Source organism: Acinetobacter lanii (assembly GCF_011578285.1).
GTDB lineage: Bacteria > Pseudomonadota > Gammaproteobacteria > Pseudomonadales > Moraxellaceae > Acinetobacter > Acinetobacter lanii.
Genome location: NZ_CP049916.1, coordinates 57,672 through 115,124 on the forward strand (window position 1 = coordinate 57,672; position 57,453 = coordinate 115,124).

General features: G+C 42.2%; 61 protein-coding genes and 1 pseudogene (2 of these 62 running past the window's edge). 25 read left to right on the forward strand and 37 right to left on the reverse strand.

The features are described from left to right. Positions 1-399: the start of an isoleucine--tRNA ligase gene (gene ileS / locus G8D99_RS00235; protein ID WP_166321496.1), read on the reverse strand. The gene continues 2,448 nt to the left of window position 1, outside the view; only the first 399 of its 2,847 coding nucleotides appear in the window; its start codon is at positions 397-399; its stop codon lies off the left edge, out of view. 63 nt (positions 400-462) lie between these two features. After that, positions 463-1,464, reverse strand: coding sequence for a riboflavin biosynthesis protein RibF (gene ribF / locus G8D99_RS00240; RefSeq protein WP_166321498.1), 1,002 nt, complete (start codon positions 1,462-1,464; stop codon positions 463-465). A 208-nt stretch (positions 1,465-1,672) separates the two neighbouring features. On the opposite strand from ribF, the gene G8D99_RS00245 reads away from it, so the two are divergent. Both G8D99_RS00245 and G8D99_RS00250 read left to right on the forward strand, forming a co-directional pair. Beyond that, a complete protein-coding gene (locus G8D99_RS00245; RefSeq protein WP_166321500.1) occupies positions 1,673-2,800 on the forward strand; it encodes a TDT family transporter in 1,128 nt (375 codons plus the stop codon). Between the two features lie 114 nt (positions 2,801-2,914). After that, a complete protein-coding gene (locus G8D99_RS00250; protein ID WP_166321502.1) occupies positions 2,915-3,475 on the forward strand; it encodes a 5'-methylthioadenosine/S-adenosylhomocysteine nucleosidase family protein in 561 nt (186 codons plus the stop codon). Between the two features lie 96 nt (positions 3,476-3,571). On the opposite strand, the gene G8D99_RS00255 is transcribed toward G8D99_RS00250, so the two are convergent. From G8D99_RS00255 to G8D99_RS00300, 10 genes are all read right to left on the reverse strand, one after another. Further along, the gene (locus G8D99_RS00255; RefSeq protein WP_166327416.1) at positions 3,572-4,195 is read right to left on the reverse strand and encodes a TetR/AcrR family transcriptional regulator; all 624 of its coding nucleotides are present in this window, start codon (positions 4,193-4,195) and stop codon (positions 3,572-3,574) included. Between the two features lie 337 nt (positions 4,196-4,532). Further along, a complete protein-coding gene (locus tag G8D99_RS00260; protein ID WP_166321504.1) occupies positions 4,533-5,327 on the reverse strand; it encodes an ABC transporter ATP-binding protein in 795 nt (264 codons plus the stop codon). Positions 5,328-5,336: 9 nt separating this feature from the next. Beyond that, positions 5,337-6,146, reverse strand: coding sequence for an aliphatic sulfonate ABC transporter permease SsuC (gene ssuC, locus G8D99_RS00265; protein ID WP_166321506.1), 810 nt, complete (start codon positions 6,144-6,146; stop codon positions 5,337-5,339). After that, on the reverse strand, positions 6,143-7,318 hold the full coding sequence (ssuD, locus tag G8D99_RS00270; protein ID WP_166321508.1) for an FMNH2-dependent alkanesulfonate monooxygenase: 1,176 nt from the start codon (positions 7,316-7,318) through the stop codon (positions 6,143-6,145). The genes ssuC and ssuD overlap by 4 nt, the downstream gene beginning before the upstream one ends. Positions 7,319-7,337: 19 nt before the next feature. After that, positions 7,338-8,261, reverse strand: coding sequence for a sulfonate ABC transporter substrate-binding protein (locus G8D99_RS00275; protein ID WP_227554381.1), 924 nt, complete (start codon positions 8,259-8,261; stop codon positions 7,338-7,340). Between the two features lie 135 nt (positions 8,262-8,396). Next, positions 8,397-9,365: a sulfonate ABC transporter substrate-binding protein gene (locus G8D99_RS00280; RefSeq protein ID WP_166321534.1), complete on the reverse strand. Its 969-nt coding sequence runs from the start codon at positions 9,363-9,365 to the stop codon at positions 8,397-8,399. A gap of 391 nt (positions 9,366-9,756) precedes the next feature. Continuing rightward, entirely contained in the window at positions 9,757-11,109 is a 1,353-nt protein-coding gene (gene argA / locus G8D99_RS00285; protein WP_166321536.1) for an amino-acid N-acetyltransferase, read from the reverse strand. Between the two features lie 169 nt (positions 11,110-11,278). Next, entirely contained in the window at positions 11,279-11,626 is a 348-nt protein-coding gene (locus G8D99_RS00290) for an RcnB family protein (protein WP_166321538.1), read from the reverse strand. 327 nt (positions 11,627-11,953) lie between these two features. Next, positions 11,954-12,364, reverse strand: a complete 411-nt coding sequence (locus tag G8D99_RS00295) for an RcnB family protein (protein ID WP_166321540.1) — start codon at positions 12,362-12,364, stop codon at positions 11,954-11,956. Positions 12,365-12,744: 380 nt separating this feature from the next. Next, complete coding sequence (locus G8D99_RS00300) at positions 12,745-12,900, reverse strand: hypothetical protein (protein WP_166321542.1); 156 nt, start codon at positions 12,898-12,900, stop codon at positions 12,745-12,747. Between the two features lie 336 nt (positions 12,901-13,236). Here G8D99_RS00300 and dapB point away from each other — a divergent pair, with 336 nt between their 5' ends. Together dapB and G8D99_RS00310 are read left to right on the forward strand one after the other, a co-directional pair. Beyond that, a complete protein-coding gene (dapB, locus tag G8D99_RS00305) occupies positions 13,237-14,058 on the forward strand; it encodes a 4-hydroxy-tetrahydrodipicolinate reductase (protein WP_166321544.1) in 822 nt (273 codons plus the stop codon). A gap of 143 nt (positions 14,059-14,201) precedes the next feature. After that, positions 14,202-14,867 (forward strand): START domain-containing protein, encoded by a 666-nt coding sequence (locus G8D99_RS00310; RefSeq protein ID WP_166321546.1) that lies wholly within the window; start codon positions 14,202-14,204, stop codon positions 14,865-14,867. 153 nt (positions 14,868-15,020) lie between these two features. On the opposite strand, the gene G8D99_RS00315 is transcribed toward G8D99_RS00310, so the two are convergent. Both G8D99_RS00315 and G8D99_RS00320 read right to left on the reverse strand, forming a co-directional pair. Beyond that, positions 15,021-16,181, reverse strand: coding sequence for an MFS transporter (locus G8D99_RS00315; protein WP_166321548.1), 1,161 nt, complete (start codon positions 16,179-16,181; stop codon positions 15,021-15,023). Between the two features lie 208 nt (positions 16,182-16,389). Further along, on the reverse strand, positions 16,390-16,830 hold the full coding sequence (locus G8D99_RS00320) for a hypothetical protein (RefSeq protein ID WP_166321550.1): 441 nt from the start codon (positions 16,828-16,830) through the stop codon (positions 16,390-16,392). A gap of 107 nt (positions 16,831-16,937) precedes the next feature. Here G8D99_RS00320 and G8D99_RS00325 point away from each other — a divergent pair, with 107 nt between their 5' ends. After that, positions 16,938-18,359, forward strand: a complete 1,422-nt coding sequence (locus tag G8D99_RS00325) for an aminotransferase-like domain-containing protein (protein ID WP_166321552.1) — start codon at positions 16,938-16,940, stop codon at positions 18,357-18,359. 24 nt (positions 18,360-18,383) lie between these two features. On the opposite strand, the gene G8D99_RS00330 is transcribed toward G8D99_RS00325, so the two are convergent. The 7 genes from G8D99_RS00330 to G8D99_RS00360 form a co-directional block, all read right to left on the reverse strand. Further along, positions 18,384-18,938, reverse strand: coding sequence for a DNA-3-methyladenine glycosylase I (locus G8D99_RS00330; RefSeq protein WP_166321554.1), 555 nt, complete (start codon positions 18,936-18,938; stop codon positions 18,384-18,386). A gap of 40 nt (positions 18,939-18,978) precedes the next feature. Beyond that, the gene (locus tag G8D99_RS00335; RefSeq protein WP_166321556.1) at positions 18,979-19,224 is read right to left on the reverse strand and encodes a hypothetical protein; all 246 of its coding nucleotides are present in this window, start codon (positions 19,222-19,224) and stop codon (positions 18,979-18,981) included. Between the two features lie 24 nt (positions 19,225-19,248). Beyond that, positions 19,249-19,785 (reverse strand): M23 family metallopeptidase, encoded by a 537-nt coding sequence (locus tag G8D99_RS00340; protein WP_166321558.1) that lies wholly within the window; start codon positions 19,783-19,785, stop codon positions 19,249-19,251. Between the two features lie 52 nt (positions 19,786-19,837). After that, positions 19,838-20,875: an A/G-specific adenine glycosylase gene (gene mutY / locus G8D99_RS00345; RefSeq protein WP_166321560.1), complete on the reverse strand. Its 1,038-nt coding sequence runs from the start codon at positions 20,873-20,875 to the stop codon at positions 19,838-19,840. A 194-nt stretch (positions 20,876-21,069) separates the two neighbouring features. Then, positions 21,070-21,438, reverse strand: a complete 369-nt coding sequence (locus G8D99_RS00350) for an HIT family protein (RefSeq protein ID WP_166321562.1) — start codon at positions 21,436-21,438, stop codon at positions 21,070-21,072. A gap of 60 nt (positions 21,439-21,498) precedes the next feature. After that, positions 21,499-22,236: a dienelactone hydrolase family protein gene (locus G8D99_RS00355; protein WP_166321564.1), complete on the reverse strand. Its 738-nt coding sequence runs from the start codon at positions 22,234-22,236 to the stop codon at positions 21,499-21,501. Between the two features lie 241 nt (positions 22,237-22,477). Further along, the gene (locus G8D99_RS00360) at positions 22,478-22,636 is read right to left on the reverse strand and encodes a DUF1328 domain-containing protein (RefSeq protein ID WP_166321566.1); all 159 of its coding nucleotides are present in this window, start codon (positions 22,634-22,636) and stop codon (positions 22,478-22,480) included. 189 nt (positions 22,637-22,825) lie between these two features. Here G8D99_RS00360 and G8D99_RS00365 point away from each other — a divergent pair, with 189 nt between their 5' ends. From G8D99_RS00365 to G8D99_RS00375, 3 genes are all read left to right on the forward strand, one after another. Next, complete coding sequence (locus G8D99_RS00365) at positions 22,826-23,278, forward strand: YcgN family cysteine cluster protein (RefSeq protein WP_166321568.1); 453 nt, start codon at positions 22,826-22,828, stop codon at positions 23,276-23,278. 106 nt (positions 23,279-23,384) lie between these two features. Next, complete coding sequence (locus tag G8D99_RS00370) at positions 23,385-24,572, forward strand: PQQ-dependent sugar dehydrogenase (RefSeq protein WP_166321570.1); 1,188 nt, start codon at positions 23,385-23,387, stop codon at positions 24,570-24,572. A 122-nt stretch (positions 24,573-24,694) separates the two neighbouring features. Continuing rightward, on the forward strand, positions 24,695-25,975 hold the full coding sequence (locus G8D99_RS00375; protein ID WP_166321572.1) for a replication-associated recombination protein A: 1,281 nt from the start codon (positions 24,695-24,697) through the stop codon (positions 25,973-25,975). A gap of 603 nt (positions 25,976-26,578) precedes the next feature. Here the strand turns inward: G8D99_RS00375 and purC are convergent. From purC to dapA, 3 genes are read right to left on the reverse strand one after another with little or no spacing between them, the layout of a single operon-like run. Next, positions 26,579-27,298: a phosphoribosylaminoimidazolesuccinocarboxamide synthase gene (gene purC / locus G8D99_RS00380; protein WP_166321574.1), complete on the reverse strand. Its 720-nt coding sequence runs from the start codon at positions 27,296-27,298 to the stop codon at positions 26,579-26,581. 36 nt (positions 27,299-27,334) lie between these two features. After that, the gene (locus G8D99_RS00385; RefSeq protein WP_166321576.1) at positions 27,335-27,943 is read right to left on the reverse strand and encodes a lipoprotein-34 precursor (NlpB); all 609 of its coding nucleotides are present in this window, start codon (positions 27,941-27,943) and stop codon (positions 27,335-27,337) included. Between the two features lie 12 nt (positions 27,944-27,955). After that, a complete protein-coding gene (gene dapA / locus G8D99_RS00390) occupies positions 27,956-28,858 on the reverse strand; it encodes a 4-hydroxy-tetrahydrodipicolinate synthase (RefSeq protein ID WP_166321578.1) in 903 nt (300 codons plus the stop codon). Positions 28,859-29,457: 599 nt separating this feature from the next. On the opposite strand from dapA, the gene pncA reads away from it, so the two are divergent. Both pncA and G8D99_RS00400 read left to right on the forward strand, forming a co-directional pair. After that, positions 29,458-30,102, forward strand: coding sequence for a bifunctional nicotinamidase/pyrazinamidase (pncA, locus tag G8D99_RS00395; protein WP_166321580.1), 645 nt, complete (start codon positions 29,458-29,460; stop codon positions 30,100-30,102). Between the two features lie 79 nt (positions 30,103-30,181). Then, positions 30,182-31,138 (forward strand): bile acid:sodium symporter family protein, encoded by a 957-nt coding sequence (locus tag G8D99_RS00400; protein ID WP_166321582.1) that lies wholly within the window; start codon positions 30,182-30,184, stop codon positions 31,136-31,138. Positions 31,139-31,388: 250 nt separating this feature from the next. Here the strand turns inward: G8D99_RS00400 and G8D99_RS00405 are convergent, their stop codons facing one another. The 9 genes from G8D99_RS00405 to G8D99_RS00445 form a co-directional block, all read right to left on the reverse strand. Then, complete coding sequence (locus tag G8D99_RS00405; protein ID WP_166321584.1) at positions 31,389-31,901, reverse strand: DUF523 domain-containing protein; 513 nt, start codon at positions 31,899-31,901, stop codon at positions 31,389-31,391. Between the two features lie 75 nt (positions 31,902-31,976). Then, positions 31,977-33,815, reverse strand: coding sequence for a glutamine--fructose-6-phosphate transaminase (isomerizing) (glmS, locus tag G8D99_RS00410; RefSeq protein WP_166321586.1), 1,839 nt, complete (start codon positions 33,813-33,815; stop codon positions 31,977-31,979). Positions 33,816-33,827: 12 nt separating this feature from the next. Further along, entirely contained in the window at positions 33,828-35,192 is a 1,365-nt protein-coding gene (gene glmU / locus G8D99_RS00415; RefSeq protein WP_166321588.1) for a bifunctional UDP-N-acetylglucosamine diphosphorylase/glucosamine-1-phosphate N-acetyltransferase GlmU, read from the reverse strand. A gap of 21 nt (positions 35,193-35,213) precedes the next feature. Next, entirely contained in the window at positions 35,214-35,735 is a 522-nt protein-coding gene (locus tag G8D99_RS00420) for a phosphatidylglycerophosphatase A family protein (RefSeq protein WP_166327418.1), read from the reverse strand. Further along, positions 35,713-36,630: a thiamine-phosphate kinase gene (gene thiL / locus G8D99_RS00425; protein WP_166321590.1), complete on the reverse strand. Its 918-nt coding sequence runs from the start codon at positions 36,628-36,630 to the stop codon at positions 35,713-35,715. Before thiL ends, G8D99_RS00420 begins: the two co-directional genes overlap by 23 nt. A 12-nt stretch (positions 36,631-36,642) precedes the next feature. Next, entirely contained in the window at positions 36,643-37,092 is a 450-nt protein-coding gene (gene nusB / locus G8D99_RS00430) for a transcription antitermination factor NusB (protein WP_166321592.1), read from the reverse strand. A 3-nt stretch (positions 37,093-37,095) separates the two neighbouring features. Next, positions 37,096-37,566, reverse strand: coding sequence for a 6,7-dimethyl-8-ribityllumazine synthase (ribH, locus tag G8D99_RS00435; RefSeq protein ID WP_130074877.1), 471 nt, complete (start codon positions 37,564-37,566; stop codon positions 37,096-37,098). A 27-nt stretch (positions 37,567-37,593) separates the two neighbouring features. Continuing rightward, on the reverse strand, positions 37,594-38,712 hold the full coding sequence (ribBA, locus tag G8D99_RS00440; RefSeq protein ID WP_166321594.1) for a bifunctional 3,4-dihydroxy-2-butanone-4-phosphate synthase/GTP cyclohydrolase II: 1,119 nt from the start codon (positions 38,710-38,712) through the stop codon (positions 37,594-37,596). Between the two features lie 295 nt (positions 38,713-39,007). Beyond that, positions 39,008-40,288: a hypothetical protein gene (locus G8D99_RS00445; RefSeq protein ID WP_166327420.1), complete on the reverse strand. Its 1,281-nt coding sequence runs from the start codon at positions 40,286-40,288 to the stop codon at positions 39,008-39,010. Between the two features lie 79 nt (positions 40,289-40,367). Here G8D99_RS00445 and serB point away from each other — a divergent pair, with 79 nt between their 5' ends. The 3 genes from serB to G8D99_RS00460 all read left to right on the forward strand — a co-directional run bounded on the left by serB (position 40,368) and on the right by G8D99_RS00460 (position 43,015). Next, positions 40,368-41,588: a phosphoserine phosphatase SerB gene (gene serB, locus G8D99_RS00450; RefSeq protein ID WP_166321596.1), complete on the forward strand. Its 1,221-nt coding sequence runs from the start codon at positions 40,368-40,370 to the stop codon at positions 41,586-41,588. Between the two features lie 428 nt (positions 41,589-42,016). Continuing rightward, entirely contained in the window at positions 42,017-42,331 is a 315-nt protein-coding gene (aciT, locus tag G8D99_RS00455; RefSeq protein ID WP_166327422.1) for a ciprofloxacin tolerance protein AciT, read from the forward strand. Positions 42,332-42,535: 204 nt separating this feature from the next. Further along, positions 42,536-43,015: an SCP2 sterol-binding domain-containing protein gene (locus G8D99_RS00460; protein WP_166321598.1), complete on the forward strand. Its 480-nt coding sequence runs from the start codon at positions 42,536-42,538 to the stop codon at positions 43,013-43,015. 123 nt (positions 43,016-43,138) lie between these two features. Here the strand turns inward: G8D99_RS00460 and dtd are convergent, their stop codons facing one another. Next, on the reverse strand, positions 43,139-43,579 hold the full coding sequence (dtd, locus tag G8D99_RS00465) for a D-aminoacyl-tRNA deacylase (RefSeq protein WP_166321600.1): 441 nt from the start codon (positions 43,577-43,579) through the stop codon (positions 43,139-43,141). Positions 43,580-43,761: 182 nt separating this feature from the next. Here dtd and G8D99_RS00470 point away from each other — a divergent pair. From G8D99_RS00470 to asd, 4 genes and pseudogenes are all read left to right on the forward strand, one after another. Then, positions 43,762-44,108 (forward strand): annotated as a pseudogene (locus G8D99_RS00470) (ankyrin repeat domain-containing protein); the annotation flags it as partial. A gap of 164 nt (positions 44,109-44,272) precedes the next feature. Next, positions 44,273-45,478, forward strand: coding sequence for a nicotinate phosphoribosyltransferase (pncB, locus tag G8D99_RS00475; RefSeq protein WP_166321602.1), 1,206 nt, complete (start codon positions 44,273-44,275; stop codon positions 45,476-45,478). Between the two features lie 125 nt (positions 45,479-45,603). Then, a complete protein-coding gene (locus G8D99_RS00480; RefSeq protein WP_166321604.1) occupies positions 45,604-46,452 on the forward strand; it encodes a sulfurtransferase in 849 nt (282 codons plus the stop codon). Then, entirely contained in the window at positions 46,449-47,297 is an 849-nt protein-coding gene (asd, locus tag G8D99_RS00485; RefSeq protein ID WP_166321606.1) for an archaetidylserine decarboxylase, read from the forward strand. The genes G8D99_RS00480 and asd overlap by 4 nt, the downstream gene beginning before the upstream one ends. A 91-nt stretch (positions 47,298-47,388) precedes the next feature. Here the strand turns inward: asd and phoR are convergent, their stop codons facing one another. The 3 genes from phoR to G8D99_RS00500 form a co-directional block, all read right to left on the reverse strand. Continuing rightward, on the reverse strand, positions 47,389-48,753 hold the full coding sequence (gene phoR, locus G8D99_RS00490) for a phosphate regulon sensor histidine kinase PhoR (RefSeq protein ID WP_166321608.1): 1,365 nt from the start codon (positions 48,751-48,753) through the stop codon (positions 47,389-47,391). A gap of 34 nt (positions 48,754-48,787) precedes the next feature. Next, on the reverse strand, positions 48,788-49,498 hold the full coding sequence (phoB, locus tag G8D99_RS00495; protein WP_166321610.1) for a phosphate regulon transcriptional regulator PhoB: 711 nt from the start codon (positions 49,496-49,498) through the stop codon (positions 48,788-48,790). 261 nt (positions 49,499-49,759) lie between these two features. Continuing rightward, positions 49,760-50,446: a TetR/AcrR family transcriptional regulator gene (locus G8D99_RS00500; protein ID WP_166321612.1), complete on the reverse strand. Its 687-nt coding sequence runs from the start codon at positions 50,444-50,446 to the stop codon at positions 49,760-49,762. A 213-nt stretch (positions 50,447-50,659) separates the two neighbouring features. On the opposite strand from G8D99_RS00500, the gene G8D99_RS00505 reads away from it, so the two are divergent. The 8 genes from G8D99_RS00505 to G8D99_RS00540 all read left to right on the forward strand — a co-directional run. Then, entirely contained in the window at positions 50,660-51,505 is an 846-nt protein-coding gene (locus G8D99_RS00505; RefSeq protein ID WP_166321614.1) for an SDR family NAD(P)-dependent oxidoreductase, read from the forward strand. 226 nt (positions 51,506-51,731) lie between these two features. After that, positions 51,732-52,688 carry a TauD/TfdA dioxygenase family protein gene (locus G8D99_RS00510; RefSeq protein WP_166321616.1) on the forward strand — a complete coding sequence of 319 codons (957 nt, stop codon included), beginning with the start codon at positions 51,732-51,734 and terminating at the stop codon, positions 52,686-52,688. Between the two features lie 123 nt (positions 52,689-52,811). Further along, a complete protein-coding gene (locus G8D99_RS00515) occupies positions 52,812-53,528 on the forward strand; it encodes a Crp/Fnr family transcriptional regulator (protein ID WP_166321618.1) in 717 nt (238 codons plus the stop codon). A 111-nt stretch (positions 53,529-53,639) separates the two neighbouring features. Further along, entirely contained in the window at positions 53,640-53,855 is a 216-nt protein-coding gene (locus tag G8D99_RS00520; RefSeq protein WP_153373098.1) for a TOBE domain-containing protein, read from the forward strand. 12 nt (positions 53,856-53,867) lie between these two features. Then, positions 53,868-55,385: a porin family protein gene (locus tag G8D99_RS00525; RefSeq protein ID WP_166321620.1), complete on the forward strand. Its 1,518-nt coding sequence runs from the start codon at positions 53,868-53,870 to the stop codon at positions 55,383-55,385. Between the two features lie 29 nt (positions 55,386-55,414). Continuing rightward, a complete protein-coding gene (locus G8D99_RS00530) occupies positions 55,415-56,482 on the forward strand; it encodes an ABC transporter substrate-binding protein (protein WP_166321622.1) in 1,068 nt (355 codons plus the stop codon). A 31-nt stretch (positions 56,483-56,513) separates the two neighbouring features. Beyond that, positions 56,514-57,362: an ABC transporter permease gene (locus G8D99_RS00535; RefSeq protein ID WP_166321624.1), complete on the forward strand. Its 849-nt coding sequence runs from the start codon at positions 56,514-56,516 to the stop codon at positions 57,360-57,362. A gap of 12 nt (positions 57,363-57,374) precedes the next feature. Continuing rightward, positions 57,375-57,453: the 5' portion of an ABC transporter permease gene (locus G8D99_RS00540; protein WP_166321626.1), read on the forward strand. The gene runs 722 nt beyond the window's last position; the window shows 79 of its 801 coding nt (coding positions 1-79); its start codon is at positions 57,375-57,377; the stop codon falls past the right edge of the window.

The following is a 57,453-nucleotide window of genomic DNA, read 5'->3' on the forward strand; positions in this document are numbered from 1 at the left end:
TTTACGGAAAGTTGAAGCATCAACTTTGACGCCCACTTTACCAACTTTTTCTTCAACTTTGAGTTCGATCGGAAGACCGTGGCAGTCCCAACCTGGAACATAGGGTGCATCAAAGCCATCCATGACACGGCTTTTAATGATGATGTCTTTTAAGACTTTATTGACTGCATGACCTAAATGGATTTGACCATTGGCATACGGAGGGCCGTCATGCAGCACATATTTTTTCTTGCCAATACGCGACGCACGAATCTGCTGATAAATGTCATCGGCATACCACTCTTCTAACCATTTCGCTTCACGTACTGCCAAATTTGCTTTCATTGCAAATTCAGTACCTGGGAGGTTTAGCGTGGCTTTATAATCCACTGCATTTTCAGGAGTTTGCTTATCGCTCATGCAAGTTTTCTTCCAATATTATCAGTCTAAAGCTGACGCGTTTTACATTAAAATTCGGGGGTTTTAAAAGGGAAATTTGGGGGTGTTTTGGCGAAACTCAAGCAGCTTCAACACATCATCATCAATTCCCGCTTTTAATGCTTCAAGCGAAGGGTAATTCTTTTCACCATGCACATAGTTCAAGAATGTCACCCGCATTAACAAGCCATACAGATTAGCAGAAACATCGGGAAAATGTACTTCTAATCGCCATTCAGGATGATCTTGCTGAATAGCTGGACGAGTACCCACATGTCCAGCACCAAACAATGCTGTTGGTGCATAACCTGCGATTCCAGTTTGATCTGGACTTTCAGCTTTCACCTTGTCTTTCAATGACGTACTTTCACAGCTCACGTCAACACCATAAATGCCATGTAAACATGGACGCAGTCGGTTTAAACGCACATTGATGGTCGGAAAATTAATGGTACGTCCAATTTGGTCGCCGTATTGCACACGACCGGTGATGCTATACGGACGCCCTAATAATTCAGCCGCACGAGCTAAATCTCCAGCTTGTAAGGTTTCACGAATCAAGGTTGAACTGACCCGTTCTCCATTGACTTCGACATTTTCAAGGTCCGTCACATGGAAGCCATAATTGCGTAAGAAAGCACTGTTGCCTTGGCGGTTTTTACCAAAATGATGGTCTTCGCCCAAGACTAAGCTTTTTGTATTGAGTTTATATTTGAGTATGTCGGCAAATTCTTCCGCACTGAGGTTACGAAAGGCATTGTCAAATTTAGCAATGACAATGTAATCCACACCCAATTCAGTCAAATATTCGACTTTTTCACGTAGCGAAGAAATCCGCGGTGGGGCTTCATAACCTTTAAAGTATTCAAGCGGTTGTGGTTCAAAGATCATTACCGCTGTTTTAAGTTGTTGTGCTTGGGCGATGTCTTTGAGTTGTTGCACCATCGCCTGATGCCCCAAATGCACACCATCAAAATTGCCAATCGTAACGGCAGTTTCGGGCAATTGAGAATTTGGCGCTAAAGCATTCAGACGGAGCAGCTTCATGGGCGATTTTGTGACTAAAATGAATTTGGGCTATATATTGCCATATTCTCACGCTTTCGTCTTGTTGTTGTGTTTTTACTCAAGAAAATTTCAAACTTGATGATTTATTAATCATTTTAATTGATATTAAAAATAAATATTAATCAATTTTTCTTATTATAGAATACTTTTACAATGAACTGTCGCAGCACAATATGAGTATTCGGTCATGCTAAAACCGTTCCAACACTTAAATCAGGTGCAGGATATTGTTCGCCAGTTTACCCCGAATTGGTTCACCGTGACCATGGGCACCGGTGTGGTCGCTTTAATTCTACCTGAACTGCCGTTTGCTTCATCCTTGATGTGGTCATTGGGCGCCTTAGTTTGGCAATTGAATATGGTCTTATTCAGCCTATTTAGTCTGTTATACGGTTTGCGTTGGTTATATTTTCCTGTAGAGGCAAGACAGATTTTCAAACATCCCATGATGAGTCTATTTTTAGGCGCCATTCCCATGGGCTTAGCCACTGTTTTAAACGGCTTTTTGAAATTTGGGGGAGTGCTATATGGCGAGATTGCGGTGCAGATCGCCGAGCATCTTTGGTACATCGATGTCTTACTTGCCTTAACCATTGCATGGGCGGTGCCATTTAGCATGTATAGCCAACAAAACCATGCATTAAACACGATGTCGGCGGTCTGGTTACTGCCCATTGTCGCGTGTGAAGTCGCAGCAAGTTCAGGGGGCTTACTGCTTGCACAGCTTCAGCCTTCAACCCATGCGTTGGCTATTTTGCTTGGAAGCTATGCGCTTTGGGGAGTATCAGTCTTACCAGCCTTTGCGATTTTGACCATTTTAATGTTGCGTTTGGCTTTACACCAGTTGCCTGCCAAAGAACTTGCGATCAGTAGTTGGTTGGCATTGGGGCCGATTGGAACAGGTGCTTTGGCATTGTTGGTCTTGGGCGCACAAGCACCAGAGCTCTTGGCATTGGTGGAGATGCAAGCCTTGGGTGAGTTCTTACACTATAGCGGGATTTTTGCCAGTCTGATTCTATTGGGTTTTGGGCTATGGTGGATGGGCATAGCACTACTAACCACCCTAAAACACCTAAAAGATTTGCCGTTTAATTTGGGCTGGTGGGGACTCACGTTCCCAATAGGTGTGTTTAGTTTGGCAATACTCAACTTGGCGGAGCAGCTTGCCTTACCCCGACTTGCCAATGTTAGTTTCGGCTTTGCTAGCATATTGGTGCTGCTTTGGGTCATGGTGGCACTCAAGACCACGCAAGGCTTTTATCAAGGTAGTTTGTTTTTCTCACCCTGCTTAAAAACCTATTTGGAAAACAAATAATTCTTAATTCAATCGTTATCAGCGCGCACAAAATTCTAAACAGATAGTGTGCGCTTTTTAATGTGTGTAAAGATGGGCTTTATTTTCAATTTTGATGATTTTTGAGGGAAGAAAATGACAAACATCGCGTTAATCATGGCACTGCCAAATGAATCCAAAGGACTGTTTGAAGCCGCTGGCATTGAGGTGCATTACAGTGGCATAGGCAAAATCAATGCGGCATTTAAAGCCTTTGAGGTGATTCAAAAAACCGGCTGTAAGACCTTACTGAACTTAGGCAGTGCAGGCAGTTCACATTTTGATGCGCATGCTTTGGTGGAAGTCATTCAATTTGTACAACGGGATATGGATGTATCACCCTTGGGTTTTGAAATCGGCGTGACTCCGCTGGATCATGATCATCCGGCTGAGATTCAGCTTGAGCCATATTTTCCAGATTTAGCTCAAGGCATTTGTGGCACAGGGGACAGTTTTGAAACAGGACAGCCTAAAGTGCCCTGCAATTTGGTCGATATGGAAGGTTATGCGATTGCCAAAGTGTGTAAAAAATTAGCTGTGCGGTGCATTTCGGTCAAGTACATCACTGACGGCGCAAATGACACAGCACATCTGGAGTGGGAACAAAATCTATTATTGGGCGCTCAGAAATTATTATCGTTATATAAAAGCATGTAAATATTTTTGGTGGGATTCAAATGTCGGCGACCCTAGAATTCTAGGGTCGTAGGCCAAAAATAAAGATTTGCGAACAAACCGTTATAAAAAATTGGATTATTTACGTGGCAAAATACCGTACAGCATCATGTGAACCGTGTGTTCGATGGTACGCTCATACATGCTGCGGTTACGTAAGGTTTTACCGGTGACCATTTCGATTTGAGTACTGAAATCGGCATAATTTTGGGTAATGCCCCACAAGTTAAGAATCAATACTTCAGCATCAATTTTGTCTGAAATCTTGCCTTGTTCCTGCCAATTTGCAATCACTTTCGATTTACGTTTGAACAGCTTACGTAAAGGACCTTTCAAGATCGGCAAAATGTGCGGTGCACCTTGAATGATTTCCAAAGCAAACAGTTTAGATGCTTTCGGTTGCGTGCGAGACACTTCAATTTTCTGCATCAAATATTGTGTGATGGCTTGTGCAGGCTCGAGTTCTGCTTCTAAAACTTGCAAAGGCGCCAACCATTTCTGCATCACTGTCGTTAATACTTCAACGTAGAGCGCTTCCTTATTTTCATAGTAATAGAAAATATTGGATTTATGCATTTCAGCCAGTTGCGCAATTTCATCTAGGCTTGCACCACTGAATCCATACACAGAAAAAACATCGAGAGCAGCAGCAAGCAGTTGCTGACGTTTTTGCGTACTTTTTTTCTGTTCCATCTCATCAATTAGTCGTAAAAAAAGATGGTGAAATTGTACGGCAAAATGCATGCGATGTGGACATGCAAAATAACCATTTGCAAATTTATATGAGTATTTATTGTGAAGAATAGTAATTTAATTAATAAGAAAATAAAAAAATAATGTTTTTGATAAACAAATACTAAATTTTAACCAATTTCGGTAAAAAAAATATTTTGGTAAAAAAAATGTAAAAAACGATGATTGATATAGATATATTCAATGACTTTTTGATGCCAAAAGGCAGTGTTCAGGTGAAGCATTAGATTAAAAGCAACAACTTCATTTTAAACTTTAAATGTATAAATGCAGCTGTTGCTTAAGCTTAGGTTGAAAGTACAGCATTTAAAACACGCTGTTCCAATTCAGCAAATTCCACTCCCTTTTGGCGTGGACGGGGTAATTCTACTTTAAATTGATGGGCAATATGACCTTTATCGAGCAGAATAATGCGATCGGCCAATTGTACCGCTTCACTGACATCATGGGTCACCAACATAGTGGTAAAGCCTTGCTCTAACCATAAACGCTCAATTAAGGCCTGCATGTCTAAACGAGTAAGTGCATCTAAAGCACCCAAAGGTTCATCAAGTAATAAAATACGTGGCGTATGGGATAAAGCACGTGCTAAGGCAGCGCGTTGGCGTTGACCACCAGACAATTGCGCCGGCCAGAGTTCGGCTTTTTCATTCAAACCAACTTTGCCCAGCAATTGTTCGGCTTTGTGATGTTGGTCTTTGTTCAGCCCCAATTGCACATTTTTTAAGATACTTTTCCATGGCAATAAACGTGGGTCTTGGAACATCACCCGAATGTCATCGGAAGTAATGCCTTCACGGAAATTCAGTGCCGATTTAAATTTGATTTCACCGTAGCTTGGCTGTTCAAGATCTGCAATTAAACGCAGGAGGGTACTTTTCCCACAGCCACTGCGACCAACAATCGCGACAAATTCACCTGGTTCAATATGTAAGTCGAGGTCTTCTAATACTTTAACTTTGCCGTAAAATTTGTGCAGTTGCTCAATATGAATTTCTGCACCAATTTTTTGTTTTTCTTGTTCTGTTGAAGCTTCAGGAGCAAGATCATGGGCATATTGTTGAATACTAAGATCTGTCATGATCATCTCCTATTTTTGATAACCCGGATGCCAGCGCAGCAAATACTTTTCCAGTGATATCGCAAGCACATCGGCCAATTTACCGAGTAGGGCATACAGCAGAATCCCTACCAGCACCACATCGGTCTGTAAAAATTCACGTGCATTCATGGTCATATAACCGATGCCGGCTTGAGCAGAAATGGTTTCCGCCACAATCAGTAACACCCACACCAAACCTAAGGCAAAACGTAAACCGACCAAGATTGAAGGCAATGCACCCGGCAAAATAATCTCTTTATATAACTGCCAACGGGTTAAACCATAGCTTTTGCCCATTTCAATCAATTGTGGATCGACCGAGCGAATCCCGTGATAGGTATTGATATAAATCGGGAAAAACACCCCAATCGCGACCAGAAACAGTTTTGATGTTTCATCAATGCCGAACCACAAAATCACCAATGGAATCAGCGCAAGCGCCGGAATATTACGGATCATTTGCAAGGTGGTATCGAGTAAAGTCGATGCGATCTTGGATGAACCGTTGAGTAGACCTAAAAAAAGCCCTAAACCACCGCCAATCAATAAGCCGATCAGCGCACGACCTGCACTGACTTTGACATGTTTCCACAGTTCGCCACTCATTAGTAAATCCCAAAAAGCCACCACTACAGCGGTAGGCGCAGGGAGTACACGAGTTTCTAATACCCCTGAGACAGATAACAGTTGCCAGATGGCAATCAGGAAAATCGGCACCAACCAAGGCAGCAAGCGCTGCCCCAATTGTTTAGACCCACGAGCAACTAAACTTTCCGTTTGAGCTGTTTGAGTAGTCATGCTGGCTCCTGAGATTTAACCTCTTTCTTCGCCTCATCTGCCACGTAGTTATTCGCTACGATTTCACCAAATGGACCCGTTAAATTCGGTTGTGCCAATTTTTCACGTGTTTCTAAGGGTAGAAGTGGGAACACCAATTCAGCAAAACGAATTGATTCTTCGAGGTGTGGATAGCCTGAGAAGATGAAAGTATCAATACCGAGATCCGCATATTCTTGAATGCGATCTGCCACGGTTTGTGGGTCGCCCACTAGCGCTGTACCTGCACCACCACGAACAAGACCGACACCCGCCCACAGGTTTGGCGAAACTTCGAGTTTGGTACGGTCGCCATTGTGAAGTTCGGCCATACGACGTTGACCAATCGAGTCCATAGTTTTGAATTTGGCTTGTGCAGCTGCAATGGTGGCATCATCCACATACTGAATCAGCTCTTCAGCCGCTTGCCATGCCTCTTCATTGGTTTCACGTACAATGACATGCAGACGAATACCATAGTTCAGGGTGCGACCTTTGGCAGCTGCTTTGACACGCACATTTTCAAGTTTTTCTTTGACCGCTGCAGGTGGCTCACCCCAAGTCAAATAGGTATCGACTTGATCAACTGCCAGTTCAACCGCATCATCAGATGAACCACCGAACCAAAGCGGTGGATAAGGTTTTTGAATTGGTGGATACAATAGTTTTGCATGTTCAACCTGTAGACGCTCACCATTAAAGCTGAAGCTTTCACCAGTATGCGAACGGGTTAAAATTTCACGCCAAATTTTGGTGTATTCAGTGGCTGTTTTATAACGCGTTGCGTGGTCTTCATAGACACCATCACCTTTTAACTCTTGTTCATCACCACCTGTAACCAAGTTCAGCAGTACACGACCACCCGATAAACGGTCAAAAGTCGCTGCCATACGTGCTGCCAATGCAGGCGTGGTTACCCCTGGGCGTAATGCCACAAGGAATTTTAAGTTTTTGGTGGCATCAATTAGGCTTGCTGCTGTGATCCATGGGTCTTCACAAGAACGACCTGTTGGAATCAATACACCTTCATAACCCAAATTGTCGACCGCAACGGCAATCTGTTTCATATAAGCGTGGTCGACTTGGCGCGCGCCTTTGCTGGTACCTAAATAACGACTGTCACCGTGTGTAGGAATAAACCAGAAAATTTTCATAACTTCGTCCTTCGAAATATTACTTTGATGCCCAAACGGCGTGTTTAATTTGGATTGGTTTTGGGATGATTTTTAACTCGGCAAAACGATCTGCCAGCTGTTGCTGATCAGCAATGACTTTTGCAGTGAGTGGGGCAGCACCCGAAGGTGATGGGCGACGGTTGATAAATAATTGGCTGACATTGGGTTTAACCCCAGTGGTTTGCGCAAAAATTTGTGCTGTTTCCGTTTTATGGCTTTGTACCCATTTGTCAGCCACATTAATTTGCTTGATAAAGCCTTTGACTACTTGCGGGCTTTGTTGAATGAATTTGCCTGATGCCAAATAGAAAGTGTAATTCGGGCTTAAGCCTTGACCTGTGGTTAAGACTTTGGCTTTGTCTTCAACTTGCGCAGCGCCGTAGTAGGGGTCCCAAATCGCCCAGGCATCGACCGCACCTTTTTGGAATGCAGCACGTGCATCCGCAGGGCTGAGCCAAATCGGTTGAATGTCGGTCCATTGCAAGCCGGCTTTTTTTACCGCTTGCACAAGTAAGTAATGTGAACTTGAACCACGATGCACCGCAATACGTTTACCTTTGAGTTGCTTAAGCTGGGTAATGCTTGAGTTGGCAGGGACTAAAATTGCAGATGCCAATGGCTTCGCTGTTTCATAAGCAATATAGGTCAGGGGCTTGTTGCCCGCTTGCGCATACACAGGAGGCGTATCTCCTGTAGTCCCGATATCTACTGAACCGACAGCCAATGCTTCTAAAATTTGTGGACCACCGGGAAACTCGTTCCATGAAATTTTGGCATTGGGAAATTCTTTTTCGAACAGCTTTTGTTGTTTCGCAATCACCACATTGACCGATGATTTTTGATAGCCAATCCGCAGTTCTTTAACGGTTGGATCGACTGCCCAAGCCGCTGTTGAACCCATCATCACACAGGCAATCAACATGGCATTCAGGCTATGTGCTGAAGTGTTAAACCAGGTTAGGGTTTGATTGGTGCTGTGTTGTGGGGTCATGCTTGTATCCTCTGGATGATGCTCAAAAGCAGTCTATTCTTTAATCAGTTATTGTTTGCTTGATTGTTATTTGCTCGCTGCCAAAATGGCGGCTTGGATATTGATTTTGTTGGGAATTAGTTTTTCTTGATAAAACGCATCTGCGACAAATTGTTGTTCTTTGGCCACTTGCGCTGAAATCGGGGTCACACCAAAGCCCATACGTGAAATCGAAGATTTCAGTACATCGAAGGACAAGCCCGTCGGTTTCTCTAACAGTTTGCTCGCTTCATCTTGATGCGTAGAGACCCATTGCGTGGTGTCATTCAGTTGTTTCACTACCGCGTTCAACACTTTAGGATGCTGTTCAGCAAATTTACGATCTGCCAAATAGAACTGATGGTTGCTGACCAAGTTCTCTCCTGTGGCAATGATACGTGCACCAATTTGTTGTTCCGCCGCAGCGAAGAACGGATCCCAAATCACCCAGGCATCGACTGAACCCCGTTCAAAGGCAGCACGAGCATCCGATGGCGGTAAGTACACCACTTCAATGTTACTGAGCTGAAGATTATTTTTCTCAAGCATTTTTAATAACAGATAGTGAACATTTGACCCTTTATTCAAAGCCACGCGTTTGCCTTTTAGGTCTTGAATGCTTTGAATGTCTGAATCTTTTTGAACAATCAATGCTTCAGCTTTTGGCGCAGCCGGTTGATTGGCGATGTAGACTAAATTTGAATTGGCCGCTTGCGCAAAAATAGGCGGTGCTTCACCAGCTTCACCAAACACCACACTGCCAACATTGAGACCTTCAAGGAGTTGTGGGCCTGCCGGAAATTCAACCCAACGAATATTCACGCCTTGCTGTTTTAATGCGGTTTCCAGTACACCACGCTCTTTGACAATCGGTAGAACACCGTACTTTTGAAAGCCAATGTTTAAGGTCACGGTTTCGGTTTCTTTCTTTCCGCATCCTGAAATCAGCATGAGCGTTGCAACCACTGAAGATACGGCCAATGTTTTGGTCAAAGACTTTGCGTTGATGCTCGTCATGCGATGTCATACTCCTCTAATTGAAAAGATGGATGGAAACGGATTGCAAGAAACCCACAGTAGAGCGTTACCTTAAATCCTTTTCTTATTCTTAAAAAATAAGAAATCAGGAATTCCTAATGAAGAAAAAAGATAAATAAAAAAGTGCAAAACTTATGCATTTTTCAGCATAAGAAAATTGTATTTAATTTTGAATTTAATTTTTTAAATATTTGATTTAATTAATAAATATTTAGATTTTATGTGGGGGTTTAAAGGGTGAAAATTTTTTAAAATTTCATGCAATATGCTGTTGTGATTTTCGAAGATAAGCTTATAAAAAAAATAGCTATACCGAGATAAGAAAAGCCACCGAATCAGGTGGCTTTTCAAAGGAAATGCATCAATGTATTTAGAGTGGTTTTTTACACACGATTGAATTACGTTGAAAATTATATAACGCTTGGCGTGCCTGAGGCAGATCATCGACACTGGCATTTTCAAAGCCTTGTTCTAAAAACCAATGCGCCGTGCGTGTGGTCAATATAAACAATTGCTGAATGCCCAGCTCTTTGGCTTTTTCTTCTAAATAATGCAAGATTTGACTACCACGATTAGATTTACGATAGCTTGGATGTACCGCCACACAAGCAATTTCAGCAGATTTCAGTTCATTGGATGTGACCGGAATCGGATACAGTGCGGCACAGGCCAAGATCATGCCATCACGCTCAATCACGGCAAATTGTTCGATTTCACTTTCTAGACGTTCGCGTGAACGATAAACCAAGATCCCTTCTTGCTCTAATGGACGCAATAGATTGATCAGACCACCGACATCCTGAATATTGGCGGTACGGACTTCTTCATAATGGGCATCGGTGACCATGGTGCCGTGACCATCGCGCGTGAACAATTCTTCAAGCAAGGCACCATCATGCGCATAAGACAGCAAATGCACCCGATGCACCCCTTGTAATGAGGCTTCTTTGGCTTTTTCTAAATGCAGCGCAATCTCATAGTTAGAGTCTTTATATTTGGCAATGTGCAGATCGAGTTGATGCGGCGTGATTTCACGAAGCAACTTGCCAAATTCATCAAGTAAGCCTTGCTGACTGCCCAAGAAAACTAACTTATCGGCCTTTAAATGGATTGCGGTTTTGGTCGCCACTTCTTCTGCCAACAGGTTATACACTTCACCTGTGGTGGAATAGCCCGAAGGACCGAGCAACACAATATTGTGATTGTCTAATTGTTTTAAAATCGCTTCGCTATCGACCGAACGCACTTCACCTGAGAGTTGGTAATTGATCCCATCTCGAATGCCATAGGGTTTCGCTGTAACAAAGTTACCTGAAACCACATCGATGCGAGCGCCGTACATCGGCGAGTTGGCAAGTCCCATGGAAAGCAAGGCTTCAATTTGCAAGCGAATCGCGCCGACTGCACTCATCACAGCATTGAGGGATTCACGGGTGGTGATGCGGCGACCATGATGGAAGGGACTGACAATGTTTTTTTCTTTGAGATTGTCACTGATTTGTGGACGTGCACCATGTACCAAGATCAGTCGAATACCAAGCGAATGCAATAGTGCAATGTCATGAATAATGTGCTGAAAATTATCACTCAGTAGCGCTTCACCACCAAACATCAGCACAAAGGTTTTGTTGCGATGGGCATTGATATAGGGCGCAGAGTTTCGAAACCAATGCACATACTGTTGCGCTGTGCTTTGTGTTGTTTCTACAGAATCTAGTTGCATAGCTGTACCGATTTCACCCTATATGTAGATCTGATTCTAAACAAAAAAATGCAGTTCTACACCTGTGTTATGCAATTGAGGCATAGATCGTTTCCATGTGCCAAAAAAAATCCCAAACAAGGTTTGGGATTTTAATCATCAACTCAGCATGGCTAAGTCGAGTAAGGACTTAGTTGATAATTTTAACGATCTTGTCATTGCGCTCATTCACCAACACATAGTCGCCATTGATTTTGTACCACTGTTGATTACGGTTGGCTTTTGGCAAACGTTTCAAGGTGCTGTTGCTGACCTCATAACGTGGCGAGCTGTATTGGCGTGGTAAGGTTTGACCAGTACGCCAATCACGGCTTGGGTTGACAGCGCGGTTGTAGCGGTTGTCACGACCTTTATCATTCCAATGCGTTTTATCACGTGAATCATAGCGATGGTCACGATGATCATTTGGGGCTGCGATTGCGCTTGCAGATAGGATTGCGCTCATAGAAAAGGCGATTGCGCTGAGTATTTTTTTCATTGTATTGACCTCTGTATTTTTGATCTGTGTTTCGATGATTTCAAATTACTCGATCATGTGAGATAAACCGTGAAGAGATCACATTGAATTGTGAACAGTATGAAGATTTTGTGGAGATAGATGAAATGTCACATATGTTAATGAATAAATAGAGGTGAACAACACTAAGATCAAAGATGCATAGCAGCATCATCTTCATTTAAAACGCTCAGCTTTAGAGCGTTCAACTCGATCAAATTTCAGCAATAAAAAAAGCTCAAAACTAGGTTTGAGCTTGATTGAAAATAGGGGGCTGCGGAAATGAAATAGGGTTCAGATTAAACCGACTTAGTTTTGTTGAATACGAACAATATTGTTATTGTGCGAATCGACCAAGATGTAATCATTGTTAATCTTGTACCATTGTTGATTACGTGAAGGTTTTGGCAGATTATTTTCTTTAAAGTCTGCTTTATAACTGTTACCACGATAATGCTGTGGCATCACATAACCGGTTTGCCATTTGTGCTGTTGCAAACGTTTAACCCCGCGTTCTTCACGGACTTTACGACGGTCTTGAAAATCTCGCTCATCGGCATTGCGATGGTCACGTTTATCAAAACCATTGCCACGCTCTTTTGGGCCACGTTGCTGTGCAGCATGATCATCACGATCGAAGCCATGAGGTGCCGCTGGCGCGAATGTTGAAACGAACATTGCACTCAAAGAAATTGTCAAAACTGTCAAAATCTTTTTCATCTTGCGACCTCATTCACCTGTTGTGGCTTGGATTCAAACACTGTACTTAAAAAATGCAGAGAAACTGTGAAGATTGCATATCTATTCGATTAAAAATGCAAAGATAATAAGAACATATTCTCATAAAAATAGAAACAAATTCAGCGCAATGATTGTGCTGATCAGCCTTTCAAGCGATTGTATCTGCCGTCATAAAATTTTAAAAAAGATTTGTAAATAAACATAAAATGTCGCAGAACTTGCACAAAGTGTTTTTATTTAAGAATGGCTAAAGAGATGACGGGGTAATTTTTAATGAGGCGTTGCGAAAAGTGCTACTGAAACGATTTGAAAGCTAAAATCCTAGATAAGATTTAAAAAATGAGCTCGATTGAACTCATTTAATTCCAGTGCTGATTTAAATCTAACAGCTGTTCTACAGCTTGCGCCACAGATTCGGCTTGGACTGCATCCTCCAAAGCGACAATTAAACTGTTTGGCAGTTGCAGCTTTTGAATGCTGCGAATGGTGGCGGTTTTACGTAGTTGATCGGTCATGGGAAATCCTGTGAATTCGATGATTATTTCAATACGATCATGTTAGGTTAGAATACATGATTTGAAAAACCGAATATTATAATAAAAATAATTTGATATTACGATTGTTTTTAATTTCATCAATATTTTAAGGTTTGATCTTGTTTTTTTGATCCGCATTTTTGATGAAAGAGGCGCTGATTTTGGCTAATCAGATCTCATCGCATGATTTTAAGCACTAGATAAAATCAATCAGAACCAACCGCAATATTTACGGATTTTTTTGAGTGAAACCTAGCGTATAGCTTGAGTTTTGCTATAGTAAGGACAATTTTGAAGCAACATTAGGAATATGTTATGTCAGCAGCTCCACGCATTGGTGTATTAGGTGCAGGCGGTCGTATGGGACGCATCCTCATTCAAGCTGTTCAAGAGGCGGGGTATCAACTTGCAGCCGCAGTTGAACGTCCAGAAAGCAGTTTGATTGGTGCAGATGCAGGCGAACTTGCTGGGATTGGTGCTGTTGGAATCAAGATTGTCGGTGACTTAAAAGATGTATTAAAAGACTGTGATGTAGTGATTGACTTCACTGCACCTGCTGCAACCGCGCATCATTTAAAACTCTGCCGTGAAGCAGGGGTGGCGATTGTGATTGGCACGACCGGCATGAATGACGAACAAAAAGCCTATTTAGATGATTCAGCCACTGAAACGCCAGTGGTGTATGCTGCAAATTACTCAGTAGGTGTAAACGTATCGATCAAGCTTCTAGAGCTTGCCTCTAAAGTATTTGGTGATACGGTGGATATTGAGGTCATCGAAGCGCATCATCGTCATAAGGTGGATGCACCATCAGGGACTGCTTTAATGATGGGTGAAGCGATTGCCGGTGCTTTGGGTCGTGACTTAAAACAAGATGCTGTGTATTGCCGTGAAGGGCATACCGGCCCTCGTGAGCGTAAAACGATTGGTTTCCAAACCATTCGTGGTGGTGACATTGTCGGTGAACATACCGCCATGTTTATTGCCGATGGTGAACGTGTGGAAATTACCCATAAAGCGACTAACCGGATGAATTTCGCTTCTGGTGCAGTGCGTGCTGCAGCTTGGGTAGTCGGTAAAGCACCAAAAAAATACGACATGAAAGACGTGTTGGGTTTTAACGATATTCAAGTTTAATCTAGCCGAGTAAAGCAGAATTTAAACCAAGACAATAAGTTTTTTCAGGCGCTTAAACTCTTAGGCGCTTGATGAGCATAACCACAACAACAATCATAAAAAGCGCAGGTTTGATGCGCTAGAATTAAAAAGTTGAATCAATAATGAAAAACGATCTGCACAAGCTCAGTACTTTATTTAAAGTCAGTGGTATCAGTCTGAGTTTAATCTCTACTGCACATGCGGTAGAAAGCTCTAAACTCACCCTCAATAAAAACAACATCAAAGTTTGGACCATTCAGGACGGTGACAATCCAATCTTGTCTTATAAAGCCGAAACCATATTGGACACCACGATTGAGCGTGCTGTGGGAATCGTGTTAGATGTGGAACAGGCCAAAACTTGGATTCCCAATGTGGCTTCAGCAGAAGTGTTATCGCAGGATTTAAACAGTGGTAGCTTTAAAATGTATATGGTGTTGGACTTTCCATTTCCGCTGAAGGACCGTGATTTAATTGTAGAAGGCAAAATGTCCAAAGATTCAAATGGCATCATTCGTATTCAAAACAAAGCCATACAACAGGGCAAAGCAATTCAACCCAATTATGTACGATTAAAAAAATACCAAGGGGATTGGAGCTTTCAACCCTTAGCAGACAATAAAGTGAAAGTCATCACGACCGGCTATGCTGACCCTGAAGGGGTGATTCCGCAGAGTGTGACCAATTTATTTGTACAACAACAGCCCTATCAAATGCTGCAAAAAATGAAAATCGAATTGGCCAAACCGAATAAAAAATTACCGGAGCTGCCTGCGATTTTAAAATAATGCCTATGTGGATGAGTGATGAAAATACCTGATAAAAAACCCTGCACATCGGCAGGGTTTTATTTAAAGATGATTTATTCAAAGATAACTTATTCAAAGACAACGTATTCAAAAGCACTATATGCAAAGACAGCCCATTTAAAGCCAGTTGATTTACACAGACTGAAGTTTGGGCTTTAAGCTCATCTGAAGGAACACTAACAACAGCCCCAACCCGGTTAATAGCGCGCCCATATAAGATACGGCTGCATAACTTAGACCTGCACTAAGGACCACACCGCCTGCAGCAGCACCCAAAGCATTGCCCAAGTTAAAGGCGCCAATATTGACCGAAGATGCCAGTCCCGGTGCATCATGGGCAACCGACATGACCCGCATTTGTAAGGGAGGAACTACGGCAAATGCAGCCGCACCCCATACAATCAGAGCCAAAGCAGCCCCGAGCGTAGTTTCAGCCAAAACAGGGAAGAGCAGCATCATCAGCATCAGCAATGCTAAAAAGCCGATCAAGGTTTTATTTAGAGACAAATCAGCAAATTTCCCCCCGAAGTGATTGCCCAAAGAGAATCCAATACCGATCAGTACCAACATCAGGGTAATAGTGGTAGGTGTTGCATGAGTGATGCTATGCAAGCTTGGCGCTATATAGGTATACAGCGTAAACATTGCCCCAGCACTCATCACCGTGGTCATTAGAGCCAAAACGACAGGCAAGCGCGTTAAGACCTTTAACTCAGCTCGAACATTCGGACGTTCATTGACTTGGAGGTTGGGTAAGGCTTTCCATAGTGCCAACATGGTGATCAGACCCAAGAGTGCAATGAGTGTAAACGCCATACGCCAGCCAATGGTTTGACCAATCCACGTCGCTAAAGGCACACCGCCAATATTGGCAATGGTGAGTCCCATAAACATCATCGCCACTGCACTGGCTTGTTTGTCTTTAGGCACCACACTGGTTGCTACAATTGAACCAATTCCAAAGAATGCGCCATGATTTAAACTGGTAATGATTCGCGCACCCATCAGTCCCCAATAATTCGGCGCAATGGCTGCCAATAGATTACCAAGGGTAAAAATACTCATCAAAATAATCAGGGCTTTACGCCGTGAAAAATGCCCAAACCACAAGGTCATGAACGGTGCACCGAACATCACCCCCAACGCATAGGCGGTAATCAGCATACCTGCGCTTGGGATGGAGATATTTAAACTTTCTGCAATTTGAGGGAGGAATCCCATGGGTGAAAATTCGGTGGTACCGATGGCAAAAGCACCGATGGCAAGTGCCAACAGAGGAAGATTCATTTTCATGATGAGCCTAGTACGCCAATTTGATAAGCAATAATTTTAAATGAGACTAAAGCTAGCGCTCGTCTATGTCAGTTGTACAAATTAACTCGCTCAATGATCATTCATATGAGCGATGGGAAATTTATCATAAGTATTGTTGTTAGGATATCGCCCTCATGGTGATTAAGCAGGGATCGAGTGCACCTTTGCCATGCGATTATTAAGACTGCTATGTTGAGTTTTTCATCGCATAGGCTGAAAGCTGTTGTATGACCTGTTTGGGTGGAACCTGTAAGTACATTAAGTTGTGTCGCGTTTTATTTTCTCGGTTGACCAATTGGACAGTATAGTTTTGATCCTTTGAATGCTGGCACTGAAAATGTAAATTTTTCTGTTGAGGTGAGTTGAATCTGATTTGATTTTCAGCAGATACCCGATAGATGTAATTTCGAGTAGAGACCACATTTTTAATCATAGGCTGAATTTGTTCTAATTCATATTGACCTAAATGTTCTGCTTTGAGAAATCCTTCAATCAGAGACTTACAAATAAAATGTTGTTGTTGCGCCAAAGCATTTTGAGGTTTTGAATCACATGCGCCCAAAGCAAAGCTCAATACACATATTATTGGTAAAAATACAGCATCTTGGCATTTGAAGTTGCATTTCATCAAGGTCTCCTTTTTTGTTCTACATCGTCTTGCTACGGACTTAGGAGATTAGATCTGTTATGGTTATAGATACAGATACACAAAATACTAAAAAATGAGTACAGATCATGACCTTTCAATATCAATCTTTGGCTCAACATATTGCTCAGAAGATTTATCGGAGTGAACTCAAGATCGGTCAGCGTCTCAGCTCTTTAAGACAATTCGCTGAACAGCATCAGGTCAGTCTAAATACTGCAAAAAGTTGCTATGAATTATTAGAAGCGCAAGGACTGATCTACGTAAAGCCTAAAGCTGGTTATTTCGTACAGTCGCAAGCTCAACCCCTACATAGTATTGCTCAGCCACAGCATTTAGATTTTGATGCAATCGCAAAGCAGGTATCCAATTTAGAGTTACAAATTGAGATCCATGAGGCATCGATCAGTTCTGATTTGATTCATTTAGGATCTATTCAACTTTCTCCGAATCTGATTCCTATTGATGCTTTACGCCGTTCCATTCAGCGTGCTTTAAAACATAGTAAATCTGAAGATTTTTTATATAGTGATCGTCAAGGACATTCAAAACTAAGAGAAGCTTTATCTGCACATTGGGCGGAAGATGGAATTTTCATTGCGAAAGAAGAGATTTATATTACTAATGGTTGTATGCCTGCTTTATCAACAGTGATTCAAAATCTGACAGAAGTCGATGACAGCATTATCATTCCAACGCCTAACTACAATGGTCAGTTGCAATTATTGGCAACCTTAAAAAGAAAAATATTAGAAATACCTGCACATGCAGATGGTTTTGATATCGATCGCTTAGAACAAGCCATGCGTGATTCAGGTGCTAAAGTCTGTTTACTCACAGCCAATTTTCAAAACCCCTTAGGGTTTTGTCTCAGTTATGCCGACAAAGAAAAAATTGCACAGTTAGCTGCTCAGTATCAATGTTATGTCATAGAAGACGATATTTATGCAGAATGCGCTTATAGCTTGAAGCGTCCACTGCCGATTCAATATTGGGATCGGAAAGGCTATGTGATTTATTGTGGATCAGTATCTAAATCGCTATCGCCATCTTATCGTATCGGTTGGTTTTGTTTACCTTCAAGATTAAAGCATCTAAGAGCGAAAATTCTGACGCAAAATTCGGCAGTGAATACCCCACTTCAATTGGGACTCGCAGATTTAATTTATAGTCGAGCTTATCGCGAGCATCTCAATCAACTTAAACCTAAATTAATGCGACAAGTCGAACAGTATCGTCAATTTATTATGCAAGCTTTTGCAGGGGTTGAGATACGCATTAATCAACCTCAGGGTGGGTATGCTTTGTGGCTTCAATTGCCTCAACAGATCGATAGTCTAAAGATGTACCGCTATGCACAACAACACAGTATCAATATCGTACCCGGTCTAGTGTTTGGTGAAGACCAACGTTACAACAATTGTATTCGCCTTAATGCAGGGCATCAGCTTTCAGATGAGATCGAAAGGGCAATTCAACTTTTAGCCGATTGGGCGAAAAAACAAATTTAGCCTGAGGATTTTAGATTCTTCTATCTATTTCGCATGGCAATCATTTTCATGATCATTGACCATCCCAACTGCTTGCATAAAGGCATAGACAATGGTGGGACCCACAAATTTAAAACCGTGTTTCTTTAGTGTGCTTGAAATCTGTTGGCTGAGTTCTGTCTGAGCGGGGGCGGTTTTATAATTTTCAACGTTATGAACAAGGGTCTGATCACCGACAAAATCCCACAACCATTGCACAGGATCAATGCCTTGAGCTTTTAGAGTTTGCCAAGCAATGGCATTGTCGCGAATCGCTTTAAGCTTGCCGATATGACGGATAATCCGAGCATTTAAACAGCATTGAGCTAAGTACTCGTCTGAGAACTGCGCGATATCTTGAATGGAATATTGAAAAAAAAGCTCACGATAGGCTTCACGCTTTTTTAACACCGTAATCCAAGACAATCCCGCTTGTTGTCCTTCCAAACACAGCATTTCAAACAGTTGTGCTTCGTTTTTTACGGGCTTGCCCCACTCATGATCATGGTAGGCGATATAGAGTGGATCATTGGAGCACCAGCCACAGCGTTGAACCGTCATGTTGATGCTCCTGAAGATGTGTAAATATTTACATTGATGCTCAGAGTGAGAACTTGACCCATTGATCTTGTTGATTGTCCCAATACGACAGTTCGGCTTGTGCTAATTCTTCAAATTTCACCCAAACATCATGGCCTGATTTGTCGGAAAACCCGGTGCTGATCATCAGGGCATCTTCACTGATTTCCATGATCCAACCTTGATGCGTTTGTCCGTTGAAAGTAATTCGTTGTTGATTACCTGATTCGGCAAATTCAACAAGACGGTTGATCAAAGCTTCTGACATGAACAGTTCCTAAAACTTAAAAAATTAACGTAAATATGGGTAAGGATTTACCGCACCACGACCGCGACCTTGCAGGTACAAACCATAGTGTAGATGTGGAGCAGTATGACGTGCATTTCCAGTGTTGCCAACATAGCCGATATGCTCACCTTTTTTGACATAATCACCTTCTTTTAGGCCGCGTTTATGCCCATCAAGATGTGCATAGTAATGCCAAGCACCACCTGGGCCTAAAATCCAAATGACTTTTCCGCCCAAGTTATTGTCTTTTAAACTGCCGACCAAACCCTCAGTGGTACTATAAACCTTTGTACCTTTGGGTGCCAAAATATCAATCCCCTCATGGGTACGTCCACTGCTTCTTGAGGCAGCCCAGGTATCGCGAAGTTGACTACTTTTAACCTTATCCACCGGAATCGGTAGGCGAGAGGGAAGGCTCATGGCTTTTAAACGATTGGCGATATTCGGTTCAACGCTATAAGGCTTCTTTGGTGCTGTGGTACACGCAGCAAGCAAAACCACGAAACAACTCACGAAACACCATTTTAAAAATACAGTCACGACACATCCTTATTGAGGGCAGATCAATTAAAAAATCTCGCCCTCGAATATGTCATAGATTCACGGCTGAGATCAATTTTTTCATGGCCGTAGGAATGCCTTGTGCGGTCGCTTGTTCAGGACTGAGCCATTGTCCGCCCAATTCGCTTTGCAGATATTCCATCTGATCTGTATCGACGTCAAAAATAGACGCATTTAATAGCCAAGTAAAATGAGTAAAGCTATGACTGATCTGAACAGATTGTTTGTTTGAAATCAATTTAAATTGTTGAATGGTTTGATCGAATTCAGCAGATGCTTCAATAATCGGCAATGTCCAGAGTCCACCCCAAAGCCCTGAGTGCGGACGTTGTTGCCACAGCCACTGACCGTCTGCAGATTTGAGTAACAACACTTGAGCTGATTTAATCGGCACGGCTTTTTTGGGCTTCTTAAACGGTAACTCGGTTTCTAAACCTTGTTGATGTGCTTTGCAATGCGCCTGCATCGGACAGTACAAACAGAGCGGTTTCTTTGGGGTACACACGGTTGCACCCAAGTCCATAATCGCTTGGGTATAATCATGGTTGCGTTCAGTGGGGCACAATTGTTCGGTCAGTTGCCACATGGCACGTTCATGCACAGGTTTCGATAGATCATCTTCTATGGCAAAGAAACGGGCTAACACTCGTTTTACATTGCCATCCATAATCACGCCATACTGACGTAAACCCAATGACATTAAGGCACCGCCTGTGGAAGGACCAATGCCCGGGAGTTCAACCCATTCTTCTAAGCTATTGGGGAAATGTCCCTTTTGACTGACGATGCCTGCTGCCTTATGTAAGTTTCGAGCACGGGCGTAATAGCCCAAACCCGCCCAATAGGGTGCAACATCATCCCATGCCGCTTGACCTAAATCATCGACTGTTTGAAAGCGTTCAATGAATCGATCAAAATATTGCAATACGGTTTTGACTTGAGTTTGCTGCAACATAATTTCAGAGACCCACACTTTGTAAGGGTCATCCGCCACTTGCCAGGGCAGGTCATGACGACCATGTTGATCGAACCAAGTGAGCAGAGCATCTGAAAAAGAAAATGGCGACATGAGGTCTCAGTATAAAAAGGGCAGTGCAAAATACGACACTAGTATAGCAACTCAAGTTGCCTTGATACGACGTTGTTTGTCGTGCCGATTTATTTTTAAAGGTGTGTATCACTATCCAATGACAGATTTCAAAATCTGCTTAAAGCATTAAAAAAGGTGCCGAAGCACCTTTTATTTATAGGCTTAAAATCAGCTTAATCCGCTGCGACCACGCCCCAACGGCTGTCCAATTTCAAAGGCTGATTTTTATAGCGTGGAATAATGTGAATGTGTAAATGTTCTGAAGCCTGCTCACCAAAGACATGCCCATCATTAAAGGCAACATGGAAACCTTCAGGCTGATGACGAATCTTCAATTCATTACGTGCCAGCTCTAACAGCGACTGTAAGCTTTTACGCTCTTTGTCGGTAATTTCAAAAAAAGAACTGACATGACGTAAAGGCACAATCACGGTATGCCCTTTGCTTAAGGGGTGTAGCTCGGGCAAAATGACACCAAAATCATTTTTATCAATCACGTCATATTCATCGTAATTGCAGTATGCACATTCGTGTTCTGTCATTGCCATATCCTCTATATTTTACGTTTTACTTCTATTTAATCTTTTGGCGCTATATTTTGATTAGCCCAATGTACGTGCTAAAAGTGCGTACATTTCAGCAAAACTTTTTTGTTCTGCTTCAGCGTTATACCCTAAATCGACAGCATTGGCTTTAGCACGTTCGTCTGCCAATGGATTGGTAAAGCCATGTTTTGCATCTTCAAAAATAATTACTTGATGGTTCACTTTGGCTGCAAACATTTCTTCTTTAAACTGAGCGACGTCATCGAGACTCACCATGCTGTCATCTTCACCATGCAACACTAAAATTTCAGCTTTAACCTGACCTTCTTGTGCAGGGCTTTGTGGACTGAGGTTGGCATGAAAGGTGGCCACTGCTTTTAAGTCTGCGCCTGAACGTGCCAAATCCAGCACCACTTTACCGCCAAAACAGAAACCAATAGCTGCTAGTCTTTCCGAGTTTACTTCAGGTTGTGCGGCTAAAGTGGCTAAACCTGCAGACGAGCGAGTCACATTGGTCTCAGCCTGTTCAAAAGTTTGCATCATCCATGCATAGGCTTGCTTGGCATCTGTAGTAACTTTTTTATCCCCATAGAGATCAATTGCCAATGCGGCATAACCCTGCTCAGCCAATTCACGTGCACGTTGTTCAGTATATTCGTTACGACCCCACCATTCTGGCGCAACAATCACACCTGCCACGGGTTGCGTATTTTCAGGTGCAGCAAAATAACCGATTAAGCTGCTACCGTCTTTTGCAGTGTACTGAATCTCACGTGTTTGAATGGCTTGAGTCATTGTTGTCGTCCTTTTTTAAAGTGCTTTTAAACCAAATATGACCCAAGATTAAAGCATAAAATACTTGAATGGTAATGAATATTTGCAGATAAACACAGCTGAAATGTGAGAATTTATAACGGATATTTTGATGAACTGAAGCAATAAAAAAAGAAGGACGAATCCTTCTTTTCATGTCATGAATCTTTTAAGTTGAATCTGAGTCAAATGACAGATTCTGTAATAAGTTTAACTTCAGGAGTTAAACTCTTCCTCGAGAAATAAAACCGATAATGGCAAGGATCACAGCGATCACCAATAGGATCACAGCGAAGTCTTTAGACAATCCTGCTACACCACCGAAACCGAGTAGACTTGCAATAAGTGCGATAACCGCAAAGATAATAGCCCAACGAAACATTTTAATTCTCCAAGTGTTTTTATAAGTGTTTCAACAGTATAGGAAAATTTACTGCTCATAATGTATACAAAACGTGTGCGAATATGTGTATTTATGCATTTTTAGTAAACAGACTGTAACTCGCTACTTTAAAATTTTCCATAAATATTAATGCTATAATGCTTAAATCTTGTCATCTAAACACCAATTATGAGTTCAGCACTACGCCCCGACTTTTGGAAACATTATTCTCTTGAGCAAATGAATCAAGCGGAATGGGAAGCGATTTGTGATGGCTGCGGCTTATGTTGTTTGGTCAAATTACAAGATGAAGAGACTGAAGAAATCAGCTATACCAAAGTGGCGTGTAAACTCTTGGATTGCAGCACCGCGCAATGTTCGGACTATTCGAATCGAAAACAGCACGTTCCCGATTGTGTCAAATTGGATTATGCCAGTTTACAACAGATCAGTTGGTTACCCTCGACCTGTGGTTATCGGCGTTTAAATGAAGGCAAGAAACTCCCGCCTTGGCATTATTTGAATACTGGCTCTCGTTTGAGTGTGGTGCATGCGAAAAAATCTGCGGCAGGCCGCTGTATTTCTGAGTCCGAAATCGATGAAGATGAGATCGATGAATATATTGTACGCTGGGTGCGCTGAGCCACATACGATTCATATTTTGTAATAAATCAACTGTATAAGCTTGTGACCTTTGCATGGGTTTTATCTATGATTGGATAAAACATCATCAAAAATAGAGCAACTTATGAATCATAAATTGACCGTATTCAGTCTGGTTATCGCTTCACTGGGAATGATGGCATGCTATGCCAATGAAACCACCCCTTCAAAACAATCCTCCTCCAACGCCACTGCGCAGCAGACTAATCTTGCATCAAACGCTTCACACCGTATTGAGCAGACTTATCAGATTGAAAAAATGGCGCAGTTTAATGAGCCTTGGGCCATGTCGAGTTTACCCAATGGCAAACTGTTAGTGACCGAGCGAAAAGGCACACTGCGACTGTTTGATCCAGCGACTAAAAAACTCACTCGAATAGAGGGCGTACCAACGGTTGCCTATGGCGGACAGGGTGGTTTAGGTGATGTGGTGGTGCATCCTGATTTTGCTCAGAATCGTTGGGTCTATTTAAGCTATGCTGAAAAAGGTCAGGGCGGTACAGGGGCGGTAGTGGTTCGAGCGGAACTCGATTTAAGCCAAGCCAAGAAACCACAATTGCGCAACATCAAACGCATTTGGGAGCAAGTGCCAAAAGTGGAGGGAGAAGGACACTATTCGCACCGAATTTTGTTTGATGACCAAGGCAAGTTGTGGATCAGTTCAGGTGAACGGCAGCAATTTACCCCTGCCCAAGACATGAAATCTAACTTGGGTAAAATTGTGCGCTTAAATGCCGATGGTACTCCAGTTCAAGACAATCCTTTTTACCAGCAAGGTGGTGTTACAGCGCAAATTTGGTCTTTAGGCCATCGTAATCCTTTAGGTTTAGCTTTCGATGCCAACAAACAATTGTGGGTCGTGGAAATGGGACCCAAAGGCGGAGATGAACTAAATCGAGTGGAAAAAGGTGCTAACTATGGTTATCCGCAGGTCTCGAATGGTGATCATTATGATGGAAAACCGATTCCGGATCATGCCACTCGTCCTGAATTTAAAGCGCCTGAAATTCATTGGACGCCTGTGATTTCACCATCAAGCTTAATGATTTATCAAGGCAATCAATTCCCACAGTGGAAAAATAAAGCCTTGATCAGTGGTTTATCCTCTAAAGCCATTGTGGTGGTGGATATTGAATCTCAGCCAGTCCAAGAAGTGCAGCGCTTAGATTTGGGCAAACGTATTCGAGCGGTTCAGCAAGCTCAAGATGGTTCGATTTGGGTACTTGAAGATGAAGCCGGCGCACATTTACTCAAACTCACACCAAAAACTTAAAGTTCAAGCATGGAATATTGCGGTTGAGTATTTTTTAACACCGATCTGAGCCCAATCAAAAACGCCGTTTTGTGCTATTCCATAGTAGACTATGAAATAGCACTTTTTGACACCATAAAAATATGTCCGAAACTCAAATTCCACTTCCTGAACGCCTACGTCCACGCGATTTGTCTGAGATTATCGGACAAGATCATCTGCTTGGTGAACATGCCCCATTACGTCAAATGATTGATCAAGGGCATCTGCCTTCGATTATTTTTTGGGGGCCGCCGGGCGTCGGTAAAACCACTATTGCCTTACTGCTGGCTCAAGCCGTTGACCGTCCTTTTATCAGCTTATCTGCACTAAATACCGGTGTGAAAGAACTACGTGAAGTGATTGCGGAAAGTGGTGATTTGATTGTACCTGTGGTGTTTATTGATGAAATTCACCGCTTCAACAAATCACAGCAAGATGCCTTACTCAATGCAGTTGAAAAAGGCAAAATCACCTTAATTGGCGCAACCACTGAGAACCCGTCATTTGAAGTAAATAATGCCTTATTGTCTCGCTGTCAGGTCTATACCTTAAATGCGCTGAATGAAGATGATATTCAAAATCTGATTCGCCGTGCGCTGAAACAAGATAAGTTTTTACAAGACCGTTATATTCAAATCGGTGAATATGATGCTCTGGTTCAGTTTGCAGCAGGGGATGCACGTAAGGCGTTGAACCTACTTGACCTGATCGCATCAACATTTGAAGCTGATGTCGAAAATATTGTCGATAATGCCGTGGTGGTCAAAGTCGCACAGCAAAATATTGCACGCTACGACAAATCTGGCGAACAGCATTATGATTTGGTGTCTGCCTTTATTAAATCCATTCGTGGCAGTGATCCTGATGCAGCGCTGTATTGGATGGCACGCATGCTTAAGGGTGGTGAAGATCCGGTCTTTATTGCCCGCCGTATGCTGATCGCAGCCTCTGAGGACATTGGCAATTCAAATCCAAATGCTTTGCTTTTGGCGGGAGAATGTTTACGCTCCGTGCAAGCCATCGGTATGCCGGAATGTCGGATTATTTTGGGACAATGTGCGGTGTATTTGGCGACCAGTGCCAAGAGTAATAGCACCTACTTAGCAATCAACAAAGCACTTGAATTGGCAGAGCGAACCTCGAATCTACCTGTACCTTTACATTTACGTAATGCACCAACCAAACTCATGAAAGAACAGGGCTATGGTGTGGATTATCTGTATCCGCACAATTACCCTGAGCATTTTGTGATGCAGGATTATTTACCGCCTGAATTGAAAGGCACTAAGTTGTACGAGTCGGCACGGAATAAACGTGAAGTGGAAGGTGAGCGTTTACAACAACGTCGCTGGATGCAACAGCAAGAACAACAGCAGCAGTAATATAAGGTTATCAGCAGGCGCTTCGGCGCCTTTTTTATAAAAGTTTTAAAGAGATTGAATAGAAAAACAGAAACAGCAGACAAAAAAAATTGCTTAGCCGTATCGTTAAGCAATTATTAAAAGGTGTGGGAGAGGAATGTCTTTGGAAATGACAGCCGTTTTTTTAAGCATACAAAGCAGCAAATTACTGCTTTCAATCGAGAGTAAGCATAAAATACAAAAAGAGGGTGGCAACTATAGTCTCTCTCTCTGAGTAACCAACTCCTATAGCTGCCTGGTATTTAGAAATACTAAAGAAAAAGCAAAAATTAGTAAAAGTGAATATTCTAATTTATATTATTTATAATAACGGATATTTCAATAAAGTGTTTTAAATCATTGACTTAAAAACATTTAAAGATCCTGTTTTAGTCTAAAAAATCATCTTTGTATCGATTTTAATCATTTTTAGTTTAAGTTCTACTCAAAAATAGTGGATTGTTTTATTTATATGCAGCACTGTTTTTTTTATTCAAAAAATCAATCTCGCTTGTTGTGAACAAAATCGCCCATTAAAAAACCGAGCAGAGTTGCTCGGTTTTTTTTAAAGATGACGTTCAGCGATTAGATATCAGAAAGATCAACACCAATACGGGTTGCTACTTCTTCATACGCTTCAACCACACCACCTAAACCTTGGCGGAAACGGTCTTTATCGAGTTTTTTCTTGGTGTCTTTGTCCCATAAACGGCAGCCGTCTGGAGAAAATTCATCACCCAATACAATACGGTCGTGGAATACACCAAATTCAAGTTTAAAGTCCACTAGCAACATGTTGCCTTGTGCGAACAAGTCTTTGAGTACCACATTGACTTTTTGAGTCAATTCTTTCATCTGTGCCAATTGATCAGCAGTCGCCCAACCTAAAGCAATCGCTTGAGATTCGTTAACCATTGGATCGCCTAAGCCATCATCTTTAAAGAACAATTCAAATGTCGGTGGAGTCAGCTCTAAGCCTTCTTCTACCCCTAAACGGCGGCATAATGAACCTGCAGCGTAGTTACGCATTACACATTCAACAGGAATCATGCTTAATTTTTTCACCAACACTTCTGTTGGAGAAAGCAATTTTTCAAAGTGAGTTTCGATGCCCGCAGCAGCGAGTTTTTCCATGATAAAGGCGTTAAAGCGGTTATTAACCTTACCCTTCCGATCTAGTTGTTCGATCTTTTCGCCATTGAATGCAGAAGCATCGTCGCGGAAGACTAAAATCAAATGGTCTGCGCTATCTGTTTCATAAACGGATTTTGCTTTACCAGTATAGAGCAAGGTTTGTTTTAACATGATGGAACCTTTTTCGAGAAAATATGCCTAGAACGACTAGGCTGGCCAGTTTTGGTAAATCTGGGTTAATAGCTCTGCAGCCTTTTCTTTGTCTGCAAAGTTATTTTTGGCATCGAATACAGCAAGGGTATTGCTGGCACCGGCAGAATTCAGCTTCAACACAAAGGTTTCACCATCAATTTTCAAAGTCGCTTGTTGGTTCGCTTTTGATACCACATTGATATTCAAACTGCTTAAGGTTGCAGCGGTATACTGCCAAATGGTCTCGGCATTGCCATCAATTTTGATCAAGGGATTACCATTACCATCTTTCAAAAGTTGTGGTCTGCCTACGCTGGTGCTTGCTGTATCTTCAATCGGGTTAGATGCTTCTAGCGCCACTTTTGGGCGCGGAAGATCAAAGCGGTTACCTTTCTTATTCACATAAGACGGTGCATTTTCAATCGCAAGCGGATCAACCACTGGCGCTGGATACAATGGCGTTGCCGGTCGAACCATGGCACCTTCAGGATATTTAAGCTTTTCTTGCGTACTTGTGTTTTTATAGTCCAAAGAACCATTGTCTAGACTAATTTTGCTGAACGTACTACAACCCGCTAAACTTAAAGCTGAAAGGGCAAGGATTAAACCAAAACGTAATTGCATATTTAAAAGCTCTTATTGAATGATACTCGCTGCTTGGAGTTCTTCGCGCAACTGAGATCGATATTGTTCTGCGAGTGGTGTCAATGGAAGACGAATACCGGTACCAATGAGACCCATTTCATGTAGGGCCCATTTCACAGGAATTGGGTTTGATTCACAAAATAAAATATTGTGTAGATTTGCAACTTCTTGATTCTTTGCTTCTGCTTGAGCTGTATCGCCTGCAAGACCAAGCGCACACATCTCGCTCATTTGCTTCGGCGCAACATTAGCCGTCACTGAAATATTGCCTTTCGCCCCATGTGCAATCAATTGGTATGCAGTCGCATCATCACCTGAATACACCACCATGTCTTTGCCTTGTAGGCCTGCAAGCAATTCAGCACCACGTGGTACATCACCGGTTGCATCTTTAATGCCGACAATTTGTGGGATGTCTGCAAGGCGAATCACGGTGTCATTGTGCAAATCGACACCGGTACGACCCGGTACATTATACAAGATTTGTGGCAGGTCAACTGCTTCAGCAATGGCTTTGTAGTGTTGGTATAAGCCTTCTTGCGTTGGTTTGTTGTAATACGGGGTGACCAACAGTGCAGCATCTGCACCTAACTCTTTGGCTTCTTTGGTCAGTTCAATCGCTTCACGGGTCGAATTTGCACCGGTACCCGCAATAATGGGAATACGTTTGTTGGCCACACGAATGATTTCTTTGATCACTTGGGTGTGTTCAGCCATGCTTAAGGTTGAAGCTTCACCCGTGGTACCGACCGCTACAATGCTGTTGGTGCCTTGTGCAATATGCCATTCAACAAGCTTTTCGAGACCCTTCCAATCTACAGTTCCATCTTCAAACATGGGAGTGACGATTGCGACAATTGAGCCTTGAATAATCTGAGCTTGCTGAGTAGTCATTTTAAAAAAATATCCTGTTTTTCCATCCAGTGAAGGTAAAAAATCGAGAGTTTGGATGGGTTCGTATTTTGATTTATAACATGATCCAACACGAATTGCATATCGAATAATGCGTCACTAAATTATGACCGAACAGGGGCTTAAGAACAATACAAAATATGAAAAGCTGAGAAAAAGTTTAGTTAAAACAAGTAACTTTTTTTTAACTTTCACGTAATTTAGCGAGATATTTTCAAATTGATCATGATCTTAAATATGCCATATCTGACAATTCAATGAATTAAACTTAAAAATCAATCCTTGAGCAGATCTAAAGTGGGATGCACGCCTAATTTTAAAGGTGATTCAATTTAGGCGTGTTCAATCAGATTCACGATTTTTATTGAATGCTATTACGGTCTATTCTGTAGCGTATTCATTTATAAAAACGTTGTGTTGGATGCCGTTCAAGATTGATTCAAGTGAAGTCCATGAAGAGGGAATATAAGGTATTGATGAAGCATAAGCATGAATCTTCAGTGAATGCTTAAAGTTGAAATTATGGCGCTGAACAGCCACACTGCACGTTAGAAAAATAAAGTTTTGGGAGAAGAAGGACCATGTTCCAATCTGAACGCAGTGCATTGATTGTGGTCGATGTACAAAACGGATTTACGCCAGGCGGTAATTTAGCGGTTGCACATGCAGATCAAATTATTCCGGCGATTAATCAATTGGCACAACATTTTGACAATGTGATCATTACGCAAGATTGGCATCCGGACAATCACATTTCCTTTGCAGACAATCATGCGGGTAAAAAGCCTTTTGACACGATTGAGCTTGATTATGGTACTCAAGTGTTATGGCCGAAGCATTGCGTGCAAGGGACAGATGATGCCGCCCTACATCCTGATTTAGATGTGTCCTTCGCGCAGTTGATTATTCGCAAAGGTTTCCATGCCGGCATTGATAGCTATTCAGCGTTTATGGAAGCGGACCATAAAACCACGACAGGCTTAGCAGGTTACTTAAAAGAACGCGGTTTAGACACGGTATATGTGGTCGGGATCGCAACTGATTTTTGTGTGGCATGGACGGCCATAGATGCTGCGAAATTAGGCTTTAAAAGTTATGTGGTTGCCGATGCCACCAAGGGCATTGATTTAAATGGCTCATTACAGCACGCATGGCAAGAAATGTTGGCGCATGGGGTGAAACGGATCTATGCCAAAGACCTGATTGCACAGCAGGCGACAGCTTAAGCTTTGATCTTCTTTTCACGCTATGGATAAACAGAGGATGTTGATCTATAGCGTTTTATCTTTCCTATAGGAATGGACTATGTCTGGTTTTCTCAGATTTTCAGCATTTATTCAAAAAACATTTGCGCTTTGGGTGGTGCTGTTTGCAGGGATTGCACTGATTGTGCCTGAAGCTTTTGTGTGGCTGAAAAGCTATATCACATGGATGCTCGGAATCATTATGTTTGGTATGGGCATGACCATGACCCTAGATGACTTTAAAGGGGTGGTGCACAGCCCTAAAGCCGTGTTGATTGGTGTGATTGCACAATTTGTGGTGATGCCAGGCTTAGCCTATGCCTTGTGTCAGATTTTCCAATTGCCTGCTGAAATTGCCATTGGGGTGATCTTGGTCGGATGCTGTCCGGGTGGAACGGCATCCAATGTGATTACTTATATGGCAAAGGGCAATACCGCACTGTCGGTAGCATGTACTTCTGTTTCGACCATCCTTGCGCCATTTTTAACCCCTGCGATTTTTTATGTATTGGCGAGTCAATGGATTGAAATCAATGCATTTTCAATGCTGACCTCTATTTTACAAGTGGTGCTATTTCCGATCTTTTTGGGTTTGATTGTACGTACATTACTTAAGAACAAAGTCGATGCTTATATTTCGGTGATGCCGTTGGTGTCGGTGGTCGCAATCGTACTGATTGTGGCTGCGATCATTGGCGACAGTAAAGCACAAATATTCCAATCGGGTTTGCTGATTTTAGGGGTGGTGGCGTTGCACAATGCTTTGGGTTACCTGCTTGGGTTTTGGGCGGCACGTTGGTTTAAATTGCCTTACGCCGATGCCAAAGCTGTAGCGATTGAGGTGGGCATGCAAAACTCAGGTTTAGGCGTAGCGTTGTCGGCGGTGCATTTTTCAGCCTCTCCGCTGACAGCATTGCCGAGTGCGATTTTCAGTTTATGGCACAATATTTCAGGCCCCGCTTTGGCAACCTATTGGGCCACGAAAACCGATATAGATCGGACTGATCAAACTCATTGAGTAAAAAATATACGTAAAAAAAGAGCATTCAGATGCTCTTTTTTTATGGGGAATGAAAACTGATCAGCACTTGTTAAATCAGTATTTTTAATTCAATAAACGTCTTTCATAAATCAATTTTTATCCTATTATAATTTAATAATGGAGATTCCCTCTCCTTTTAGGAGAGGGCTAGGGAGAGGTTTTTTTTAGATTAAAATACCCTCATCCTTACTTTTTCACAGAGAGAATAGGAAATTTCATTGATCCTTTAGATCTTGGTTCTATGATCATTTTTTGATTTTTGAAAGAACTCTAATAGTTTCAACTGATCCAGAAATACCTGTTCTGTCCAGACGTGAAAGCCGTGTTGTTTCAGTAAAGCAGCCGTAACGCCATTACCCACGATTTTCTGTCCGCTAAATGAACCATCATAAATCAGTTGAGAACCGCAAGAGGGGCTATTGGCTTTTAAAATAACATGGCTGACGTGGTGTCGCTGTGCGAGCTTTAGAGCAATGTGAGCACCGTTTATAAAAGCTTCAGTGACGTCAATGCTTGCAGTATCGATGACTTTGGCTCGACCGGCTAACACATCTGCACCATCACCACCCATGATTTCAGCAGGCAACCGTGGTGTTGCTAATCCTCCAGCCATTTCAGGACAGACACAGATTGCTTGACCATTTTGGATCAGGGCATGGAGTTTTGCTTCTAAGCAATCTCGTCCATCATAACGAACCTGTTCACCTACTAAGCAGGCACTGATTAGATATTTCACCATGTCATTTAAAGAGATAAAAAAAGCCGATCACTGATGATCGGCTTTTTAGGATTGATTTGCTAGTGCATAACGTGATTATTCAACCGTCACCGACTTGGCTAAATTACGCGGTTGATCGACATCCGTCCCACGTAATACTGCAACATGATAAGACAACAACTGTACCGGAATACTGTACACAATCGGTGCAAGTAGAGCGTTTACATTTGGTACAAGCACCACATGTTGACGGTCTTTTTCTTTGATACCACTGGTTTCATCTGCAAACACAAACAACTCACCACCACGGGCTTGTACTTCTTCCATATTGGATTTCAGTTTATCCAACATATCATCTTGCGGTGCCAGAATTACCACAGGCATATCATTGTCGACCAAAGCCAATGGACCGTGTTTCAATTCACCTGCGGCATAACCTTCAGCATGAATATATGAAATTTCTTTGAGCTTCAACGCACCTTCAAGTGCGATTGGGAACTCAGTGCCACGACCTAAGAATAAACAATGTTGTTTTTCTTTAAATAGATCAGACAAACGCAAAATTTCTTTGTCTTTTTGCAAGGTATCCAACATCACTTTTGGAATATGCCACAGGTCAGCAATGATCGAACTGATTTCGTCAGCAGCAATGCTTTGCTTAACTTGACCAATTTTCAAGACCAATAACATCAGTGCTGCAAGTTGGGTGGTGAAGGCTTTGGTTGAAGCCACGCCAATCTCAGGACCTGCAAGCGTCAATAAGCTGTGATGGGTTTCACGTACCATCGATGAAGTCGCCACATTACAAATGGTCAGTGTTGCAATATGAATATTCTTTTCAGCTGCACGTTTTTGCGTATCACGGAGTGCAGCCAAAGTATCGGCAGTTTCACCTGACTGAGAAATACACACATATAAAGTATGATTCACAATCACAGGCGTGCGGTAACGGAATTCGCTGGCAATTTCGACTTGGCATGGCAAATTAATCAGTTGTTCAAACCAATACTTGGCAATCATACCGGCATGGTAACTGGTGCCACAGGCGATGATTTGCACATTTTGGATTTGACTAAAATCCACATCGGCATTTTTTAAGAAATCATCACGCAGTGTATTGCCATTCAGTGCTTGAGAAATGGTTTGCTGAATCGCTTCAGGTTGTTCATAAATCTCTTTCAGCATGTAATGCTTGTATTCGCCTTTTGACGCATTACTTACCGTCGCATCGAGTTCTTTAATCGGGCGTTCAACAGGCTGACCATTGACAAACACTTCAATCGAGTCACGTGTTAAACGTGCGATATCACCTTCTTCAAGGTAGATAAAACGATTGGTAATTGGCAATAAAGCCAATTGATCAGAACTAATAAAGTTCTCGCCAATACCGACACCAATCACTAAAGGCGAGCCTTCACGAACCGTGATCAATTCATCTGGATAATCGGTGTGTACTATACCCAGTGCAAAAGCACCTTTCAGCTGCGGAACCACTTGCTCAACGGCTTTGAGTAAATTCGGCGCAGATTTCAACGCGTCATGCACCAAATGGGCAACCACTTCAGTATCGGTTTGAGAAGTGAATACATAGCCTAAAGCTTCAAGATCATCTTTCAACTCTTGGTAGTTTTCAATGATGCCATTGTGCACTACCGCCACAGGACCAGAAATATGCGGATGGGCATTGTCTTCGGTCGGTTTACCGTGGGTCGCCCAACGGGTATGCGCGATACCTAATGAACCCATTAAATCTGCTTCATTTACCGCTTGTTCAAGATTAACCACTTTACCGACACGGCGCTGACGTAACACTTGACCTGCATTAATTAAAGCAAGTCCTGCAGAATCATAGCCACGATATTCAAGGCGTTTTAGACCTTCAATTAGAATATTGGTAATACTACGTTCAGCAACGCCACCAACAATACCGCACATATTTAATTCCTCTTATTTCTTAGTCTTTTGGGGACGTTGATAATTTTCTTTCGAAACCTGTTTTGCTCGCTCAAACGCCAAGCTGTTGTCGGCAACATCATGCGTAATCACTGAACCTGCACCAGTGGTCGCACCATGACCAATTTTCACGGGCGCAACCAATGAATTGTTGGTGCCAATAAAGGCATTGTCACCAATAATGGTTTTATGTTTGTTGGCACCGTCATAATTACAAGTAATCGTACCTGCACCAATATTGGAACCTGCACCGATTTCAGCATCACCTAAGTAAGTGAAGTGATTGGCTTTAGAACCCAGACCCACTATCGAGTTTTTGACCTCAACAAAGTTGCCGATATGCACTTCATTGGCAAGCTCTGCACCTGGACGTAAACGGGCAAAAGGACCAATTTGAACATCTTCACCCACAATAGCATTATCAAAAATACTATAGGGTTGAACTTTGGTGCCTGCTGCAATGGTGGTGTTTTTAATCACACAACCCGCACCAATGTCTACATTGTCACCAAAGTGACATTCACCTTCAATAATCACATTGATATCAATACGCACGTCTTGACCGACAGTCAGTTGACCACGTAAATCAAAACGATTTGGATCAATTAAATGTACACCTTGTTGCATCAAGTTCTTCGCTTGATGGGCTTGAAATTCACGTTCTAAAGCCGCCAACTGGACACGGTCATTGACACCCTCAACTTCAAAAGCAAGTTCAGGCTGAATCGATGCAATTTCAAGACCATCTGCCAATGCCATCGCGACAATATCCGTTAAATAATATTCACCTTGTGCATTGTCATTAGACAGCTTGGGCAGCCATTCATGGAGTTTGGCATTGCTGACACAGTAAATACCGGTGTTGATTTCTTTAATTTCGCGCTGTGCTTCTGAGGCATCTTTATGTTCAACGATGGCTTGAATTTTACCGTTGTCACGTACGATACGACCGTAGCCTGTTGAGTCATCTAGAGTTAAAGTCACGATACCAATGCCTGTAGTCGTTGAAACATCAACCAAGCGTTGTAAGGTCTCTTGTTGTACACAAGGCACATCACCCGACAAAATCAAAGAAATGCCGTCTTGAGGCAAAACCGGTAAAGTCACTTTGACTGCATGACCGGTACCAAGTTGTTCAGTTTGTTCAACCCATTGAATATCTTCATGTGCAAATGCACTTTTGACCAAGTCACCACCGTGACCGAAAATGGTAATAATATGATCTGCTTTTATTTTTTTTGCTGTTTCAATCACGTGTCCAAGTAATGGACGTCCTGCTAAAGGTTGCAATACTTTAGGCAATGTTGAACGCATACGCGTGCCTTTACCTGCAGCAAGAATAACAACGTTGGTCGACATAAAACACCTTAAACGTTTGGCTTAAGCCATATCGATATAGAAGTAAATAATGATACAAATTGCAGCCCAAATCCCTGCAATAATGTCATCGAACATAATGCCAAAACCGCCACCGACTTGGCGGTCAATCACACGAATTGGCCAAGGTTTCCAAACGTCAAATAGACGGAATAATCCAAAGCCAACCAAAACCCAAATCCAATTCATTTGCCCTAAATAGATTAAAGGTAGAAATGTAATCGATTGTCCTGCAAATTCATCCCAGACAATACGACCATCATCATGCACCCCCATGATACTGGCTGTTTTTCCACAAATATATATACCAATCAAGGACATGATTAAAATGGCTACGATTGAACCATAAAAACCTAAATAAATCCAAGTCGGAATAAAGAGCAGTGCAAAAGCGGAACCAAAAGTACCTGGTGCTTTCGGCATCAAACCTGAACCAAAGCCGACACCACAAAAGGTGATGAAACGTTCAGTCCAAGTCATCTGTTTAAAGAGAATCGGAGGTTTATGCAAAGTGTTGGTATCCAGTGAAGTGTAGAGGATGATCTAAGCCATCTTTTTGGAATTTTAACGTATTTTCAGCGCAAATCTGTCCAATAATTGTAGTGTTCACATTGGGTTTTTTGTCTAATAATTTTTTATAGTTGTGTTCACTGATACTAAAACACAGCTCATAGTCATCGCCACCGGCTAAGGCCAACGAGTATTGCTCTGATTCAGGCAAGGCTTTTAATGCTTCACTCACGGGTAAAGCATCTAGGTTAATCACTGCACCGACATGAGAGGCTTTTAAAATATGCCCCAAGTCTTGTGCTAAACCATCAGAGACATCAATCATGCTATGCGCTAAGCCTTTCAGCATTTGACCCAATTCACAACGTGGGGTGGGATAATCGAGTCTTTTTTGTAGTGGGTGACCCAAATGTTTGAGTCCAAAAGCGGCATCACCGACGGTACCACTCACCACCACCAAGTCACCGACTTGAGCACTAGATCGCTTGATCGCTTGACCTTGATCAACCCAGCCGAGTGCTGTAACAGATAAAGTTAAATGTGGACTTTGCGTGGTATCACCACCAATTAAACTCACCCCAAATTGATCGCAACAATCATATAAACCCTGACTAAATGCTTTTAGCCAATCGTGATCAATTTGGGGTAGGCTCAATGCCAATAAAATACTGTGGGGTGTTGCACCCATCGCAGCAATATCAGATAGATTGACAGCAACGCTTTTCCAGCCAATGGCATATGGATCGGTGTCTAAAGGGAAATGTCGACCTGCAACTAAAGTGTCAGCACAGATGACCAATTGTTGATGAGGAGGCGGGGTGAGCAGGGCTGAGTCATCACCAACACCTAAATCGACTGAATGCAGATTCTTTCGATTAAAATAGGTGTCAATAATAGAGAACTCAGCCATATCAACAACAACTTATTTAGCTTGTTGCTTTTCTGCTTCACGCAGGCTTTGTGCTAGACGGTCTAATACACCATTGATGTATTTATGACTGTCGGCACCGCCGAAGTGTTTTGCTAACTCAATAGCTTCGTCCAATACAACACGATACGGAATCTCAAGATGTTCTTTCAATTCGTATGCGCCAAGGCGCAAGGTTGCACGTTCAACACCATCCAGTGCTTCAATCTCTCGATCGAGTACTGGCATTAATAACGCGTCCAATGCTTCATGATTTTCGACCACTTGCGTGAGCAATTCATGATAATAGCTGAGGTCCACTTTATGCATAGCATTTTCAGCACGGGTACGCGCTTCAATTTGATGCACAGGATTGTGGCTCATTTGCCATTCATAAATCCCTTGTACAGCAAAACGACGTGCTTTGCGTTTCGCTGCATAAGTAGCTTGGAGTGTCTGCGACATGCTTTAGATCGCCTTTAGCAAGTTAACCATTTCAATTGCAGTAAGGGCAGCTTCACCACCTTTATTGCCTGCTTTTGTACCAGAGCGTTCAATCGCTTGTTCAATACTATCCGTAGTCAATACACCATTGATTACCGGTAAGCCAGTCTCTAGACCCACTACACCTAAACCTTTGGCACATTCGCCTGCAACGAAGTCAAAATGTGGTGTACTACCACGAATAACTGCGCCGAGGGCAATGACAGCATCGAATTTACCTGAAGCTGCTAATTTTTTAGCCACAACTGGTAATTCCCATGCGCCTGGTGCATGAACGACAGTGATATTATCGTCGCTAACACCATGACGATGCAACGTATCAATTGCACCTTCTAATAAATGTTCAACAACAAAGCTGTTAAAACGACCAACTAGAATCGCGTAACGGTCTTCGCTCGCGAGATGTAATAAACCTTCAATACGGCGAATCGCCATAGCAACCTCGATCTTTTAAAAAAGGGATTAAACAGCAGTTTGATCAGCAGTGACGTATTCCACTACTTCTAAATTAAAACCTGACAATGCATTGAAACGTAATGGAGAGCTAAGCAGCTTCATTTTTTCGACGCCAAGGTCACGTAAAATTTGCGCACCGACACCAATGGTTTGGTATTGCTGTGACAATGCTGCATTAGATTTGGTTGGTTTAGGGGTGCTGAGTGCTTCTAAAGCAGGCCCCAAATCTGTTAAATGACGTTGACCAATCCAAACCAAAACACCACGATCACTGTCGGCAATGGTTTTCAATGCTTTATCTAAATTCCACGCGGGTTCGCCATCTTGTTTATTGATTTTGAGTAAATCACGTGCAGGACTAAAACCATGGACACGCACCGTGGTCACACCTTCTTTCGGTTGGCCTTTCACCAAAGCCAAATGAATATCTGGGTTGCCAATTTCACGGTAACGATACAAATCAAAGGTGCCGTATTCGGTATCTAAAGTTTGCTGATCGATACGCTCAACCGTTTGCTCATTGGTCATACGGTAATGAATCAAATCTGCAATCGTACCGATTTTTAAACCATGTTTTTCTGCAAAGACTTCAAGGTCAGGACGGCGCGCCATAGTGCCGTCTTCATTGATGATCTCACAGATCACAGAAGCTGGCTCTAAACCTGCAAGACGAGACAAATCACAGCCAGCTTCAGTATGCCCTGCACGGTGCAATACACCGCCCGGTTGAGCCATCAATGGGAAAATATGACCGGGTTGTACGATATCTGATGGTTTCGCATGTGCTGCAACAGCCGTTTGAATCGTATGAGCACGTTCAGCCGGTGAAATCCCGGTTGAAATGCCACGAGCAGCTTCAATTGATAAAGTAAAGTTCGTGCCGTGTTGAGCACCATTCGCATCGACCATCAGTGGAAGATCAAGTTGCTTACAACGCTCTTTACTTAAAGTCAGGCAAACCAAACCACGTGCATGCGTGATCATAAAGTTGATGTCTTCTGGGCGAACATGCGTGGCAGCGATCACTAAGTCGCCTTCATTTTCACGATCTTCGTCATCCATCAGGATAACCATTTTCCCTGCACGGATATCTGCTACAAGTTCTTCAACAGTATTGAGCGACATCAACTTCACCTTTTTCTTATGTCATTCTGACATTTGTATAAAATCATTGTGGCATAGTCTAACGCTTTTTCTGGTCATTTGCCTATGCTTATCACGTTCCCTTTGCCTAGACTGTTATACACAGCTTGCTAGTTCCTTGAAAAGCCATAAAAAAATGAAATTAGTCTAATTTTGATCAAAAACCCATCAGTTGTTTTGGGTTTTCAGCCAAAAAAACAGCAAAAATAAAAAAACCAGACTTAACTTAGCATTAAATCTGGTTTCTAAATCAAAACAAATGATATGGCGAATATACCTATGAGGCTTGATCGGTCAGGTCTGACGGCGACTGATGCTGAGATTTGCCCTTTAAAATTTCAGTACGAATCTGTTGTGCCAACTCAGCACATTCGGTATTCATCCCATTGATCATAAAGGCATGACGGGTCAATACGCTGGTTGGATTCGGTAACGGCACCAATTGATAACAATCACCGACCTGTTTGAGTTGATCATTGTTTAAATACAAGGCCATTTCTTTGGCAATCAAATGATGGGTCAGGCGTTCAGAAGCCTGTAATGCATCCAATTGCATGGCTTCAACGGGGGAGGCCACTGCACAACGCGTTTGCAGAACAAAACGTTTGTCTTCGCGGTAGCGTTTATACAGCACCTCGGACAACAGTTGGAACACGGAACCAATCATCAGTAAACATTTGGCCGCATTTTGCTGTGTGGCAGCCACGCTGACCATTGCACCTTGTTGATCAAACTCACGATTGACCACAAAGTCTTGTTTGTTCAATTGGAAGTGCTGCGAACACAGATCAATACTTTTATTTAAGAAAATTTGACATAAATTGAAATAAGGCAAAGACACCGATTGATTGACTGAATTGATCAACTGTTTCGGATCATAGAATTGAACATTCAATGACAAGGTATGTTCATCAATCACCAACACTTTCGGTGCTTTATGCTCAACTTTGGTTTTGGCCGCTTGTTTTGCTTGTGCCGCAATGTGTTTGTTGTTTTCTTTTTCAACTTCTAAGGCTTCGGTCAGCATTTGAATTTCATGTTTCAGACGCGCTTCATTGTTTAAACGTGCCAAATACTCACTACGTGTTGGACGAGCAATCGCGCGATACGCCAACCACAGTAAGCCATGAATCAACAACGAAAATAAAATCGCAAGCCATTGGGTGCGTAAGATTTCACCAATACTTGGTTTCACCAATGTAATTTCGATACTGCCGACTTTTTTCTCATTTTGTAAGGCATCACGAACAAAAATTTCGCCGTCACGGGTTTTGGATAAACCAGCAGTGGCAAGCACTTGCTTATTGGCATTCAAAATTCGAATATAGGCCACACTTGGATTGGTTGCGTAGCGATTTGCCAGCAATGCCAAAGACACCGTATTGGCAGGTTCAAGCTCGGTTAAACTATCGGCCACCAATTGGCTGGTCATCAGCTGACCTTGGCTGGCACGATTTTCATTCAATTGATGAGTTGTTGCCAGTACCAATAAAAAGGTATGCAGAGCAAAACTTAGGATCAGTAGGCTAGCAAATAGCCCTTGTCTAGGTGCATTCAACGTAAACTTCCAAGGCATTTATATTCGATTTCGATTATGATTCTTACACTAGTTGCAGCTCAGACCCAGAGTCAATTTCATGCGAGAAATCATTCTTATTTCATTTTTAGGACCTGACCAACCGAATCAGTTTACTCGATTGATGCAGGTGTTGTCCGTACATTCTTTGCAAATTTTAGATGTAGGACAAGCAGTTATCCATAACCAACTGACTTTAGGCATTGTAGTGGCGTCAGACGACCAAACTGCAACGGCTTTAGCCATGAAAGATATCCTGATTTTAGCACATGAAATTGGGTTAACTGTGCGCTTTAAACCGATTGCTGCATCAGATTATGATCAATGGGTCAAAGAAGGTGGACGGACTCGCTACATCGTCACCGCATTGGCGCCAGAATTGACCGCTTCACATCTGCAAGCGGTGACCAACATTGTCTCAAGCCAAGGCTTTAACATTGAAACTGTGACCCGTCTTTCTGGTCGTCCAAATCTAGATGGCAGCAAAGATGAACCAAAACGTGCCTGTGTAGAATTTGGCTTAAAAGGTCAAATGTTGGATGCGGCTGCTATGCGTGCGGCGTGTTTAAAACTTTCGAGTGAACTGAATGTCGATGTAGCGGTGCAAGAAGACAATGCCTACCGTCGTAACCGCCGTTTGGTGTGTTTCGATATGGACTCAACCTTAATCGAGCAAGAAGTGATTGATGAGTTGGCGGTTGAAGCCGGCGTTGGGGCACAAGTGGCTGAAATCACGGAACGTGCCATGCAAGGCGAACTCGATTTCCAAGCCAGTTTCCGTGCCCGTGTGGCATTGCTGAAAGGTATGGATGCATCTGTACTGCCTAAAATTGCAGAACGTTTAACCGTGACAGAGGGTGCAGAGCGTCTGATTTCAACCTTAAAAGCCTTGGGCTACCGCACGGCGATTCTATCGGGTGGTTTCCAATATTTTGCTGAATATTTACAAGCGAAATTGGGTATTGATGAAGTGCATGCCAATATTTTGGATGTACAGGATGGCATGGTGACCGGCGAAGTGAAAGGACACATTGTCGATGGCGCACGTAAGGCTTTGTTACTGCGTCAAATTGCAGAGGACATGGGCATTTCTCTTGAACAAGCGATTGCAGTAGGGGATGGGGCGAATGACTTACCGATGCTATCGATTGCCGGTTTAGGGGTGGCATTCCGTGCTAAACCTTTAGTCCGTCAAAATGCCAATCAAGCGATTTCCAGTGTAGGTTTAGATGGTGTGTTGTATCTTTTGGGTGTACACGACAAAGATTTAAATCGTGCTTAATCTGACAAAAAAATGACACGAAAAGCGGCCGTTGAGCCGCTTTTTTTATGGCTAAATGAGTTATTTTTATACAATTTTATAATCAAGAGAAAATCACTAAAAAACCGATCATGAACATCGAAAAAAAGATGCTTTCACTAAAACGCACACGGTATTTTTTTGTAATGACACGCCAAGAATGATGCCGACTTACTCTATGCCAAAAAGTAGAATCTTAAGAATGTAATGACAAAAGAATGTTGCGACAAGGTATGTCGTTTAGAAAATCAACAGGGCTTTTTTTCCAGAAAAAACGCAGCATAATGCAACGCATAGGTTTTGAATAAGATGATTAGACATCACTGAAACATTATTTAAGTCAATTTAAGTCAATTAAAGATGGAAGACCGATACGGTCATTCATGGATCAATAGATGACGGAGGTTTTTATGGTCACTGCAAGTTATGCAACAATCATTGGATTTGCTCTAATTGCTGCAGCCTTAGCGACTGTGTTTTTTTCACCTTACCGTCATTGGTTGGGCTTTATGTTGGCCGGCATGTTGTTTTGGGGCGTGTTGGAAAGCATTCGTTTAGGTGTACAAAATCTGTTTGATATGACCATTGCCTATAGTTATCTGACAGCAATGAGCGTGGCGATGCTGGCATTGACTGCATTTTTATTACGTGAAGATAGTCGTGCGCAAAAAGCATTGGCAAACCGTCAATATATCGAACATACCCCTGTATATGATGAGGAATAAGCCGAATCGCTGAGTGTTGTAGCTCTAGCTTTGGTTTTTAAAGCTGAGAACCGATCAGTAACATTAAAATATTTAAAGGTGTATCAAAATGATATACCTTTTTTTGTCTTATACTTTTGTTATACAAAGCCTCATTTTATTCAGAATAAGCTGTGGTAGGATGAACAAATTCTCATTGAAATTAAAAAAACAGGCTTAAATGTCATGAACTTTTCTTCAATTCCGGTAGTAAAACTTCCAATCGTGGATGCCACGACTGATCCTTTAGATTTATTGGTTTTGGGTTTGTCTCTGCGTATGAAACAATTGGCACGCACCAGCCCTAAATTTATTGAGTTGATTCATGATCGTCAGTTCCGTATCCAAATTGGTACAGACTTGGGTGTGGCACGTCAGATTTTAGTCAATAACGGTCAAATAGATACGGTTTCGGGTGATGCTGAAAAAGCTGATTTTGTGTTGCAGTTTGCCGACAGCGAACAAGCAGTAAAAACCTTAATGAAAGGCGATCCGACTGCATTTATGACCGGTATGCAAAATGGCACCATTAAAATGGAAGGGGATTTCAGTTTATTGGTGTGGTTTAACCAAGCAGCGAAATTGATTCCACCGAAAATTCCAAAACCGGTCAAAGAAAAAATTCAATTGGCACGCCAATTCATTAAAGATAAAACGGGTAAATAATTTTTTCCCTGTCTATTTGTGAAAGCTGAGTGTTGTTAGCTTCTATTCTCAGATCGTACAGCAAAAGATGCGCATTGAAAAAGCCCTCGATCGAGGGCTTTTTTTTATTGCGAAGAAAATGTTTTAAATCACTTCTAAGTTAAAGGTTACTGGCCCGTCATTGACCAAGTGCACTTTCATGTCAGCAGCGAAAATTCCGGTTTGTACATTGGGGAACTGTGATTTGGCATAATTCACCAACTGCTCATACAACGCTTTGGCTTCGCTTGGAGGCATCGCGGGACCAAAATCAGGACGTAATCCTTTTTGGGTTTGCGCCATTAAAGTAAATTGCGAAACCAATAATAAGCCACCGCCTGCTTGGCTGACATTCCAACCCATTTTGCCTTGTTCATCATCGAAAAAACGGTACTTTAAAATTTTATCGATGGTTCGTTTACCAATCTCTAAAGTGTCTTCTTTGCCGAGTCCTAAGAACACCAAAATGCCGTGATCAATTTGTCCTGTGATTTCACCATCGACGACGACTTTGGCTTCTAAAACTCGTTGAAGTAATGCGCGCATAATTAAAAAACGAAAAAATAGATTGAGCAGGAGTTTACCAAAATTGGCATTTTAAAACTGAGGATTGTGAACGGGCTACAGTTAAAGCATTGCGATTTTAAAACCTCGTTTTCAACGCAGTTAGTTGACAAGGAAATATGCGCATTACAACCCGAAAGTCCTGTCAAACTCAGCCTTCTTTAGCTACGGCAAAAACAGGCAACCAAGACGTGATCAATGAATTTTTAAAACATGGCTTTCCAGTCGATATATGTCATGCCCAAGGCTATACGGCACTGCTTATGGCAGCCTACTTGGTCAATCAGCAACGATCACTATTTTATTAGCCCATGGTGCAGATCGTTGCGCACGTGACAACAAAGGCAATACCGCTTTGATGGGCGCGATTTTTAAAATGGAATGGGGTATTGTGAAACAACTACGCAAAGTCGATTGCGATGCCAATGCCGTACAAACGGGACAAAAAACCGTTGCTGAATTTGCCAAAATGATCGAGCAAGACCATAAACTACAACAGTTGAAAGATTGATTATTTATGCGATATTTCATTTTTTATAGAGTAAATTAAGTCATTCTTTAGTTTTTATGAACTATAGCAATTGGTCGTAGAGAATGGTTTATTTATGAAAACATTCAGTTTTATCTAAATAAAATGTGCTTTAATGCGGATAGTTGATAAAAATTGAAAGTTATATGTCTGCCATTATTCAATCGTTATTAGATACTGACCTGTATAAATTCACCATGTTGCAGGTGGTACTCCATAAGTTTCCGCAAACTGACAGTGTGTATCATTTTCGCTGTCGTAATCTAGAAGAAACGGTCTATCCGCTGAGTGATATTCTTGATGATTTAAATCAACAACTCGATTATCTGTGTCAACTCAAATTCAAAGAAGAAGAACTCCAATATTTACGAAGTCTAAGATTTATAAAAAGTGATTTTGTCGATTATTTAGAACTATTCCAACTGAAACGCCGTTTTATTCAAGCCAGTATTGATGATCAAGGTCGCTTAGACATTTGGGTGGAAGGCCCAATGGTGCAAGCGATGATGTTTGAGATCTTTGTGCTTGCGATCGTCAATGAATTGTACTTCCAACGGATTCGCTCAGATGAGGTATTGGCAGAAGGGCAACGTCGTTTAGAAGCCAAAGTTGAACTGCTCAAGCATTATGCCCAAGTACAAGGTTCAGATGAACCGCCATTCTTGGTGTCTGATTTTGGTACCCGTCGTCGTTATAGTTTTGAATGGCAAAAACACGTCATTGAAGAATTTCATAAAGCTGCACCGAGCATTTTCCGTGGCACCAGTAATGTGCTTTTGGCGATGCAATTGGATTTAACCCCAATTGGCACCATGGCACATGAATTTTTACAAGCCTTCCAAGCTTTAGATGTGCGTTTAAGTGATTTCCAAAAATCGGCGCTAGAAACTTGGGTACAAGAATACCGTGGTGATTTAGGCATTGCGCTGACCGATGTGGTCGGTATGGATGCCTTCTTACGTGACTTCGACTTGTACTTTGCCAAACTGTTTGATGGTCTGCGTCATGACAGTGGCGATCCCTATGTCTGGGGTGATAAAGCTTACGAACACTATAAGAAGCTGAAAATTGACAGCAAAACCAAAATGCTGACCTTTAGTGATGGCTTAAGCTTGGAAAAAGCTTGGGACTTGCACAATTACTTTAAAGATCGTTTCCAAGTCAGTTTTGGCATTGGCACCAATTTAACCAATGACATGGGTCAAACGCCTTTAAATATCGTGTTGAAGTTGGTGGAATGTAATGGTCAATCTGTCGCTAAACTGTCGGATAGCCCAGGCAAAACTATGACCGATAATGATACGTTCTTAGCCTATTTACGTCAGGTGTTCAAAATCCAAGAGCCTGAATAAGCCTTAAATTTTCAAGCATTGCCCTATATCTGATTTTTGCGAATCCCATGCGAAAATTCTGAATAATAGGGCAATTTTCTTATGCTAAGATCAAATTCAATAAACGAAATAATATTCGAAAAATTATGACTCAATCTCAATTTGATCTCGGTTTACTCATCGAAGCTGAACAGCTGGTTCCGCATTTAGGCAATGACAAACTCCGCATTGTCGATTTAACCCGTGCCTCTGTGTATGAGCAACTGCATATCCCGCATGCGATTCACCTCAAACCGAAACTGTTGGTGCGCCAAGAAGAAGAGGCATCCGGTTTATTGCCTGATGAAGAAGGCTTAAAAGAACTGATTCAAACCCTAAATATTTCACCTGAACATCATGTGGTGGTCTATGACGACGAAGGCGGTGCGTGGGCAGGGCGTTTGATTTGGAATTTGCACTGTATTGGTTTTTACAACACCAGTTTGTTGAATGGGGGCATTCATGCATGGCTCGGGGAAAATTTACCCACCTCATCTGAGGTTGAAGAGATTGCGCCTATTGAAAACCTCGTGGAAGTAAACAACCAAAATATTCAGCAACCACGTATCGGTTATCAAAAATTGTTACAACACGTTCAGCAAAATAAGTTGCAAGTCTGGGACTGTAGAACCGCTGAAGAGTATACCGGGCAACGTTTAGCAGCACGTCGCGGTGGTCATATTCCTTCAGCACGACATTTTGAATGGAGTACTGCCCTAAACCGTCAAAATCATTTAAAATTGCATCCCTTAGAACGCACGCAACAACGTTTAGAACAATTGGGCTTTCAACTCGATCAACCTGTAGTGGTGTACTGCCAGTCGCATCATCGATCTGGTTTGGCATACGTGATTGGACGACTCCTTGGTTGGGAGATTCAAGCTTATGATGGTGCGTGGAGCGAATGGGGCAATCGTCTCGACAGTCCAATCATTACTGGAGAATCACCTGAGTGAGTCTTAAAAATTTAAAGAAAAACCTATTTATCCAAGCACAAAAAGTGGTTCCGCAACAAAAACTCAGCCGTGTAGTGGGCAAAGTTGCGGCCAGTGAAAATCCGATTCTAAAAAATATTGTGATCCAAGCCTTTAAAGCGCAATACGGCATTGATATGTCCATTGCGGAACAAGGCAATGCGTTAAAATTTAAATCCTTTAATGAATTTTTTACCCGTTCTTTAAAAGCGGGTGTACGTGAAATTGATGCCAATCCGAACAGTGTAGTTTCACCTGCCGATGGTGCGATTTCACAACTCGGTAAAATTGCAGATGGCGATATTTTCCAAGCCAAAGGGCAAAGCTTTTCTGTTGAAAAATTGATTGGCGACCCGCAACTGGCTGAGCCGTTTAAAAATGGTGAATTCGCTACAGTTTACCTATCACCGAAAGATTATCACCGTGTGCATATGCCGTATGCTGGCACTCTGACTGAAACCTTATATATTCCGGGTGAGTTGTTCTCTGTCAATCAAACCACCGCAGAAAATATTCCGGGTTTGTTTGCCCGTAATGAACGTATGGTCTGCTTATTCGACACAGACTTGGGTCGTATGGCTGTGGTTTTAGTCGGTGCGATGATTGTGGCAGGCATCGAAACTGTGGCAACAGGTAAAGTCAAACCTACGGGTCGTTTAGAACTCAATCACCATGAGATGAAACTTGAAAAAGGGGATGAACTCGGTCGTTTCTATTTGGGCTCAACCGCTGTGGTGTTATTTGAACAAGACAAGATGCAGTGGGACAGTGCTTTCCAAGCCAACTCTATGGTAGTGATGGGCGAAGCCTTAGGACATACCCTTTAAGTTTTCTTTAAAATAGACACGACATCAAAGCCAAAAAAAAGCGCCTGCATTGAGGCGCTTTTTTTATGGTTGTTTATGGATCTACTTCAATTTAAGCTTCACTTAAACGATACAGGCGTTCTTTCGGAAATACCGCAATAAAGGTCGATCCTTGATTTTCTTTAGATTCAATTTCTAAATGTCCGCCATGTTGCATCAGCACGTGTTTCACAATCGCCAGCCCTAGCCCGGTACCGCCTGTGGCACGACTGCGTGCGCTATCGACTCGGTAAAAACGCTCGGTTAAACGGGGCAAATGTTTCGGGTCAATGCCGATGCCGGTGTCTTCAACGGAAAAGTAACCGTGTTCACCATCATCATGCCAACCGATGGTAATGGTACCGCCTTTGGGGGTGTACTTAATCGCATTGGTGATCAGGTTACTAAAGGCGCTGGCCAACTCCATATCCGAACCAATCAATTCGCAATGGCTGTCGATATCCAAATTCAAGGTATGCCCATAATCAGTGTTGTAAGCTTGTGCATCATCAAACAAATGGTTCATTAAACTTGGCATTTCGATGATCTGATTTTTGGCAATTTGCTTGTCATTTTCCAAACGGGACAACAACAGCAAGTCATTGACCAAAGCATTCATACGTTTGGTTTGCGACTGCATCTGATCAAAGGCGCGTTTCCAGCGTGGGCTAATGTCTTCTTGATCTTTAAAGGTTTCAATATATCCACTGAGTACCGTTAAGGGGGTACGGAGTTCATGGGAAATGTTATCGACAAAGTCAGAACGCATTTGTTCTAAATTGCGCATACGGGTAATGTCATGCGCGACCAATAGACAGCTTTCATTGCCAAAATGAGTCAATTTAATTTGTGCGTAGGTATTGTCATCGCTGGCAAGTTTAATCTTGATGCCATCAGGGGCTTGATCTACATTTTTAAAATATTCAACAAAGTCCGGTTGGCGAATAATAGTCAAAATATTACGACCACGATCCAGTGCCTGTATGCCAAATAAATGTTCTGCGGCCGGATTCCACCAGTCGATCTGTTGCAAATCATCGGTCATGATGATCGCTTCAGACAGCGCCATGAGGGAGGACTGAGTGCGATCAATTAAACTGACCATTTCCGACTGTACAATGCGTTCCTGACGTTGTGCACGATAGACATTGAACAGCAAGGCGCCCCAAATGCCATTTAAATTCGGTGGAACATCATAAGGTCGATTGGAAATCCAATCATTGACCAAATACAGTGAACGCAGTTGCATGGCAAAAAACAGCGCAAAAGCAATCCCGATACCGATCCAAAAATAACCGAGTCCGAAGCCAATCAAGCCGCCCACGACAATAAAAAAAGCCAAGAGACGTAAATCTTGTTTGGCAAAGGTCCATAAACTGCTATAGCGAAATTTTTTATGTTCATTCGCCAGTTTAGGGACGGGATACGGTTCATACATACAGTGAAATTCACCTTAAACGAATAACTGAATATTAACCTAAAGCAACGTCTGCGCGGGTAGAGAATCGATAACCTGTACCGCGTACCGTCTGTACATAACGATCTGCACCATAGGGTTCTAGCACTTTGCGCAAACGACGAATATGCACATCGATGGTTCGGTCTTCAATATAGACATTGCCGCCCCAGACTTGATCAAGCAATTGCGCACGGGTATAGGCACGTTCAGGATGGGTCATAAAGAATGCCAACAAGCGATATTCCGTTGGTCCCATGTCTAAAATACTGTGGTTAAAGCTGACCCGCTGACTGACAGGATCGAGGGTCAAGCCATTGGCATCAATGGTTTTTTCACCACTTAAGGCATTGGCGCGGCGCAATACCGCTTTAATCCGAGAAACCAATTCACGGGTAGAAAAAGGCTTGGTCATGTAGTCATCGGCACCGGCATCGAGACCTTGCACTTTATGGTCTTCTTCACCGCGTGCAGTCAGCATAATCACTGGAATTTCTGACAAAGTTTCATCACGCTTTAGACGGCGACACAGGTCAACGCCACTCACGCCACCGGGCAACATCCAATCCAGTAGGATTAAAGCAGGGCGTTGATCGACAATCATTTGATGCGCTTGTTTGGCATCTTCAGCTTCAAGGCATTGGAAGCCTGCCATATCTAATGAGGTATGGATCATTTCACGAATCGGAAGCTCGTCATCGACGATTAAAATATAGTCATCTTTCACAACGCAATATCCTTAGAACAACGGTGTTCCCGTTTTATATTTATGACAGGCTTATTACAAAGATTAATTATGACAGTATCATTGCAATCATGGGACGAAACCTGCATTTCGCAATGATTTGTGACAAATTCAGCGATAAGCCAAGGAAATCTATCGAAAATTTTTTACTGAAATAAATGATTCCAATGCATCATTTAAATTCAATGAAATACACACGGAGCCTATGTATCAAGAAAGTTAAACCGGCATGCTTCGCCCCATTTATTGATCGGTTAAATCTCGAAGTAAAGCCAAGAACACCGTACGGCAGGCTTGAACGACATCCTCAATCGGCAGTTTAAAACCACCCATCACCCAACGTACCGCCACTTGAGTGACATAGCCATTCAGCCCTGTGGCAATCAGAGAAATCTCTTTTTCGCTCAATTGGGTTTTCGGCATCATCAGCATCACAAAGGCATGAATCATGCGGTCAAACTGCCCCATGGTTTCTTGAATGGTGGCATGGTTATGCAGTTCTTGAACCAGCATGGCATCGATATAAATAATCCGTGCCATGCGGGGATCATCATGCAGCATATTGAAAAAACCCGTTAGACCACTATCAATCATGTGCAGCGGATCGGGTGAACCTTGCATGATGGACTGCATCAAGGTTTGCTGCATTTTCTCGATCAGTTGTAAGAAAATGGTCTGGAATAAATTTTCGCTTTTTTTAAAGGATTCGTAAAAGTAGCGTTCCGTCAGTTTCGCTTCATTGCAAATGTCTTTAACTGTGACTGAAAAAAAACCGTGCGTGCCATAGGCTTGAATGCCTGCTTCAATCAATTTTTCACGCCGTGCCTGCTTCCGTTCTGTCAAAGACATGCCTTTAAATTGACGTTCTTTAACGACTTTAGCGTTTTTTTCTGTGCTTGATGGCGGTGAGTGTGCAGCGTTTTTAGTCATGGCTTTAGAGTGTCAGAGAGTACGAGTCATTTTTGTCATCTTAGCAATAAATGTCTGAGAAACCTATGCGGTTGCATTGACATTTAAATGCAATAAATAGTCGACAACTTACATTGACAATCATAATTGTCAAATTTATAGTGATGCATGAAGCGCACAATTGCAATCATTTTCATGCAGAAATCTTGTGCAAAAAATCAAAAGGGAAACACGATGAAGAATTTTAAAAATAAAGTGGCTGCAATTACCGGTGCGGGTTCAGGTATTGGACAACAACTGGCAGTACTGTTGGCGAAACAGGGCTGTCATTTGTCACTCAGTGATGTCAATGAAAAAGGTTTGGCAGATACGGTTGAATTGATCAAAGACAGCAATGTCCGTGTCACCACAAAAAAAGTCGATGTGGCAAAACAGCCTGAAGTGAAAGCATGGGCAGAAGAAACCGTGCGTAATCATGGCGCTGTCAATATGATTTTTAACAATGCAGGCGTAGCTTTGGGTTCGACCGTGGAAGGTGCGAGCTATGAAGAGTTGGAATGGATCGTGAATATTAACTTTTGGGGTGTGGTGTACGGCACCAAAGAGTTTTTACCGTATATCAAAAAAACCGGTGATGGGCATATCATCAATATTTCAAGTTTGTTCGGGCTAACGGCTCAGCCAACCCAGTCGGCGTATAACGCAACCAAATTTGCGGTACGTGGCTTTACGGAATCTTTACGCCAAGAGCTTGATATCGAAAATAAAGGTGTAAGTGCGCTTTGTGTACACCCCGGCGGTATTCGAACCAATATTGCCAATGATGCACGCATGAATGACAGCTTACGTTCTTTAGGGATGAACCCTGAGAAATCTGCGAAAACCTTTAATAAATTGTTGCGTTGCCCACCGGAAGAAGCAGCGCGTCAAATTTTAGAAGCGGTACAAAAAGATCGTCGTCGTTTGTTAATTGGTAATGATGCAAAAGTGATTGATCTGATGCAACGTGTGTTGCCAACCGGCTATCAAAAGGTCACTGCATTTGCGACCAAACTAAGCAAGCGTTTAGAGCCAAAATAAAACCTAGATATGAATCATGGATAATCAATCACCCGCTTCGGCGGGTTTTTTTATGCAGTGCATTGATGTCCTGTTATTCATTTTTATCTTTTCTATATCTGAAATGCAGAAGAAAAATGTCAAATATTTGACAGATTTGCATAAGTACATTTGGCAAGATCATTTCACAGCAAGAATTAAGATTTAAAAAAAAATTACCCAATTTTAATGAAATGAGGCAAACCCTATGAGCTACCAATACCAACACATTCAAGTCAAACCGATTACCGGTCGGATCGGTGCAGAAATCCAAGGCGTGAAACTATCGGGCCAATTGGATCAAAACGTGGTGCAAGAAATCAACCAAGCCCTTTTACAGTACAAAGCGATTTTCATTAAAGGGCAACAACATTTAGATGATGTTGAGCAAGAAGCCTTTGCTGCGCGTTTAGGTGAACCATTGAATCATCCCACTGTGCCAGTCAAACAAGGTTCAAAACATATTTTAGAATTGGACTCAGCACATGGTGCACGAGCTGATTCTTGGCATACTGACATTACTTTCCTTGATGCCTATCCGAAAGCATCAATCTTACGCAGTGTAGTTGCACCGGCAGCCGGTGGCGACACCGCTTGGGCCAATACCACAAGCGCTTACGATGCTTTACCTGCACCTTTAAAAGCGTTGGCAGATACCTTACGTGCCGTGCATAGCAACGACTATGATTATGCGGGTGGCTTGTCGCAAGCCAACAAAAATATAACGCCTGAAGTTTTGGCGAAATACAAAAATTTCTTTAACTCAACCGAATATGAAACCGAACATCCTTTGGTGCGGGTACACCCTGAAACTGGGGAAAAGACCTTGTTGCTCGGTCACTTCTTTAAACGCTTTGTCGGCTTTAACTCCACTGACTCACGCAAACTGTTCGATTTATTCCAAAGCTATGTGGTGAAACAGGAAAATATTGTGCGCTGGCGTTGGGAAGCAGGCGATGTTGCGATTTGGGATAACCGTGCCACGCAACATCGTGCCATCAATGACTATGGTGATCAACACCGTGTGGTACGCCGTGTGACATTGCAAGGAGATGTTCCGGTAGGTGTCGATGGTCGTCCAAGTCAGACCTTACGTAAGGAACAAAAAATTGATATTACCGACTACCGCCTGACCAATGATGGTCAATATGAAAAAGTTTCATAATCAAATCTTTAAACTCGGTAAACTTTGCATAAAAATGGCTATCTAATCAATAATAAATGATTCGATGTTAAAAGCTAATCCATCTAGTATGAATCAAAATAATACTGGATGGATCATTTTAATATGCAATATTATGATTTTAATGCGTCAACAAATACGCATATTATAAGGAATATATTTAAAACAATATCTCAGGATAATATTCAATATTTATTAGATCACTCGCAGATTAAAAAATATCAAAAAGGCGAGATGGTGATTCAACGTAATCATGCTCATCAATCTCAGCATGATTCACTTTATATTCTGCTCGATGGGATTATCCAAATTGGATATTTAAGCCCATCGGGTCGTTTTCATGCCTTTAATTATTATTCGGAAAAAAACTTTATTAACTTGTTTTGCTGCCTACAAAATCATGCCCCTGAATATGACTATTATGCCTTTAATCAATTGCAAGTTTTGGTGATTCCCAAATCCATCTTCTTGGGATTGATCGAGCAAAATCAAGCTCTTTCGCAAGAGGTGATGCAACTACTTGCTTTGCGTATGCATTACCTGATGGCAGAATTGAAGTTCTTGCACATTGCCAATTTATCGCAAAAAGTGGCGAAAACCTTACTCAATTTGACCCATCAATATGGGGTTCGACAGGCATTGGGCTGGGAAATTAAATTGAAAATTTCACAGCATGATTTGGCTGATTTACTTTCAGCATCACGCCAAACAGTCAATAAAGAAATTAAAAAGTTGGTCGGTTTAGATATTTTAAATTGGCAATATGAAAATATTGTTATTAAAGATGTTGATTATTTAAAACGACAGATCGAGTTACTTTAATTGTAGGGTCATATTATGAATAAAATAAGATATAAAAATCTATTTTAATTATTTTTGATTATGAAATAAATTGTGCAGTATTAATTCCAACAAAAATAGGAGGAATTAATAATGACAATTCAATCAATCAACGTTCGAAATCAAATTAAAGGCACCATTCAAGAAATCGTCAAAGGCGATGTGGTCTCTGAAGTCGATGTGGTGACTGCTTCGGGTATTTTTACCTCAGTCATTACCACACGTTCAGTCAATGACTTGAACCTACAAGTGGGGAGCCAAGTTTTAGTCCTGATCAAATCGACAGACGTGTCGCTTGCCAAGCTGTAGGTGTCACGATTCATGAATCAACCACTTAAAATCGGCATTGCAACACTCACGTTACTCAGTGCCAGCATCAGTTTGACCCATGCGGACACTGAAGTCAGCCAGCTCAAACAGCAAGTGAGTCAACTCGAAAAATCATTAAACCTGTTGAAAGGTGAAATCAGTCGTTTGCAAGCCAAAGAAGCCAATGCAACAACAACCACAGCAACAGCACCTCAAGTAAGCAATGAGACTGAGCCGACCGATGAGTTGGCAAGTGATCACTCAGCTGAAGAGCTAGATGATGGCGAACGCTATGTCACTCAGGCTGAATTCCAAGGCATGCAAAGTGACCTTGAAAATTATAAATATCAAGTGCAACGTGACCGTGATACCAAGACCGCATTGTCTTCACGTCAACTGTTGATCAATGGCGTGGTGCAGGCCAAAGCGTCTTATTATGATGAACCGCAAACCACTCGCCCGAATGGTAACAATACGGCAAGTGCAGTGAATCATCGCCGTTCTTCTTTCGATTTGGGCGCGGTACAAATTGGTTTTATGGGCAATCTGTTCAAAGACTATGAACAAGGACGTAACCTTGATTTCAACTTACGTTTTGGTACTTCACCGCAGTCAGGCACCAACAACAGTTATTTAAATTTACTCGATGCACAGTTGATTTATAACGTGTTACCAACCATCAGTGCCGATACCGGGCGTTTAAGTGTGACCTTAGGTCAACAGCTTTTACCCTTTGGTCAGGAAGTGCAATCGACTGAAGATTTGAAACCGACCATCAACAACGCTTTATTTAGTTTACCGGGTTATGGCTATGGTTTGGCACTGCGTGAAGTGGGTTTGATTGTACGGGGTGATGCCTTTCCAACCGTCGATTATGGTTATAACTATCGTTCACCGATGTTCAGCTATGCCTTCGGCATCGTGAATGGCAATGGTGCCAATAAGTCAGACGACAACGACGACAAGAACTTTATAGGACGCTTACGCTATACCTTGCCTGCCGAATATAACTCATGGTTACGTGAACTGAGCCTAGGTGTGTCTTGGTATCAAGGCAAAAGCAATTTATTTGAAATCAATGGCAACAACGCATCCTTTGCCGGCAAAGGTGATGTGCTACGTAAAGGCATCGATCTGTATTACAACCATCATCCTTTTGGCCTGACTTACGAGTATGTCCAGGGTGAAGATGACACTTACGTTAATGCCAATCACAGCGTCTACAACCGCAAAAGTGAATCGCATACCGGAACCTTGTTCTGGAACTTCGGGGAGCAATTCGTCAAAGGTTTCCGTAACCAAGGTCGTTATGACGACTGGTGGCCAAAGTCGTATCAAGCCTTCTACCGTTTCGACAGCATTGATCGTGACACCCATCTAAATAATCAAACCATCGACATTCATAGTCTGGGGCTAAATGCGTTCTTTGCCGAAACCACCAAGTTTCAGCTCAACGTCAATCATATTGATAACGCAATCAGCAATCAAAAATATAACGAGCTGGTCGCTCAGTTCCAATATGGCTTTTAATTTTTATCAATCTTGAGAGGATTTTCCACATGGCTTCATGGTCTAAAATTTTTGTTAGCAGCATCTTGGCGACATCGACACTTTTTCCACTGTCGCAAAGTTTTGCAGCTGAGGCAAAGCCGACAGTGATTCGATTCGCTTCACCTTTAGTGGGCACAGGCAACCGTCCCGTGGGTTATAGCAACTATTATGCAACCACACAAACCTTGGGTTTAATTGAAAAAGAATTCCAAAAAGATGGCATTAAAATTCAATGGAATAACTTTAAAGGCGCAGGACCTGCGGTCAATGAATCCTATGCCAATGGTCTGGTGGATATTACGTGGTTGGGTGACTTACCGGCATTGATTGGTAAAGCCAGCCGCCTAGATACTAAACTCATCGCTATTGGTGGAACCAAGGACAATACTTATTTGGTGGTTCCAGCAGGTTCGACAGCAAAATCTTGGGCAGATTTAAAGGGCAAGCGCATTGGCTTCTTTAAAGGGACAAGTGTGCATCTCGCGATTAACCAAATCATTAGAAAGCATGGTTTATCCGAAAAAGATTTTCGCTTTGTCAATACCGATGGTGCGGTGGGCTATTCGGCATTGGCCAGTGGTGATCTAGATGCCATATTCAGTAATCAGTCACTGTATCCGGTAATCGATCGAGGGATTGGTAAACTGATTTACAGCTCAAAACAAGAATCCACTCAACTGCAAAGTTCAGGCTATGTATTAGTGAGCTCTAAGTTTGAACAAAAATACCCTGAAACGGTACAACGGATTGTCAATGTGCTGGTTAAACAAGCGGCATGGGAAAGTGACCCTGCCCATAAAGCTGAACTGTTTAAGTTATGGTCTAAGTCAGGCTTGTCTTATAACACTTTTGTGAAAGCCAATCAGGGAATCGATTTAAAACGTCATAGTGCTCCGATTTTTGATGCTTACAACGTTGCAGTGATTAAACAGAAATTAAAAGCAGGGCAGGAGTTGAAATTAATTCGAGGCAATATCGATGTGGATCAATGGATTGAACCGAAATATGTCAACAATGCTTTAAAAACACTGAACTTGCAGAATTTCTGGACGCCATTAAATGCCAGCGGTAAATAACTGCTCGCAGGCGAAATAGGAGGAGCATGGCATGTCTCAACAGATCGCTTTAAAACCAAGCACCCATTCATCGGTGTTGATCGATGAATCACAACCGACATCTTTTTGGCAATTTTTTAAGCACAGCAGAGTCTTGTATTGGTTGGTCGGCAGTATTTTTCCGATTATCTTGCTGTGGTTATGGCATGTGTCAGTAGAAAAAAATTGGGTCAATCCTTTATTGCTGCCCGCACCCGATCTGGTGTGGACGGCACTAAAAGATTTATACAGCAGTGGTGAACTGTGGAGCAATTTAAAGGTCAGTTTATCCCGCATTGCTTATGGCTTTAGTGCTGGCATCAGCTTGGCATTGTTGCTGGGTCTGAGCATGGGCTTGTCTAAAACCGTTGAAGCCTATCTTTGGCCGATCTTTAAAGTGATCAATTTAGTCCCGGTGGTGGGTTGGATTCCGTTACTTATACTTTTGGTCGGTATTGATGAAGCCTTAAAAATTATTTTGATTGCCAAATCTGCACTGGTACCCATGACCATCAATGTGTTTAAAGGGGTGCGCAATATTCCACAGTCTTTAACCGAGGTGGCGGATGTATACCAACTCGGTACATGGTCAAAGTTTAAGAACTTAGTTTTGCCGGGTGCCTTTATCAGTTTTATCGGTGGTTTAAGACTGTCTTTGGCCAGTGCTTGGGGTGCCTTGGTGGCAGTTGAACTGTTGGCATCCAGTGAGGGCATTGGTTACCTGATGGTCTATGGTCGTCAAATTTTCCAACTGGATGTGGTACTTGCCACGGTCATTGTGATTGGTTTGGTCGGCTTCGCCTTTGATGTGGTCATTAGCTTGATTCAGAAACGTTTTAGCGCATGGAATACACAACAATAAGAGGGCAAGACCATGACAGAAAAAACCGCCGTACAGGCACAACAAAAAAAATCATTGGATTTTGATTATCGTGGCTGGGTGATTCCCCTGA

Excerpts from the sequence above, each read along its gene's own strand:
- ribF (WP_166321498.1), bottom strand. The coding sequence starts at position 1,464 with ATGAAGCTGCTCCGTCTGAATGCTTTAGCGCCAAATTCTCAATTGCCC.
- G8D99_RS00245 (WP_166321500.1), top strand. The coding sequence starts at position 1,673 with ATGCTAAAACCGTTCCAACACTTAAATCAGGTGCAGGATATTGTTCGC.
- G8D99_RS00250 (WP_166321502.1), top strand. The coding sequence starts at position 2,915 with ATGACAAACATCGCGTTAATCATGGCACTGCCAAATGAATCCAAAGGA.
- G8D99_RS00260 (WP_166321504.1), bottom strand. The coding sequence starts at position 5,327 with ATGACAGATCTTAGTATTCAACAATATGCCCATGATCTTGCTCCTGAA.
- ssuC (WP_166321506.1), bottom strand. The coding sequence starts at position 6,146 with ATGACTACTCAAACAGCTCAAACGGAAAGTTTAGTTGCTCGTGGGTCT.
- ssuD (WP_166321508.1), bottom strand. The coding sequence starts at position 7,318 with ATGAAAATTTTCTGGTTTATTCCTACACACGGTGACAGTCGTTATTTA.
- G8D99_RS00275 (WP_227554381.1), bottom strand. The coding sequence starts at position 8,261 with ATGTTGATTGCCTGTGTGATGATGGGTTCAACAGCGGCTTGGGCAGTC.
- G8D99_RS00280 (WP_166321534.1), bottom strand. The coding sequence starts at position 9,365 with ATGACGAGCATCAACGCAAAGTCTTTGACCAAAACATTGGCCGTATCT.
- argA (WP_166321536.1), bottom strand. The coding sequence starts at position 11,109 with ATGCAACTAGATTCTGTAGAAACAACACAAAGCACAGCGCAACAGTAT.
- G8D99_RS00290 (WP_166321538.1), bottom strand. The coding sequence starts at position 11,626 with ATGAAAAAAATACTCAGCGCAATCGCCTTTTCTATGAGCGCAATCCTA.
- G8D99_RS00295 (WP_166321540.1), bottom strand. The coding sequence starts at position 12,364 with ATGAAAAAGATTTTGACAGTTTTGACAATTTCTTTGAGTGCAATGTTC.
- G8D99_RS00300 (WP_166321542.1), bottom strand. The coding sequence starts at position 12,900 with ATGACCGATCAACTACGTAAAACCGCCACCATTCGCAGCATTCAAAAG.
- dapB (WP_166321544.1), top strand. The coding sequence starts at position 13,237 with ATGTCAGCAGCTCCACGCATTGGTGTATTAGGTGCAGGCGGTCGTATG.
- G8D99_RS00310 (WP_166321546.1), top strand. The coding sequence starts at position 14,202 with ATGAAAAACGATCTGCACAAGCTCAGTACTTTATTTAAAGTCAGTGGT.
- G8D99_RS00315 (WP_166321548.1), bottom strand. The coding sequence starts at position 16,181 with ATGAAAATGAATCTTCCTCTGTTGGCACTTGCCATCGGTGCTTTTGCC.
- G8D99_RS00320 (WP_166321550.1), bottom strand. The coding sequence starts at position 16,830 with ATGAAATGCAACTTCAAATGCCAAGATGCTGTATTTTTACCAATAATA.
- G8D99_RS00325 (WP_166321552.1), top strand. The coding sequence starts at position 16,938 with ATGACCTTTCAATATCAATCTTTGGCTCAACATATTGCTCAGAAGATT.
- G8D99_RS00330 (WP_166321554.1), bottom strand. The coding sequence starts at position 18,938 with ATGACGGTTCAACGCTGTGGCTGGTGCTCCAATGATCCACTCTATATC.
- G8D99_RS00335 (WP_166321556.1), bottom strand. The coding sequence starts at position 19,224 with ATGTCAGAAGCTTTGATCAACCGTCTTGTTGAATTTGCCGAATCAGGT.
- mutY (WP_166321560.1), bottom strand. The coding sequence starts at position 20,875 with ATGTCGCCATTTTCTTTTTCAGATGCTCTGCTCACTTGGTTCGATCAA.
- G8D99_RS00350 (WP_166321562.1), bottom strand. The coding sequence starts at position 21,438 with ATGACAGAACACGAATGTGCATACTGCAATTACGATGAATATGACGTG.
- G8D99_RS00355 (WP_166321564.1), bottom strand. The coding sequence starts at position 22,236 with ATGACTCAAGCCATTCAAACACGTGAGATTCAGTACACTGCAAAAGAC.
- G8D99_RS00360 (WP_166321566.1), bottom strand. The coding sequence starts at position 22,636 with ATGTTTCGTTGGGCTATTATCTTTGCGGTTATCGCACTTATTGCAAGT.
- G8D99_RS00365 (WP_166321568.1), top strand. The coding sequence starts at position 22,826 with ATGAGTTCAGCACTACGCCCCGACTTTTGGAAACATTATTCTCTTGAG.
- G8D99_RS00370 (WP_166321570.1), top strand. The coding sequence starts at position 23,385 with ATGAATCATAAATTGACCGTATTCAGTCTGGTTATCGCTTCACTGGGA.
- G8D99_RS00375 (WP_166321572.1), top strand. The coding sequence starts at position 24,695 with ATGTCCGAAACTCAAATTCCACTTCCTGAACGCCTACGTCCACGCGAT.
- purC (WP_166321574.1), bottom strand. The coding sequence starts at position 27,298 with ATGTTAAAACAAACCTTGCTCTATACTGGTAAAGCAAAATCCGTTTAT.
- G8D99_RS00385 (WP_166321576.1), bottom strand. The coding sequence starts at position 27,943 with ATGCAATTACGTTTTGGTTTAATCCTTGCCCTTTCAGCTTTAAGTTTA.
- dapA (WP_166321578.1), bottom strand. The coding sequence starts at position 28,858 with ATGACTACTCAGCAAGCTCAGATTATTCAAGGCTCAATTGTCGCAATC.
- pncA (WP_166321580.1), top strand. The coding sequence starts at position 29,458 with ATGTTCCAATCTGAACGCAGTGCATTGATTGTGGTCGATGTACAAAAC.
- G8D99_RS00400 (WP_166321582.1), top strand. The coding sequence starts at position 30,182 with ATGTCTGGTTTTCTCAGATTTTCAGCATTTATTCAAAAAACATTTGCG.
- G8D99_RS00405 (WP_166321584.1), bottom strand. The coding sequence starts at position 31,901 with ATGGTGAAATATCTAATCAGTGCCTGCTTAGTAGGTGAACAGGTTCGT.
- glmS (WP_166321586.1), bottom strand. The coding sequence starts at position 33,815 with ATGTGCGGTATTGTTGGTGGCGTTGCTGAACGTAGTATTACCAATATT.
- glmU (WP_166321588.1), bottom strand. The coding sequence starts at position 35,192 with ATGTCGACCAACGTTGTTATTCTTGCTGCAGGTAAAGGCACGCGTATG.
- thiL (WP_166321590.1), bottom strand. The coding sequence starts at position 36,630 with ATGGCTGAGTTCTCTATTATTGACACCTATTTTAATCGAAAGAATCTG.
- nusB (WP_166321592.1), bottom strand. The coding sequence starts at position 37,092 with ATGTCGCAGACACTCCAAGCTACTTATGCAGCGAAACGCAAAGCACGT.
- ribH (WP_130074877.1), bottom strand. The coding sequence starts at position 37,566 with ATGGCGATTCGCCGTATTGAAGGTTTATTACATCTCGCGAGCGAAGAC.
- ribBA (WP_166321594.1), bottom strand. The coding sequence starts at position 38,712 with ATGTCGCTCAATACTGTTGAAGAACTTGTAGCAGATATCCGTGCAGGG.
- serB (WP_166321596.1), top strand. The coding sequence starts at position 40,368 with ATGCGAGAAATCATTCTTATTTCATTTTTAGGACCTGACCAACCGAAT.
- aciT (WP_166327422.1), top strand. The coding sequence starts at position 42,017 with ATGGTCACTGCAAGTTATGCAACAATCATTGGATTTGCTCTAATTGCT.
- G8D99_RS00460 (WP_166321598.1), top strand. The coding sequence starts at position 42,536 with ATGAACTTTTCTTCAATTCCGGTAGTAAAACTTCCAATCGTGGATGCC.
- dtd (WP_166321600.1), bottom strand. The coding sequence starts at position 43,579 with ATGCGCGCATTACTTCAACGAGTTTTAGAAGCCAAAGTCGTCGTCGAT.
- pncB (WP_166321602.1), top strand. The coding sequence starts at position 44,273 with ATGTCTGCCATTATTCAATCGTTATTAGATACTGACCTGTATAAATTC.
- G8D99_RS00480 (WP_166321604.1), top strand. The coding sequence starts at position 45,604 with ATGACTCAATCTCAATTTGATCTCGGTTTACTCATCGAAGCTGAACAG.
- phoR (WP_166321608.1), bottom strand. The coding sequence starts at position 48,753 with ATGTATGAACCGTATCCCGTCCCTAAACTGGCGAATGAACATAAAAAA.
- G8D99_RS00500 (WP_166321612.1), bottom strand. The coding sequence starts at position 50,446 with ATGACTAAAAACGCTGCACACTCACCGCCATCAAGCACAGAAAAAAAC.
- G8D99_RS00505 (WP_166321614.1), top strand. The coding sequence starts at position 50,660 with ATGAAGAATTTTAAAAATAAAGTGGCTGCAATTACCGGTGCGGGTTCA.
- G8D99_RS00510 (WP_166321616.1), top strand. The coding sequence starts at position 51,732 with ATGAGCTACCAATACCAACACATTCAAGTCAAACCGATTACCGGTCGG.
- G8D99_RS00515 (WP_166321618.1), top strand. The coding sequence starts at position 52,812 with ATGCAATATTATGATTTTAATGCGTCAACAAATACGCATATTATAAGG.
- G8D99_RS00520 (WP_153373098.1), top strand. The coding sequence starts at position 53,640 with ATGACAATTCAATCAATCAACGTTCGAAATCAAATTAAAGGCACCATT.
- G8D99_RS00525 (WP_166321620.1), top strand. The coding sequence starts at position 53,868 with ATGAATCAACCACTTAAAATCGGCATTGCAACACTCACGTTACTCAGT.
- G8D99_RS00530 (WP_166321622.1), top strand. The coding sequence starts at position 55,415 with ATGGCTTCATGGTCTAAAATTTTTGTTAGCAGCATCTTGGCGACATCG.
- G8D99_RS00535 (WP_166321624.1), top strand. The coding sequence starts at position 56,514 with ATGTCTCAACAGATCGCTTTAAAACCAAGCACCCATTCATCGGTGTTG.